This window comes from Pedobacter vanadiisoli (genome assembly GCF_042684385.1).
Taxonomy (GTDB): domain Bacteria; phylum Bacteroidota; class Bacteroidia; order Sphingobacteriales; family Sphingobacteriaceae; genus Pedobacter; species Pedobacter vanadiisoli.
Window position 1 is genome coordinate 1 of record NZ_JBHULL010000015.1, and the last position, 57,671, is coordinate 57,671.

The 57,671-nt window shown below is 40.4% G+C and carries 41 protein-coding genes (1 of these 41 running past the window's edge); 29 read left to right on the forward strand and 12 right to left on the reverse strand.

The window, feature by feature from the left end; all coding sequences use genetic code 11:
* The 5 genes from ACFSR6_RS16950 to ACFSR6_RS16970 form a co-directional block, all read left to right on the forward strand.
* Nucleotides 1-5,003 (forward strand): YDG domain-containing protein (locus ACFSR6_RS16950; RefSeq protein ID WP_379080976.1); only part of this gene is annotated, 5,003 nt, incomplete at its 5' end.
* A gap of 56 nt (nucleotides 5,004-5,059) precedes the next feature.
* Nucleotides 5,060-5,947, forward strand: a complete 888-nt coding sequence (locus ACFSR6_RS16955) for a PorP/SprF family type IX secretion system membrane protein (protein ID WP_379080979.1) — start codon at nucleotides 5,060-5,062, stop codon at nucleotides 5,945-5,947.
* Between the two features lie 60 nt (nucleotides 5,948-6,007).
* Nucleotides 6,008-6,520 (forward strand): hypothetical protein, encoded by a 513-nt coding sequence (locus tag ACFSR6_RS16960; RefSeq protein ID WP_379080981.1) that lies wholly within the window; start codon nucleotides 6,008-6,010, stop codon nucleotides 6,518-6,520.
* 92 nt (nucleotides 6,521-6,612) lie between these two features.
* The gene (locus ACFSR6_RS16965) at nucleotides 6,613-7,389 is read left to right on the forward strand and encodes a LuxR C-terminal-related transcriptional regulator (RefSeq protein ID WP_379080984.1); all 777 of its coding nucleotides are present in this window, start codon (nucleotides 6,613-6,615) and stop codon (nucleotides 7,387-7,389) included.
* 83 nt (nucleotides 7,390-7,472) lie between these two features.
* The gene (locus ACFSR6_RS16970; protein ID WP_379080986.1) at nucleotides 7,473-8,411 is read left to right on the forward strand and encodes a hypothetical protein; all 939 of its coding nucleotides are present in this window, start codon (nucleotides 7,473-7,475) and stop codon (nucleotides 8,409-8,411) included.
* A gap of 280 nt (nucleotides 8,412-8,691) precedes the next feature.
* On the opposite strand, the gene ACFSR6_RS16975 is transcribed toward ACFSR6_RS16970, so the two are convergent.
* On the reverse strand, nucleotides 8,692-8,949 hold the full coding sequence (locus ACFSR6_RS16975; protein ID WP_379080987.1) for a helix-turn-helix domain-containing protein: 258 nt from the start codon (nucleotides 8,947-8,949) through the stop codon (nucleotides 8,692-8,694).
* Between the two features lie 1,389 nt (nucleotides 8,950-10,338).
* Here ACFSR6_RS16975 and ACFSR6_RS16980 point away from each other — a divergent pair.
* Genes ACFSR6_RS16980 through ACFSR6_RS16990 form a run of 3 tightly spaced genes read left to right on the forward strand, consistent with a single transcriptional unit; the run spans nucleotide 10,339 to nucleotide 15,536 of the window.
* Complete coding sequence (locus tag ACFSR6_RS16980; RefSeq protein ID WP_379080989.1) at nucleotides 10,339-10,944, forward strand: TlpA family protein disulfide reductase; 606 nt, start codon at nucleotides 10,339-10,341, stop codon at nucleotides 10,942-10,944.
* 4 nt (nucleotides 10,945-10,948) lie between these two features.
* Complete coding sequence (locus tag ACFSR6_RS16985) at nucleotides 10,949-14,182, forward strand: SusC/RagA family TonB-linked outer membrane protein (protein WP_379080991.1); 3,234 nt, start codon at nucleotides 10,949-10,951, stop codon at nucleotides 14,180-14,182.
* Between the two features lie 10 nt (nucleotides 14,183-14,192).
* Nucleotides 14,193-15,536: a RagB/SusD family nutrient uptake outer membrane protein gene (locus ACFSR6_RS16990; protein WP_379080993.1), complete on the forward strand. Its 1,344-nt coding sequence runs from the start codon at nucleotides 14,193-14,195 to the stop codon at nucleotides 15,534-15,536.
* 36 nt (nucleotides 15,537-15,572) lie between these two features.
* On the opposite strand, the gene ACFSR6_RS16995 is transcribed toward ACFSR6_RS16990, so the two are convergent.
* The 3 genes from ACFSR6_RS16995 to ACFSR6_RS17005 form a co-directional block, all read right to left on the reverse strand.
* Complete coding sequence (locus tag ACFSR6_RS16995; RefSeq protein ID WP_379080996.1) at nucleotides 15,573-15,875, reverse strand: hypothetical protein; 303 nt, start codon at nucleotides 15,873-15,875, stop codon at nucleotides 15,573-15,575.
* A 131-nt stretch (nucleotides 15,876-16,006) separates the two neighbouring features.
* A complete protein-coding gene (locus ACFSR6_RS17000) occupies nucleotides 16,007-16,432 on the reverse strand; it encodes a MauE/DoxX family redox-associated membrane protein (RefSeq protein ID WP_379080998.1) in 426 nt (141 codons plus the stop codon).
* A gap of 143 nt (nucleotides 16,433-16,575) precedes the next feature.
* On the reverse strand, nucleotides 16,576-17,166 hold the full coding sequence (locus ACFSR6_RS17005; RefSeq protein ID WP_379081001.1) for a cyclic nucleotide-binding domain-containing protein: 591 nt from the start codon (nucleotides 17,164-17,166) through the stop codon (nucleotides 16,576-16,578).
* 321 nt (nucleotides 17,167-17,487) lie between these two features.
* On the opposite strand from ACFSR6_RS17005, the gene ACFSR6_RS17010 reads away from it, so the two are divergent.
* The gene (locus ACFSR6_RS17010) at nucleotides 17,488-17,718 is read left to right on the forward strand and encodes a hypothetical protein (protein WP_379081002.1); all 231 of its coding nucleotides are present in this window, start codon (nucleotides 17,488-17,490) and stop codon (nucleotides 17,716-17,718) included.
* On the opposite strand, the gene ACFSR6_RS17015 is transcribed toward ACFSR6_RS17010, so the two are convergent.
* Nucleotides 17,715-18,866: a hypothetical protein gene (locus tag ACFSR6_RS17015; RefSeq protein WP_379081005.1), complete on the reverse strand. Its 1,152-nt coding sequence runs from the start codon at nucleotides 18,864-18,866 to the stop codon at nucleotides 17,715-17,717. The two genes, ACFSR6_RS17010 and ACFSR6_RS17015, sit on opposite strands and share 4 nt — an antisense overlap.
* A gap of 518 nt (nucleotides 18,867-19,384) precedes the next feature.
* On the opposite strand from ACFSR6_RS17015, the gene ACFSR6_RS17020 reads away from it, so the two are divergent.
* Together ACFSR6_RS17020 and ACFSR6_RS17025 are read left to right on the forward strand one after the other, a co-directional pair.
* Nucleotides 19,385-22,564, forward strand: a complete 3,180-nt coding sequence (locus tag ACFSR6_RS17020; RefSeq protein ID WP_379081007.1) for a SusC/RagA family TonB-linked outer membrane protein — start codon at nucleotides 19,385-19,387, stop codon at nucleotides 22,562-22,564.
* Between the two features lie 26 nt (nucleotides 22,565-22,590).
* Nucleotides 22,591-24,186 (forward strand): RagB/SusD family nutrient uptake outer membrane protein, encoded by a 1,596-nt coding sequence (locus ACFSR6_RS17025; RefSeq protein WP_379081010.1) that lies wholly within the window; start codon nucleotides 22,591-22,593, stop codon nucleotides 24,184-24,186.
* A gap of 229 nt (nucleotides 24,187-24,415) precedes the next feature.
* On the opposite strand, the gene ACFSR6_RS17030 is transcribed toward ACFSR6_RS17025, so the two are convergent.
* The 7 genes from ACFSR6_RS17030 to ACFSR6_RS17060 all read right to left on the reverse strand — a co-directional run bounded on the left by ACFSR6_RS17030 (nucleotide 24,416) and on the right by ACFSR6_RS17060 (nucleotide 33,141).
* A complete protein-coding gene (locus ACFSR6_RS17030) occupies nucleotides 24,416-24,781 on the reverse strand; it encodes a response regulator (protein WP_379081012.1) in 366 nt (121 codons plus the stop codon).
* An 18-nt stretch (nucleotides 24,782-24,799) separates the two neighbouring features.
* Entirely contained in the window at nucleotides 24,800-26,329 is a 1,530-nt protein-coding gene (locus ACFSR6_RS17035) for a sensor histidine kinase (protein ID WP_379081015.1), read from the reverse strand.
* Between the two features lie 238 nt (nucleotides 26,330-26,567).
* Nucleotides 26,568-26,981, reverse strand: coding sequence for a DUF6691 family protein (locus tag ACFSR6_RS17040; protein WP_379081017.1), 414 nt, complete (start codon nucleotides 26,979-26,981; stop codon nucleotides 26,568-26,570).
* Nucleotides 26,982-26,991: 10 nt separating this feature from the next.
* Entirely contained in the window at nucleotides 26,992-27,549 is a 558-nt protein-coding gene (locus ACFSR6_RS17045) for a YeeE/YedE family protein (RefSeq protein WP_379081020.1), read from the reverse strand.
* Between the two features lie 217 nt (nucleotides 27,550-27,766).
* Nucleotides 27,767-29,698, reverse strand: coding sequence for an LTA synthase family protein (locus ACFSR6_RS17050; RefSeq protein ID WP_379081022.1), 1,932 nt, complete (start codon nucleotides 29,696-29,698; stop codon nucleotides 27,767-27,769).
* A 167-nt stretch (nucleotides 29,699-29,865) separates the two neighbouring features.
* Complete coding sequence (locus ACFSR6_RS17055; RefSeq protein ID WP_379081024.1) at nucleotides 29,866-30,579, reverse strand: hypothetical protein; 714 nt, start codon at nucleotides 30,577-30,579, stop codon at nucleotides 29,866-29,868.
* 138 nt (nucleotides 30,580-30,717) lie between these two features.
* Entirely contained in the window at nucleotides 30,718-33,141 is a 2,424-nt protein-coding gene (locus ACFSR6_RS17060) for a TonB-dependent receptor domain-containing protein (protein WP_379081026.1), read from the reverse strand.
* A gap of 123 nt (nucleotides 33,142-33,264) precedes the next feature.
* Here ACFSR6_RS17060 and ACFSR6_RS17065 point away from each other — a divergent pair, with 123 nt between their 5' ends.
* The 18 genes from ACFSR6_RS17065 to ACFSR6_RS17150 form a co-directional block, all read left to right on the forward strand.
* On the forward strand, nucleotides 33,265-35,664 hold the full coding sequence (locus tag ACFSR6_RS17065) for a TonB-dependent receptor domain-containing protein (RefSeq protein WP_379081029.1): 2,400 nt from the start codon (nucleotides 33,265-33,267) through the stop codon (nucleotides 35,662-35,664).
* A 64-nt stretch (nucleotides 35,665-35,728) separates the two neighbouring features.
* The gene (locus tag ACFSR6_RS17070; protein ID WP_379081031.1) at nucleotides 35,729-35,974 is read left to right on the forward strand and encodes an HD domain-containing protein; all 246 of its coding nucleotides are present in this window, start codon (nucleotides 35,729-35,731) and stop codon (nucleotides 35,972-35,974) included.
* Entirely contained in the window at nucleotides 35,975-36,322 is a 348-nt protein-coding gene (locus ACFSR6_RS17075) for a hypothetical protein (RefSeq protein ID WP_379081032.1), read from the forward strand.
* A gap of 70 nt (nucleotides 36,323-36,392) precedes the next feature.
* Nucleotides 36,393-37,070, forward strand: a complete 678-nt coding sequence (locus ACFSR6_RS17080) for a response regulator transcription factor (RefSeq protein WP_379081034.1) — start codon at nucleotides 36,393-36,395, stop codon at nucleotides 37,068-37,070.
* Complete coding sequence (locus tag ACFSR6_RS17085) at nucleotides 37,067-38,320, forward strand: sensor histidine kinase (RefSeq protein WP_379081036.1); 1,254 nt, start codon at nucleotides 37,067-37,069, stop codon at nucleotides 38,318-38,320. Before ACFSR6_RS17080 ends, ACFSR6_RS17085 begins: the two co-directional genes overlap by 4 nt.
* Nucleotides 38,321-38,477: 157 nt before the next feature.
* Complete coding sequence (locus ACFSR6_RS17090) at nucleotides 38,478-38,882, forward strand: hypothetical protein (RefSeq protein WP_379081038.1); 405 nt, start codon at nucleotides 38,478-38,480, stop codon at nucleotides 38,880-38,882.
* A gap of 2 nt (nucleotides 38,883-38,884) precedes the next feature.
* Complete coding sequence (locus ACFSR6_RS17095; protein WP_379081040.1) at nucleotides 38,885-39,676, forward strand: phosphatase PAP2 family protein; 792 nt, start codon at nucleotides 38,885-38,887, stop codon at nucleotides 39,674-39,676.
* Between the two features lie 98 nt (nucleotides 39,677-39,774).
* The gene (locus tag ACFSR6_RS17100; protein ID WP_379081042.1) at nucleotides 39,775-41,268 is read left to right on the forward strand and encodes an ArnT family glycosyltransferase; all 1,494 of its coding nucleotides are present in this window, start codon (nucleotides 39,775-39,777) and stop codon (nucleotides 41,266-41,268) included.
* 177 nt (nucleotides 41,269-41,445) lie between these two features.
* Entirely contained in the window at nucleotides 41,446-42,693 is a 1,248-nt protein-coding gene (locus tag ACFSR6_RS17105; RefSeq protein WP_379081044.1) for a TolC family protein, read from the forward strand.
* Nucleotides 42,694-42,695: 2 nt separating this feature from the next.
* A complete protein-coding gene (locus tag ACFSR6_RS17110; protein ID WP_379081046.1) occupies nucleotides 42,696-43,622 on the forward strand; it encodes an efflux RND transporter periplasmic adaptor subunit in 927 nt (308 codons plus the stop codon).
* Nucleotides 43,623-43,624: 2 nt separating this feature from the next.
* On the forward strand, nucleotides 43,625-46,663 hold the full coding sequence (locus tag ACFSR6_RS17115) for an efflux RND transporter permease subunit (RefSeq protein WP_379081049.1): 3,039 nt from the start codon (nucleotides 43,625-43,627) through the stop codon (nucleotides 46,661-46,663).
* Nucleotides 46,664-47,365: 702 nt separating this feature from the next.
* Nucleotides 47,366-50,683: a SusC/RagA family TonB-linked outer membrane protein gene (locus ACFSR6_RS17120; protein ID WP_379081051.1), complete on the forward strand. Its 3,318-nt coding sequence runs from the start codon at nucleotides 47,366-47,368 to the stop codon at nucleotides 50,681-50,683.
* Nucleotides 50,684-50,700: 17 nt separating this feature from the next.
* On the forward strand, nucleotides 50,701-52,647 hold the full coding sequence (locus ACFSR6_RS17125; protein WP_379081053.1) for a RagB/SusD family nutrient uptake outer membrane protein: 1,947 nt from the start codon (nucleotides 50,701-50,703) through the stop codon (nucleotides 52,645-52,647).
* A gap of 22 nt (nucleotides 52,648-52,669) precedes the next feature.
* Nucleotides 52,670-53,872 (forward strand): DUF4959 domain-containing protein, encoded by a 1,203-nt coding sequence (locus tag ACFSR6_RS17130; protein WP_379081055.1) that lies wholly within the window; start codon nucleotides 52,670-52,672, stop codon nucleotides 53,870-53,872.
* 30 nt (nucleotides 53,873-53,902) lie between these two features.
* Nucleotides 53,903-55,126, forward strand: coding sequence for a DUF4998 domain-containing protein (locus ACFSR6_RS17135; protein WP_379081058.1), 1,224 nt, complete (start codon nucleotides 53,903-53,905; stop codon nucleotides 55,124-55,126).
* Between the two features lie 488 nt (nucleotides 55,127-55,614).
* Nucleotides 55,615-56,202, forward strand: coding sequence for a sigma-70 family RNA polymerase sigma factor (locus ACFSR6_RS17140; protein ID WP_379081060.1), 588 nt, complete (start codon nucleotides 55,615-55,617; stop codon nucleotides 56,200-56,202).
* A gap of 79 nt (nucleotides 56,203-56,281) precedes the next feature.
* Nucleotides 56,282-57,352, forward strand: coding sequence for a FecR family protein (locus ACFSR6_RS17145; RefSeq protein ID WP_379081063.1), 1,071 nt, complete (start codon nucleotides 56,282-56,284; stop codon nucleotides 57,350-57,352).
* A gap of 83 nt (nucleotides 57,353-57,435) precedes the next feature.
* Nucleotides 57,436-57,671: the 5' portion of a SusC/RagA family TonB-linked outer membrane protein gene (locus ACFSR6_RS17150; protein ID WP_379081066.1), read on the forward strand. 2,947 nt of this gene lie beyond the right edge of the window; the window shows 236 of its 3,183 coding nt (coding positions 1-236); its start codon is at nucleotides 57,436-57,438; its stop codon lies off the right edge, out of view.

Consider the following 57,671-nt stretch of genomic DNA (forward strand, 5'->3'; position numbering starts at 1 on the left):
ATGGCAAAACTGTTACAGCAGCTGGCATGACATTAGGTGGTACTAAGGCTGCTAATTATACTTTATCGGGAGTTAATACCGCTACAGCTAATATTACTGCCAAAGATATCACTGGTAATTTTACTGCAGGTAATAAAGCTTACGATGGTACCAATACTGCAACAATTCTAAGTAGAACATTAACAGGTGTATTAGCCGGTGATGTCGCGAATGTATCTGGCACAGGTGGTACTGCAACTTTCAATAACGAAAATGCCGGTATCGGTAAAACAGTTACTGCGACAGGCATAACGCTAACGGGAACCAAAGCAGGTAATTATAATTTAACAACAATTAGTATAACTACTGCTGATATTACCGGCTTAGCTTTAACCGGAAGCTTTACAGCTGATAATAAAGTTTACGATGGTAATACCACAGCAAGTGTATTAACCAGAAGCTTAACGGGCGTATTACCAGCCGATGCGGCCGACGTAAGCCTAACAGGTGGTACAGCCACTTTCGGTACAGCCGATGTAGGCACTGGCAAAACCGTTACTGCAGCGGGCATGACTTTGGGTGGTACCAAAGCGGCTAACTATACCTTGTCTTCAGTTGCTACAACCACTGCTAACATTACCGGTCTGGCTTTAACAGGTAGCTTTACCGCCGATAATAAAGTTTACGATGGTACCAACAGTGCCACCATCTTAACCAGAACTTTAACAGGCGTATTGCCAGCCGATGCGGCCGATGTTACCTTAACAGGCGGAACAGCAACCTTTGGTAGTATCAATACCGGAAATGGTAAAACCGTTACTTCAACCGGTATGGTGTTAGCTGGTGCTAAAGCTGGTAACTATACTTTATTTGCCGTAAATACAACTACAGCTAACATTACAGCAAAAGATATTACCGGAACCTTCACGGCAGCCAATAAAGCTTATGATGGTAACACTACGGCAGGCATCTTAACCAGAAGCTTAACAGGCTTAGTACCAGCTGATGTTGCTGATGTAACATTAATTGGTGGTACAGCTACCTTCGCTACAGCAACTGTAGGCGTAGGTAAAACAGTTACTTCAACAGGTATGACCCTGGATGGAACCAAAGCAGAAAATTATAACTTAACCGGAGTGGCTACCACCACAGCCAATATTACCGGACTGGCCTTAACAGGTAACTTTACTGCTGGTAATAAAGTGTACGATGGTAATACTACTGCTACCGTATTAACCAGAACTTTAACCGGTGTACTGGCAGCAGATGCAGCCGATGTTACCCTAACAGGAGGTTCAGCAACTTTTGCCGATGCCGATAAAGGAACAGGTAAAACCGTTACTGCTGCCGGAATGACACTTGGTGGTGCCAAAGCAGCTAACTACACTTTAGGTACAGTAAATACAGCAATTGCTGATATAACCGCTAAAGACCTTACTGCAAGCTTCACCGCTGATAGTAAAGTGTACGATGGCAATACTACCGCCACTATTTTAACCAGAACCTTAACGGGTGTAGTACCTGCCGACTTAGCAGATGTAACTGTTAACAGCGGTACGGCAACATTCAATAACGAAAATGTAGGCACTGGAAAATCTGTAAATGCATCAGGTTTGGTATTGGCGGGAGCTAAGGGAGGTAATTACAACATTACTACCGTAAATGCAACTACGGCCAACATTACGGCCAAAAACATCAGTGGTAACTTTACTGCCGATAATAAAGTGTACGATGGTAATACAACAGCAACAGTATTAACCAGGACTTTAACCGGTGTACTTGCAGGTGATGTTACTGACGTTAACCTGACGGGTGGTACAGCCAGTTTTGTAACAGCCAGCGTAGGCACAGCTAAAACGGTTACCGCTTCAGGTATGGCCATTACAGGAGCAAAAGCCGGCAACTACAACTTAACAGGTGTGGGTACCACTACAGCCAATATTGCTGGTCTGGCCATTACAGGTAATATTACGGCCGATAATAAAGTGTACAATGGGAATAACATTGCCACTATCTTAACCAGGACCTTAACAGGTGTGTTAGTGGGCGATATAGCCGATGTAACTTTAACCGGAGGAACAGCAACTTTTGCCGATGCGAACAAAGGCACGGGTAAAACCGTTACCGCAACAGGTTTAACACTAACAGGCGCTAAGGCTGCCAACTATACTTTAGCATCCGTTGGTACGACCACTGCCGATATTACCGCAAAAGATATCGCCGGTAACTTTACTGCCGATAACAAAGTTTACGATGGCAATACTACTGCAAGCGTTTTAACCAGAACCTTAACTGGCGTGCTTGCAGCTGATGTAGCCGATGTAACCTTAACCGGCGGAACTGCAAGCTTTGCCACTGCCAGCATAGGTACGGGTAAAACCGTTACTGCTGCAGGTATGAGTTTGTCAGGTACGAAAGCAGGCAATTATAATTTAACAGGAGTAGCTACTACTATGGCAAATATTACTGGTTTAACCATTACCGGTAACTTTACAGCTGGAAATAAAGTTTACGATGGCAATACCAACGCCACCATATTAACCAGAACTTTAACAGGAGTACTGGCAGCTGATGTAGCTGATGTAACTTTAACAGGTGGTACGGCAAGCTTTGCTGATGCCAATAAAGGCGCCGGTAAAACCGTTACTGGCGTAGGCATGACCATAACAGGTGCCAAAGCTGCCAACTATACTTTAGCTTCGGTTGCTACCACAACTGCCGATATTACCGCAAAAGATATCGCGGGTAACTTTACTGCCGATAGCAAGGTGTATGATGGTAATACCACTGCAAATATCCTGACCAGAACTTTAACTGGTGTATTGGCAGGCGATGTTGCCGATGTTATTTTAACCGGTGGAACCGCGAATTTTGCCAATGCAAATGTAGGTACAGCTAAAACGGTATCGGCTGCGGGCTTAACTTTAAACGGAACCAAAGCAGCAAATTACAATCTAACAGGAGTAGCGACTACAACAGCTAACATTACGGCAAAAAATATCGCTGGTGCATTTACGGCTGATAACAAAGCCTATGATGGTAACACCACAGCAACCATTTTAACCAGAGCTTTAACAGGAGTACTGGCAGCCGATGTGGCCGATGTAACCTTGACAGGTGGCACAGCGAGTTTTGCCGATGCTAATATTGGTACAGGTAAAACGGTAACTTCAGCGGGAATGGTTTTAGCCGGTTCAAAATCTGCTAACTATAATCTAACAGGTATTGCTACAACAACGGCTAACATTGGTGTAAGGAATATCACCGGAACATTTACTGCTGATAGCAAGGTTTACGATGGTAACACTTCTGCCACGGTATTAACCAGAAGCTTAACAGGTGTTTTAACCGCCGATGCTGCTGATGTTATCTTAACAGGAGGTACAGCGAGCTTCGCCGATGCAAACGTAGGTACCGGCAAAACGGTAACTTCAACAGGTATGGCGCTTGCCGGTGCAAAAGCTGCTAACTATAGCTTAACCGGCGTAGCAACAACAACAGCAGCCATTACTGCGAAAACGGTTAACGGCAGCATTACTGCCAGCAACAAAATCTACGATGGGAATACTACCGCTGCCCTTACAGGCAGAACGTTAACCGGTGTATTAGCAGCCGATGTTGCCGATGTAACCTTAACCGGTGGCACAGCAACCTTTGCAGATAAAAATGTAGGTACTGCAAAAGTGGTAACAGGTGCAGGTTTGCAGTTATCGGGAGCTAAAGCTGCCAATTATACTTTGGCCAGTGTAGCAACTACTACAGCAAACATCAGTGCAAAACCAATTACAGTTACTGCCGATGCGAAAACAAAAGTTTATGGCGAAGCAGATCCTGTTTTAACCTATACACTTTCTGCAGGTGCTTTGGCCACGGGCGATGCTATTACAGGTAGCTTGAGCCGTGCAGCCGGAGAGAATATTGGTAACTATGCAATTGCACAGAATACCATATCAGCCGGAACAAACTACAGTATTACTTACACACCTGCCGACCTGGTAATTACCAGAAAAGCACTGGTAATTACAGCCGACAATAATACCAAAACTTTCGGTGCAGCAAATCCTGCCCTTACCGCAAGTTACAGTGGCTTTGTGGGTACCGAAAGCAGTGCGGTGTTAACCAGTCCGGTGGTGTTAAGTACAACCGCTACAACGGCATCGGGGGCTGGTAATTATCCGATTACAGCCAGTGGTGCGGTAGCAGCAAACTACAGCATCACGTATGTTGCGGGTACACTAACGGTTAATCCGGGTGCACAAACCATTACTTTTGCAGCTTTACCAAATAAATTAGATACCGATGGTACATTTACTTTAACGGCAACTGCAAGTTCAGGCTTACCGGTAACTTATACCAGCAGCAACCCTGCAGTAGCGCGTATCATTAATGGTAATCAAGTAGAAATCCTGAAAGCAGGTGTAATCAACATTACCGCCAGTCAGGCAGGAAATTCCGATTACCAGGCAGCAACCAATGTGGTGCAGTCGTTTACCGTGATCGAGAACCCGCCACCGGTAATTACCATTACCAGCAATAAAGGTAACAGCATTAGCAAAGGCGAGGTTGCCGTACTTACCGCAAGTGGAGCCTTAACTTACCAGTGGTCAAATGCCAATGGTATCCTTAGCGGACAAAACAATGCCTTATTAACAGTTAGGCCATCTCAAACCACTACCTACACGGTTACCGGTTTTAACCAGTACGGTCGTAGCAGCACCAAAACCTTTACCCTTGAGGTAAGGGCCGATTACCAGGTGCTGAATATCATGAACGTAATTACACCTAACGGTGATGGTAAAAACGACACCTGGAAAGTAGAGAATATCGATATGTATCCAAACAATACGGTTAAAGTGTTTGACCGCTCAGGAAAAATGGTATTTGAAATGAAAGGCTATGATAACAGCTGGGGTGGTACTTTCAGGGGATCGGTAGTACCGGAAGGTGCTTACTATTACATCATCGATTTCGGCCCCGGAGTTGGTGTAAGAAAAGGATACATCACAATTGTAGGTAATAACTAAGATTTAACCTGCTATAACCGGTTTAAACACTGGTTATGGCATAAAAAAGTATAAAGATGAAAACAAGGAAAATGCTTATCACATTGGTGATGTTCGGTTTCTGCATTCCGGCCTTTGCGCAGCTTAACCCAATGGGGAGCATGTATTATCAAAACCTTTATTTAAGTAATCCGGCCATGGCTGGTATTGAAAAAGGGTGGGAGCTCAATGCAGGTTACAAGGCCCAGTGGACCTCTATTGAAGGTGCGCCTACCATGCAGGCCGTAACAGCAACATATGGTACCCAAAGCAATAAAGTAGGGGCTGGTTTATCATTTTACAATGAAAATGCAGGAGTGATTCAGCGTACCAGTTTAAAAGGTACCTATGCTTATCATTTACCGCTCAATAACGAAACGAGTTACCTTGATTTTGGTCTTTCGGCGGGCATTATGAACGAGTGGATTGATTTTAGTAAAATCAGGGGCGACCAGGGCGATTTGTCCTTAACCAACTTTAACCAACGTAAACTGTACTTTGATGGCGATTTCGGGATTGCTTTCCGCAACCAGAATTTGAATATCCAGGCGGCGTTACCCAACATGAAACGTTTCTTTAACCGTGATGTGGCCAGAACAGTGGTAGATCGCGCAACCTATTTTGCTGCAGTAAGCTACAAATTCCTTAACCCGAATAAAGTGTTAAGTGTAATCGAACCCAAGTTTAGCTATCGTGGCATTGATAATTACCGCGATATTGTAGATTTAGGTATTAATACCCAATTCTGGACCAATAAACTATTGTTAAGCACCATTTACCACAGCAGCAACAGCGTTTCAGTAGGTGCAGGTACAACCTATCAAAACCAACTGGCTATTTTGGTGATGTATACCACCAATACTTCGGCTTTACAGAATTATGCCAATGGCGAATTTGAAATTGGTTTAAAATACAACTTTAAGTAACCTTTAAACCAACAGGGTTGGGCAGGGGGTATACCCTTTTCCCATTTCAAGTCTTTCAATATGAAATCCATTTTGACGGAAATCTCACCGATCCTTTCTTTCTTAGATAGGATCGGTTTGGTTTATAAGCTAACCGAAATCGACGGTCAAACCTTTCTTCCTGGTTTGAAACTCAGTGATGGAACTTTGATTATCGATATCAATAAGTTGCTTTATCCCGGTGATATTTTGCACGAAGCAGGACATCTGGCTTGTATGCCACCCGAAATCAGACAGAGTATGAGCGATGATTTAGCATCCTCCGATCTCCATCAGGGTGGGGAGATGATGGCCATCGCATGGTCTTACGCGGCCTGTATTCACCTTAATATCGATCCAATAGTGGTATTCCATGAAAACGGGTATCAATCAGGTGGGGAAAATATCATTGATAATTTTCAACGGGGTTCGATTATAGGCGTATCGCTATTACAATGGTGCGGTATGGCCTTTGATAATATACAAGCAGAAAAAAATCAAGCCCAGGCCTTTCCCTATATGCAAAGCTGGTTATGCGAAAACAGGCCTGCTTAAAGGTTTCAGTAGTTATGGCTTCAACTGAAGATTAGTGTATAATAATTTATTGTTATATTTAAGTAATGTAATCGATTTAACGTTTTCATTCTATGTCTAACCAAAATGCTTCGCTGTACCAATCTGCTAAAAAGATCTGGCGCACTGTTGTTAAAGAAGAGTCAGGCAGGCCGCACGAGCTTGAGCTACAATTTGAGCTGCATAAACGTCTTCTGCATCTGTTTCAGCCGGGTACTTACTATTATTACGTATTTAATATTTTCAAGGCCGAACTTGAGTTCGTCAGTCCCGGTATCAGCGCTGTGCTGGGCTACACGCCGGAAGAAATGAATATTCAACGCTTGCTAGACATCCTGCACCCGCAGGATAAGCCTTATTTTCTCGAATTCGAACGGCGCATTACAGAGTTTTTTTCCAGACTTCCGTTTGAAAAAATCCCTAAATACAAGATGCAGTACGACCTCCGCATGAAAGCAAAGGATGGCCGTTACATTAGGCTACTTCACCAGGCTGTGCAAATTGACTATGACGAAAAGAATTATTACCGTACGTTAGATATTGATACTGATATTACGCATATAAAATCTGAAGGGATGCCCTGCTTTTCGATTATTGGATTGGATGGCGAACCTTCCTATTTTAACATTAGCACCGATGTTGATCTTAGCCCATCAACAGATCCTTTCACCCCAAAGGAACGCGAGGTGCTGAAACTGGTCATATCATGTTTCAGCAGCAAAGAAATTGCCGAGGCTTTGTTTATCAGTCTGCATACCGTTAATGCCCACAGGAAAAATATCCTCCGCAAAGCACAGGCACGCACGCCACAGGAACTGATCAGGAAAGCTTTTGAGGCAGGTTGGGTATGAACACATAAATAGCTAGTGCTAGCTATTGTTTCTGTTTTGACAAATTCTGAAGTTTATAAGGTCAAACAAATCAATTTATTGTCATGAAAAAAGTTTACTTTTTTTTATTGTTGCTTTTAAGTTTTGACGGGATTTGGGCTCAAAACAGAGGCTACAACAAGACAGAATGGAGTGTGGCCAAACCAGCGCCTTGCTTTCCAAATCTCTATGTATCTTATAAGTCTATTGGCTATGAACCTTCGGTGAGTGCATACGCATATAATTGGCGCATTGAGAACCGATCAGACAAACGCGTTAGCTTTACTTTTGGCCCCTGGATTGTAGCTGCCGATGGCAAGACGAAGGAAAAGATGAATGGCGGGTTGTTTGTGCTCGATCCCGGGCAAACGTATGCTCACGCGCCCGGATATAACAAAATAGTACCAACAGGAAGTGCTATGGAATTCTTTATAACAGCTTATAGTGAAGTAAAAGGAGGGCCATCCTATAACTGTGTAAACGGAACAAAATACTGTGTATCCAACTGCGGTGGTACGAGTCAGGTTTCAAAAATTGGGTCGAACTCGGCCTCAAGGCTGGAATCTGGCGCAACTCTTGCGTCGACGAATGGACAAACCTCGGGATCTGGTACTGCCCAAAGAGCTGGAACGCCTTCTGTTAAGCCGAATACCGCCGAAATAACCCTTCAGGCCACGCGTGTTACCTACAGTCTCAGGGCGGTAATAGATAATGTACAGTGTCCGGGCAGCATCCGCATTGGTTTGGATCCAGATGCCGGTGATGGGAAAAAATTAACGATCTACGCTATGCCTAAGGCTGAAAGTGGTACCTTTACCTCTGATAATCTAGGCGGATCATGTGCGCTCCACGCACTCTTGTTCTGGTTCGAGAATGGAAAATACCGTTATACCTCGCCTAACCTAACCGTAACCAAAACCGGCCTCAATAGTTTTACCTTTACCGGTACACTCGATGGTGGAGAAAAGATCAGTGGCTCTGGAAATTATACGCTGGCACAGTAACAATGAATCGGCATTTTTGAAATTCTTGGCCAAATGAATTTGCTTAAAAGTAAAGGGAATGACGCTAACCCGTAGTATAATACACCATGATTACTACGGGTTTTTATTTATGTGGCAAAAACCAATTGTCCCTGTAATGAAGTAGCTTTGCGTTTTTTGGCTAAAGTTAATTCAAGGATTGATTTTCCGGAGGTATTTAGAGAAAATTTGTTGAACCTTAAATTGACATTACTTTGTTTGGGTTACCTTATTTGAGAAGAGTCTTGAAACCTGAATATTATTATTCTAGCCCCGCGCTAAAGTCTATTCCGAAATTAAAATCAAGAAGCTCCCTTGGGTGGATTTTTAAACCTATTGCCAATCTCATTATTGTAATAAAACTTGGACTGGTTTCACCATTTTCATATTTAATAATATCTCCGGTATTAACCCCGCTTCTTTTATAAAATTCGCGATAAGAAAGTTTCTGTTTCTCCTTTAACGATTTTAAATGCTTACCGAAGCTTTTCAGAACTATTTTTTCTTTCTCACTAATCATTTCATTGCTAATAAAATATAATTGGCAATGTCTTTGATATTTTATTTAAAATCGTCATGTAATTACTTGACATTTGGCTTTTTTTTATTTACCTTTACGTAATAAAAATAACAATCAGTTAAGGTAAAATTAAGAGTCTTGCAACCTCAAATCTCACGCCGTTGGAGCAAGACAGCAGATTTTATCCCATTTCTTATAGCGGAATTGCTATCTTTAGCTTTCCAAAATAAGAGTGGGCTTCTGCTGTAATTCCATTTCAACGTAAGGCGTGAGAAACATTATGAGGTTATGGTTTGGGAAGCCCACTTTTCTTTCTCATGCAAGACTCATAACATACGATTATGAGCAAACAAAATATAAATTCGACTAACTGTTTAATATCGCCTCATCTGGCGGTGTTCCAGGATGTTGTTTTAATAGTTTGCTATTTTCGGGTATTTCTGTACCAGTCACTGTTGGGTTGTCCGTTTGATCGGCTTTATGCCTTAAAACCCAAAAATCCAGAATAATTTTTAGATAAGGCAGGCTAACCATAAGGTTAATGATAGTTTAGGTTCTTCATGATGACAGCCTGCCTTATTCCTCTTTGCAGGGATGTTTTGATATTCTGCATAAAACTGATGTTTTAATGGAATTTTTATAAAAAATAAGTGGCTTATACCGCAATGGGATTGTTATGTCCGGATTTTTTGCCTAATACCTGCCTTTTACTTCAAAACAAAGTTTCAATACGATTTAATTTAACCACTCAACCAAACCAGATGATGAAATTCAATAATGCTTATTTGCCGCTTTTTTTCTTTTGCTGGGCTTTGTTGTACAGTCCGCTGGCAGTATGGTATGCTTATGAGCAAAGAGAAAATTTGCATACTGTTAACACGAAAGCTGGACATAATCGTAACACGCATTTGGCAGCGGACATTGACTGTTTCCCCTGTCGTTATGTATTGTTTAGTTTTACGATGGGGTATCATAATAAAGAATGTCCTTTTGCTGATAAAAACGTTCCGCTTTTAGTTTTTTATAAATCTAGCCAATGCAGAGTGTACGGCCCAAATTAAGCAGTTTCTTTCTTGTAGGTTATCTGCTTTAAAGCTAAATAGCTTTGTTTGAACAGGGCAGAACAGGCCGGTCATTTTATAGTTTGGATCTGGCTTTTTAATAAAGCATAGCCTGCTAATAATTTTTCAATTCAACTAACTAAAGTTTAAAATAAACGGTTGTGGCTGTATAGGGATTGCCATGTCTTTTCTGATCAAAGCTTTTCCGCTGAATTTGCCCTAGCCGCAAAACAGGGTACAGTGGTGGCAAGGCCGGTGCGGGAGGTTCTGCCCGCGCGGTCTCTGCCTGAACATATTACACGCCTAAACTTTCTAACAAATCATGATCATGATAAAAAATATTTATTCTATTTTATTGCTCTCGCAACTATTTGCATTTAGTGGATTTACACAGGGCACCCCATCGGTAAAGATTACTCCGATAGCCGTGGGAGATCAATTGCCTAAGGCTTTCTGGGACTTTAAACACCTATTACTGGAACAGGCTGTACCACGCGAATATACCCTTACGGCTGATAAGGGTAAACTTTTAATAATTGATTTTTGGGCCAGTTGGTGCGGCTCTTGTATTAAAAGATTCCCTGAACTGGAAAGTATTGAAAAAGCTTTTCCGGGCAAGGTAAAAGTGCTGTTGGTAAATTCGGTAGGTACAGGAGATAGTGCAGAATCGCTCATCGCCAGGTTTAAGTCGGGCTCAGGTACTTTTACCGCTACAAAGCTAGCTGTAATTGCAGCCGATTCGGTATTTCTTAAAGCTTTTCCGCACAAGGCACTTCCACATTACGTATGGATTGCCCATGGTAGCGTACGTGCCGTAACTACCGCAGAGCTTTTAACAGTAGAAAATATAGGATTGTTGCTTAAACATATGGATGTGATAGGAGATAGGAGAAAGAAGATTGAAGCAATAAGGACTAAGGCTAAAAAAGATTGAGGGGATGGGAAAGATGCATATCAATTTTAAATTACATGCGGTATTTCGCCTGCACACTGTTATATTTCTCTTAGGATTTTTGTTGTCGGGCTTTTCTACAGCCTCTGCACAAGAACGTTTAAAGGGCCTGGTATCAGGTACAGATGGAAAACCGCTTGCGGGGATTACCATTCGTACAAACGGGGGACAAACCATTATTTCGTCTGAAACGGGCGATTTTTCACTGCCTCTGGCTACAGGAAAGCACAAGCTGAGGTTTTCAGGGTTGAATGTTGCACAATTGGATACTGTGGTATCTATTCCGTTTTCAGGGATTTTTAATGTAACACTCTCCCTCAATAATTTGCAGCTCCAAACTGTTGAAGTGAGCACCGGATACCAACAACTGCCTAAAGAAAGGGCTACAGGATCTTTTGCCCTGGTATCTGGCAAGATGCTTAACGAGCAGGTCGGAACAGATATTATTAGCAGGTTAGAGGGCATGGTAAGTGGTTACAGCATAGATCGTAAGAGCAACGGCGGTGGAGGCTATGGAATAATCATCAGAGGTATCGGAACGTTAAGAGGTGTGCGTGCACCGCTTATCGTATTGGATAATTTTCCATATGAAGGGGATATCGATAACATTAACCCTAACGATATTGAGAGTGTAACCGTGCTTAAAGATGCTGCGGCTGCTTCGATTTGGGGAGCCAGGGCAGGAAATGGCGTGGTAGTCATAACCTCTAAAAAGGCAAAATATAATTCGCCATTAAAAGTAGCTTTTTCAGGGAGCTTTAAAGTGACCGATAAACCCGACCTGTTTTACCAGAACAAGATCGGAGTTTCTGATTTTATTGAGGTAGAAAATTTTCTTTTTGATAAAGGTTATTTTAACACTATCGAAACAGGCACAGACAGATTTGCACTCTCTGAAGCAGTGGAGTTAAGGATTGCAGCAAGGGACGGTAAGCTTTCGGCACCGGAACTGGCAAAGAGGATGGACCTGCTACGGAGCTATGACCTCCGAACAGATCTTGACCGTTATGTGTTCTCGAGGGCTACTGCTCAACAGTATTCGCTATCGTTAAATGGCGGATCGGAGAAAAGAAACTGGCTGGCCTCCGCCGGGGCCGATAGGAACATTAGCTCGCTTGGTGCACCATTTAGCCGCTATAGTTTAAAGGTCGATCAAAATATAAAGGTTACTGATAAACTCACTTTAGGGGCCAACCTGATGTTTACCTATTCGTATAGCGGCAGGGGAAAGGATGATGTTTCGCAACTGAATACTGCTACAGGGAACTTGCCACCTTATACCAGGCTTGCAGATGATAATGGCAACCCGCTTGCCGTAATGAGGAATTACCGGGCATCCTATCTGGCTACCATTGGGAGTGGTAAGCTTTTAGACTGGCAGTATGTTCCGCTTGAGGATCATAAAAATGTTTTAGGAGGTACCGGCGTAAATTCGGTACTGACTTCGCTTAGGGCGGGTTATCAGCTTACAGATTGGTTAAAATTTACGGCAAGTTACCAGCTCCAGCGTGAAAGTACCAAAACCAGTACCAATTATCTTGAAAACAGCTATAGGGTAAGGGAAGCGGTCAATCTTTATTCCTCAATAGATGCAAATGGGCTGTTGAAGAGAGTTATCCCGGCAGGATCAATCAGAGATCGTGAACTTTCGCTGCTTACGGCCCATAATGGTAGGGGCCAGCTCGATTTTAACAAGTACTTTGGCCGGCATTCGATTGTTGCATTGGCCGGTGCAGAGTTAAGAAGTACAGTAATTGACGGGGAAACCAAGCGTGTTTATGGTGTTAACGAATCAACACTGACATCCGGCGTGGTAGATTATGTAAATCCTTACCCAACTATTATAACGGGGAATACGGCTTTTGTGCCTAACGGTGATGGCTTTACAGGCTCTGTATCACGATTTGTATCCTTGTTTGCAAATGCGGCCTATACTTTTGACGATCGTTATACGCTTTCGCTAAGTGCAAGAAGAGATGCTTCAAACCTTTTTGGCTTGGCTACGAACGATAAATGGAACCCGCTTTTTTCTTCAGGGCTTGCCTGGAACATTGGCAAGGAGAAGTTTTACACCTCAACTTTATTGCCATTACTAAAACTCAGGATGACTTTTGGTGCAAGTGGTAATACCGATCCTAAAGGGTCTGCTGCCACTTCAATTATCTATGCAGGCATTAACTCTCCTTACACGCAGTTGCCTTATGCCATATTCAATAATTATAATAATCCGGAGTTGAAATGGGAACGCATTTATATGTTTAATGCAGGACTTGATTTTGGTTTCAGAGGGGACAGGATAAAAGGGAGCATTGAGTTTTTTAGAAAAAAATCTGTTGATCTTTTAGCACTTAGTCCGATAGATCTTACTGCTGGCATTGGTTCTACCGTAGTAAAAAATGTGGGTTCAATACAGGGCGATGGGGCAGACCTGGAGGTAAACACCATCAATACAACTGGGAAATTTATATGGACAACAGACTTTTTCTTAAATTATTATAAAGATAAAGTGGTAAAAAACTATGATGCTTCTTCCAGTGTACGATCACTAGTTGGTGGAAATATTACCTCTGCCGGTGCAGTAGGCTATCCGCTTTTCAGCATGTTTTCGTATAAGTGGGCCGGGCTTGATCCTCAAACCGGTGATCCGCAGGGTATACAGGCTGGCACGGTAAGCAAAAATTATAGTGCTCTGTTCGGTAATACCGTACGTGTTGAAGATATGGTGTACCATGGCCCGGCACTGCCGGTTTTTTCTGGTGCAATAGGGAACAGTTTTTCCTGCGGCCGCTTTAGTGCCAGTTTCAGGTTGAGTTTTAAGCTGGGTTATTACATCAGGAAATCCTCATTAAATTATTACTCGCTGTTTGTGGGCCGGGATGGTAATGGTGAATTTGCTTCGAGATGGCAAAAGCCGGGCGATGAGGCCTTTACCAATGTGCCCAGTATGGTGTATCCGGCTTCATCCAGCAGGGATGAGTTTTACTATGGTGCCGAGGTCAATGTGCTGAGAGGTGATCATGTCCGTATTCAATATGTTAATATCGGCTTTGACATTTCGGGTAAAAAGTCAGGCAGGAGGCTCTTATCGCAGGCAAAGGTATTTTTGGTTGCCTCAAACCTGGGAATTATCTGGCGCGAAAACCGTGAAGGCATTGACCCCGATTTTCGAGCCCTGCCAGATCCTAAAAATATAGCAATAGGTTTTAAGACAAATTTATAAGTATACCACTATGAAAAAATTAATTTATATCATTTTGCCCTTGCTGTTGGTTATTTTTTCCTGTAAAAAGTTCCTTGATGAAAAATCTGACCGTTCGCTCGCCATTGCCGAAACTTTGGCTGATCAGCAATCGCTGTTAGATCATTACCAGGTGCTTAATCAGGCCGATGGTAATGCAATGGAAATGAGTTCGACCGATTTTTACCTCACCGATGCTGATTTTTCTTCCAGGTTAGAGAACGAACGGAATATGTATACCTGGCAGCGCGCCAACATCTTCTTACCTGATCTTAACGAATGGGGCAACAATTACAGGGCTCTTTACAGGGCCAATAGTGTTATAGAAAACCTGGCAAAAATTCCGCGTATAGCTTCGAATGCTCCGCAATGGGATAATGTGAGTGGACAGGCTTATTTTTACCGGGCAAAGTTTATCCTGAAGAGCCTTTTTGTTTGGGCACCGGCTTATGATGCAGCATCGGCTGGTACAGACCTTGGTGTGCCACTCCGGGAAGGCACTGATTTTAACGTGCCTTCGTTTAGGGCAAGTGTAGAGGAGGGATATGCGCAGGTACTGGCAGATCTTAAGGTTTCCATACGATGCCTGCCCCCGGTTGCCGTGCATGTAATACGTCCATCAAAGGCTGCTGCATTTGGATTGTTGGCCAGGGCTTTGCTTTCTATGCGAAGATACAATGAAGCCTTTCTTTACGCCGATTCATCTTTACAATTGAAAAGTGAGCTGATGGATTTCAATAGCCTCAGTCCCGCCAGCGCGCTACCCATTCCACGATTTAATGTTGAAGTGCTTCACGACAGTTTTTTTACAGGTGTGCCTTTATCAAACGTAAGGGCTAAAATAGATCCCCAGCTTATTGCCTTATATGAACCTAACGACCTTCGGAAAGTGATATTTTTTAACGATAATAAAAACGGAACATATGGTTTTAAAGGAAGTTACGAAGGGTCTACAACATTTTTTGGAGGTATAGCTGTTGATGAAGTACTGTTAATGAGGGCTGAATGTTTAGCCAGGATGAACAGATTGCCTGAAGCATTGGCAGACCTTAACAAACTGCTCCGTAACCGGTATAAGAAAAATACTTTTGTGGATAAACAAAGTTCAGATCAGGAGGTGGTTAAAACAATGATTTTAACAGAAAGAAGAAAAGAATTACTGATGCGCGGACTAAGGTGGCCTGATGTAAAAAGGTTAAACAGGGAAGGCGCGGGGATTATCTTCAACAGGGTTGTTAAAGGGATAAATTATTCACTAACCCCCAATTCAACAGGTTTCGTGTTGCCCATTCCTGAGCAGGTAATAGAGCTTTCAGGGATGCCACAGAATCCCTAATATAAAAGGTGCAGTTCAAACTGCACCTTTTATGGTTTAATCTCTGGTTGATCTGATTTCAGGAGAGGCCATTATCTCTTCTGCGGTATCATGAGTTGAAAGATAACTGGAAAGCGAACCTGTTACTTCAATGGTGCATGGCAGTACTTCTTCCTCGCCACAGCTAAAAGATGGTGCTCCAGAAACCGGTTCCCATGAAGCCTGATCATTGATTGGACCATTGCTATCTTTATAATGGTACAGTGTTCCAGAAGTTTTAGTTGTAAAAGCACTTTGTGTCGCGATAAGGCCGAACCCCAATACGAGGGCTGCAAAGCCTAAATTGATTTTTTTTAACATGTTTTTTAGTTTGATATCTGCTGCTTATCAAATAGGGCCTAAGCAGATAGCCCGGCTGTTTGTTTTTTCTTGGCCAGCAATACAGCTTGTGTTGTTTTATCTGTTGGTTTGGCCAGCTCCATTATATAACCTCAATCGTTGTCACGTACCTCCCGCTTTAGTTTAATATGTAGTGCAAGAATTGCTGCGGTAAGAAAAAAAAGATTGAAAATGAGGTGGGTTTTCCAGCCCATGGCTTTAATTACGCCGCCACAACTACATGGCGTTTTAGGGAAATACCCGGAAATGATGAGTAGGATATATCCGGTAAAAGCCAGCATGAGTAAGAGCGATAAGCCTAAACCCAGCTTATTGGTTTTTTTGATCAATAAGAGTATTGCGCAAAGTATTTCAATTGAGGGGATAGCGTATATAAGCACAGTTGTGAAGGCAGGGCTGAAAACCTGCATACTCATTTCCTGCCTGTAAGATTGAAAATTTGCTAATTTACTTCCGGCTGTATATACCCAAAGCAGAATAAATGCCGCTGAAATAACCTTTGATACTTTTGTTCCCATATCCAATTTTCTTTGCTGTTCCGAAATTGGATGATTGTTTTTTAAATCACCTCACACCTGGATGGGGAAAGCCGGTATCTTAGGTAAAAACGATCACAGCCAGGTGGGTTTTAACAGTATTATTTGATTACCGTCAACCTGGATTATCGGGTACGTTTTTTATTTTGATTCCTCATTGCACTTAATGTACTGCTATGTATTCCCAGGTAAGATGCCACATCTTTTACCGCAGTCTGGCTAAAAACTGCCGGAAAAGATTCAAGTAATTTATCCAGTCGCTGGTCAGCGCTGGAGATTTTTAAACCGGTTAATACTGTGATGATTTTTGCATGCATTTCTGCATTTATTTCCACTATTAAATCGGTTGATTCGCTGAACAGCTTGTGTATGTTACGGGTATGTATATTGGGTATGCTAAGCAGTTCTGTATCTTCAGGAAATTGCATAAAAAGCTGCCTTTTTACATATTTAGAGATCGATTTAAGCTCGGGTAATATATCCTTGGGCTGGAAGAAAAGGATGGTGGTTTCCTGCTCGGTTTCAGCATCGTAAACAAATAATCGTCCACTGCCTTTGGCCAGGTAACAAAAACTACCAAGCTCGGTACTGTTGAGCGGGATTTTTTCCATTTTATGAAAACTGGTTTGATACACTGTGTAATTAAGGTAGGCTTTCAGGCCTATGGAGAGTTTTTGATATGATGCCAATTTGGATAGGTATCGTTCTTTTTCCATAATCTGTTTTTAAGCATAAAGAAATGTATATTTTCATGTTTGTCAAGTTGCTGGTGTAGCAACCTTTGGCAACCCCTTTATTTTTTTGTTTTGGGGAATAAAAGGATGAGATCTGTTATATTTGAACCATGAAATAAGAATTAATTACATATTTGATATTGTAGCAATAAGCTATTTTACTGTTTTAGAAAACCGCAAAACTTCAAAAGACACAGGAAAAAATAGATGGTTGCCTACGCTATGCGTGGGTGCCTGTTTATCTTGTGTCTGGGCATTTTGCGGTGCCTCTAAAGCGGATATCGGGTTAACCCGCGCTTTTTTATGGATAGTTTTTCTCAACCCAATCATTTCCTCCTTAATCTGCCGATTACAGAACTCTCACTGTCTGAGAATTTTAAACTTAGAAGTAAATTAATGGGCTTTTTTACCCTGCAGGATATTATTGGAACCAACCAGAAGGATTTGCACGAGCTGGAAGATTATTCCGAACACTGGTATTTTGAATTTGTAGACTTTTTACGCAGAAAGGATTTATTAAATCTTCTTGGCTAATACTTTTCCTGGGCAATGGCCAGCATGCTGGCGATTTTATTGATCACTTTTTCAATATCGGCTGAGGCATTTCCATAATAAGCATTTTTGAAGCTTTTTTCCGATATGGTATCTTTTTCTATGGTACTGTAATGGTTCGTAACATATTGATGTAGCGCTTTAGGACTTTGGGTAGTGATGATGCCGGCCTCAACTTGTAAGTGGATGAACATTGCAAGTTGCCTTACCGTAAAGGTTACTTTAAAATTACTGTCTAAAATACCGCCACTACTGAGATCTTCGGCTATGGTATCTATTGATTTGAGGTAGCTGATCTCACTTTCAATATACCTTAACAATGATTCATCAATATTAGGCAAATTCCTATGGTATGGCATGCTTATGGTTTTAAAAACCTGTCCGATTAGTTTCTTAAAGAAATGGATTAACCTGTATTGTTCGTTAATGTTTTCGCACCTTTGAAGTTCATGGTTAAAGTGGCTGCAGCAGGAATGATAAAAGGATGGATGATTGAAATTTAAGGAGGTGAGCAGTATGATAATTCCCGGCATTTGAAGGGGAGACGCAAATTTATTTAAGGCCATTTTAAGTGACGCGAAAAAATCATGCAGGTAGGCAGCCTGTTCAAAAGTGAAATGGCAAAGACCGCTGTTTAAGTGTTCGAAGATATGTTTAAAGACTGAGATGGTTTCGTCATCAGCAAGCAGCTCTTCTAGTTTTTTCAGGGTTTGACAAGAGTTTTCGGTAATTTCTGCCAATAGTTGTTTCCGGGTAGTTAAAGGAACAGAGCAATCATAATCGAAATACTCCGGTAAATACTGCTGAAGATCAAAAACCATCCCGTTGAGTAGATTGACTATGCTACAGATTTCTTCATTTTTATTTTTTTTACCGGTATTAAAATGATCTCCGTTCGCCATGGCTTCTAATTCATCCATCAGTTGCATTAATCCTCTTTGATGCTGCCTTGTATAAGCCTTTAATTTATCAGGTGCAATTTGTATGATATTATGCTGGATAGCACCGAGTACCCGTTCACTTTCTTCCCGGATATCGTCCCGTACTTGCTTATTTGGCCACTGAAGCACTGTGCCTGCCGAAAGGGCATCTAAAATTATTTCCCTGAAGCTTATAAGTTCATACCTCATTTACTTAGTAGCCAATGGCCTAATTATAGGTTATTATTTTCATTTTTTTGTTTTGGCGTGGTGAAATGGATTATTACTGTGGTGAAACCAGATTTTAACGTATTTATTGGCTGGTATTTGTCAACCTAACTTCAATAAGCTCAAAGAGGGCAGTTAATCGATTATAATGCGCTTTGTTGATTTTACGAGCTAAAAACAGATTTTATACTTGACTTTCTTCTCTCTTTAGTTGGGTGCCTTGAAGCCTGTTTTTTGGTGATGTGTTGATACATAGTTACATACGTTCAGTTATTGCTGTTATGACGGATAAGAAGAAGAAATAAGGTTAACATTTGTATATCTATTATTAACAAATGTACCCATAGTGCCATTCGTTTATGGCTAATTTTAATATTGAAATGTTGAATCATTCATTTAAATAAGATTACATTTCATATCACCTGTAATGCCCTTGTATTGAAAATGCAATCGATTGCAGTGTGAAGTTAATTTTAATTAACCATTTATATAAACCAATTATGAGTAGGAAAATTACCGACTTAACACGGCTGTTAAAGCTTGTCCAATTACCGCTATTATTGTTGTCCCTCGTGTTTATGGGTACAATATCAGTTAAAGCACAAACAGTTAGTATTAAGGGGATTGTAACATCTGGAGATGATAACAAACCCCTGCCTGGAGTTACCGTACAGGAAAAAGGAAAACAGAACGGTATGGTTACCGGAACCGATGGTTCTTATTCTATCAATGTACCCTCAGATGCTACACTTGTATTTTCTTCAATAGGATTTACCAAGCAGGAGGTTAAATTAAACGGAAAAACAGTAATTAACATCAAATTACAGAATGATGTGAGTACCCTTAGCGATGTTGTGGTAATAGGCTATGGAACGGCACGAAAAAAGGACCTGATCGGTTCAGTAAATGTGGTGGCTGCCAAGGATGCAGGTGCCAACACCAATACCAGTGCAGCACAACTCCTCATTGGTAAGGCCCCTGGTGTACAGGTAACCAATTCAAATGGAACACCAGGTTCAAATGCCCAGATTATTGTGCGAGGAACCGGCTCATTTACCAACGTAGAACCATTGTATGTGGTTGATGGAATACAGAGTGATGCCAATCTTTTTAATACAATTAATCCGCAGGATATTGATAACATTACCATTTTAAAGGATGCAGCCTCTACAGCTATTTATGGCGTTGCTGCTGCTAATGGTGTGGTTATCGTAACCACTAAAAAAGGTAAAAGTGGTTTGCCTCAGATCTCGTTTGACTCGCAGGTTGGCGTATCTACGGTGCGGAAAAAACTTGACCTGCTCAATGCAAGCGATTATGTTAATCTGCTTAAAGATATTGCGGCCAGCACTAATATCGCAGTTCCTGCTAAACTCAATACGCCCTATGTAACTGTTGATCGTACCGATTGGCAAAAAGAGATATTCAGATCAGCCTTATCTACCCAAAATAATGCAACCATAAGCGGTGGTAGTGATAAGGTAACCTACAACTTGTCTTTAGGTTATTTAAGCCAGCAGGCAATTGTTAAAGATTATAACCTAAAAAGATTAAACAGCCGTTTTTCACTTGATGAAAAGCTAGGGCGTTTTCATTTTGGACAAAGTCTTAATATTCGTTATACCAATACGGGTGGACAAACGGCAAGTATAGGCAATGCGATTACTTACGCACCATACCAGCCAATATATGATCCGGCCATTTTGGGAGGCTACTCCATTCTAACCAATGTTGATGATAACAGTAATGCTATAAATCCACTACAGGCACTGGGTGTTAAAACCCTTTCAAGTAAAGATTTAGTGTTATATCCGCAAATTTTTGGCGAAGTAAACATTATTAAAGGCCTTACGTTAAGGTCGCAACTTGCCGGTGTATACGGTAATTCTACGGATGATTCGTACCAGGTACCTTATGTTACCTCAAATAACCTGGCTTTTACCCGCCAGGCAGGCCGAGCATTTAACAGTTATTCTAATTATACTTTCGAAAACTACCTCTCTTTTAACCGTACATTTGGTAAACACAATATATCGGCAACTGCCGGAACCAGTTATATTGATGCCGGATCGAGCAAATACCTCAGTGTACTGGGTACAGGAATGTTAAATGATAATGTAAAAGACATAGGTGTAGCGCCAACGATCACCAGTCAGGCTAATACATCTGGTTACTATACCCAGTTTGGCCGGGCAATTTCTTATTATGGCCGCTTGGTATATACATTTAATGACCGTTATATTTTATCAGGAAGTATACGCCGTGATGGTTCCTCAAATTTTGGCCCTCAAAGCCGTTATGGTAATTTTCCAGGAGTTGGTTTTGCATGGCGCATCAGTGAAGAAAGTTTTGTAAAATCAGCACTTCCGTTTATCAGCGACGCAAAATTCCGCATCGGCTGGGGGCGTACAGGTAATAACAAATTTGGTTTAACCACAACACAAGTATTTACTTTTGGAGGTTCACCAACTGGTAATCTGATTTATTCGCTTGGTGAGAATGAGGGATTTGTAAACGGAACAACGGTAGTTTCTATTGCAAACCCACTGTTGAGGTGGGAACAAACAGATCAAACCGATATTGGTCTTGACCTTGGTTTCTTGAACAATCAGCTTACTGTAGCCCTCGATTATTATAACCGAAAAAGCAGTGGCTTGCTGGTGGCTATTCCAATACCAACCAGCGTAGGCGTTGGCGGTTTGAGCGGATATAACAGTACCTTAATTACCAATGCTGCAGATGCTCAAAATAAAGGTTTTGAATTTCAGGTTGGCTATCAAAGTAAAGGTACTGACTTTAGCTACAATATAAGTGTTAATGGTGCTTATAACCAAAATAAAACATTATCACTGGGTGCCCAATCGCAAACGCCGATAATAGGAGGCTATTTTAACAGTTTAAATGGAATCACTTTAACACAGCCAGGAATGCCTATTGGTGCATTTTATGGGTATAATGTAGATCATGTAGCTTCTACCCAGGCACAAATAGATGCATTAAATGCGGCTGCGCGTCAAAAAACAGGCAATCCTAACGCAGTTTATCAAGCGGGGTTATTACCGGGCGACTTCATATTCAAAGATTTGAACAATGATGGTATTGTTGATGATAAAGATCAAAAGATGCTGGGCAGTGCTATCCCTAAGTTTATATATGGTTTTAATGCCGGTGCCACTTACAAAAATTTTGATCTCAATATCGTTATCTCTGGTGTTCAGGGTGTTCAACTGGTTAACTCGCTTAAATTTAGCACCGAAAATGCCTCAACCGGGCATAATGCTTCTACAGCGATCTTAAACAGGTGGAGAAATCCTGGAGATATCGCTGCATTGCCAAGAGCCGGGCAGAATGTAACGGCAACAGGCAATTTGAGGCCGTCTGACTTTTTTGTTGAGAATGGAGCCTATCTGCGTGCACGTAACATCACCTTAGGCTACACCTTTACCAAAACGGCTTTGAAAGCCTTCTCAGGTAATGTATTAAGCAATCTTCGGGTGTATGTAGCCGCACAAAATTTATTCACCATTACCGGATACAAAGGCTACGATCCGGAAATTAGTACACAAACCAACGGTGGGGTAAACGGCGGGGCTTCCGATTATATATTTAATCGCGGAATTGATGATGGGCAGATCCCACAGCCACGTACATTTTTGGCAGGTGTACAAGTTGGATTTTAAGGATAAATAATATTAAAGAGATCGTTATGAAAAAATATATAAAATATCTGATTGTTGTAGTTTTAATAATTGCAACCGGAGGATGTAAGAAAAGTTTGGACTTACAAAATAAAAGCGCATACACCTACGACACCTATTTTACAAGTGATGCTGCCATAAATCAAGCCGTGATAGCCAGCTATGCTACTTTATTGCATTCAGGTTTGTGGGCCCGCGAATGGTATTATATTTTTGATTTGCTGGGCTATGATGCAAAAAATGCCCAACCGCTCCAGGGTGATTTATTGGCCCTGGCACAGTATAATTTTGCCCCTAACCAACCACAGTTAGAATCCATGTGGTCTTCCCTGTACCGGTTAATTATGCGATCAAATGTGGTAATTGATCGGGCCCAGGCATGGACCCCGGCCAATCCGACCGAACAGGCCAACCAAAAGCAATATATTGCCGAGGCTAAATTTTTGAGGGCTTATGCCTACTTCAATCTGGTTAATCTGTACGGACGTGTGCCTTTGCGCAAAGCATATATTCCGCTGCCAACGCCAGAAGAAATTAACCTGCCCCGTGCCGCTGTGGCAGATGTATGGGCCTTTATTGAACAGGATTTAAAAGACGCACAAAATGATCTTCCTATTTCATATGCGGCAGCCAGTTTTGGACGTACTACCCGGGGTGCTGCGGTTGCATTGCTTGGTAAATCATACCTCTACGAAAAAAAATGGGGCGATGCTGTTACGGAATTGAGCAAGCTTACCCAGGCTCCATATACTTATTCGTTGGCACCGGTATATAACGACCTGTTTGATGATCCCAATCAGAATAATTCAACCAAAAACCCGGAGACCATTTTCCAGGTAATGAACCAGGCCTGGACCGATTGGGGGATAGGTAACCAGTATGCCCCGTTTGGCGGGCAGGAAACATGGGGTGGGAAAGCCAGCCACTCTGCCCGTGCACAGGAATATGGCTTTAACGACTGGAACAATGTGTTTATTACCACTACGGCTGTTAAAGCTTTTACCTACACTAATCCACAAACCAATGGTGTTTATGTTGATCCACGTGCAGCTTATACTTTTTATGGAGACGCAGCAAGTGGCGGGCAGACCCAATATTGCCAGCAATGCTCAACCGGGCCGATAGCATTTCCTTATGCAACAGCAGGTTACAAATACTTAAAGTATGAGTATTACAATAAGGTAGCAAGTTATGGTGGTCCGCAAAGTGGTATTAACGGGCAGGTAATCCGTTATGCTGATGTGTTGCTGATGCTTGCTGAGGCTTATATACAACAGGGAAACACCGGATCGCAGCCATTGGCGCTGATTAATCAGGTACGCAACAGACCAAGTGTTAATGCCCCGCTTTATATCAGTTTGGGCAATCAGGTTCAGGCAATGACTATCCTGATGCGCGAAAGGCAATTGGAACTGACCGGAGAACAGTCTCGTTATTTTGATCTGATACGCTGGGGCATAGCCAAGCAGACTATAAATTCTGAAAGGCAGATAGAAGATGGTACCCAGCCATTTCAGGATAAAAATGTTTTATTGCCCATCCCGCTATCTGAAAAGAATGCAAATCCTAATGTTGGTAAGGATATTGGTAATGGCTGGAATTAATAATGTGTAGCAACGAAATATAGCTTTTAAAAGAATCTATTAATAAAAAAGACAATTTTCAAATCGAAAATTGTCTTTTTTATTGCTTTTTAATTCCTTCTAAAGGTCTTTTCGTGTTTAAATTAGATTGGTTGCAGGCATTTCTTGGCAATAAGGGGAACATTCGAAACAGGGATTTAGACTTATGTTTTTGAACAAAGCCTTTACCAATATTTCCATAAATGAACAATTAAGCCTGAAGCAATCCTTCAATTTTTTTGAGCAGCACAGTGAGATCAAAAGGCTTGGAAATATAACTGTCTGCTCCACAGCTTTCAGCAATGTTTTTACCATCAGTACTCGCAGAATACATCAATACAGGGGTTGAAGAGGCCTTATGATTATCTCTCAATGACTTTAAAATCTGATCACCTGATATCATAGGCATCCAGATATCCAAAAGAATAAGATCAGGAGATTCTCGCTCTATGGTTCTGAGTGCGTTTACGCTATTCGGTTCAAGCACTACCTGGTAACCATCTTCTTCCAGTAACAGTTCAAGCATTTCCAATATGCCCTCATCATCATCACAAACCAGAATTTTTTTATATTTCATAATTTTAATAAGGGCTAATTAATGCATTGGCAGTGTAAAGTTGAACGTAGAACCAACGTTTTTCTGACTTTCGGCCCATATTGTACCGCCATGGTTGGTAATAATCTGCTGACAGAGGTAAAGCCCAATGCCCATTCCGGGATAGTGTTTCTGTACTTCGCCTACACGATAGAAACGATCAAAAACATTACTCAGTTCATCCTCGCTAATGCCCATTCCTTTATCGGTAACAGATACCTTGATGAAATCACTGATGGAAGACACCTGGACTTCGATTGGGGTGTTATCAGCAGAGTATTTGATTGCATTGCTCAATAAGTTAGAAATAACCTGTATGAGATGTGATTCATCTCCGGTAAAATTCCTGCCTATTTTCCCCGTAAGAGATATTTTTCTTGATGGTGTTGCCGCCCTGATACTCTCAATAGTATCAGCCACCATTTTATCGAAGTCGAATTCTTCCTGGTGAAGGGTGATGTTTCCCGTCTGGATTCTGGATACATCCAACAGCTCTGATAATAACTGGTTAAGGCGCTGGACATATTTCCCGGTTTTTTCTACAATCCCTTTGAATTTATCGCTTGCATTTTCAGGCATCATCCTTTCCATCAGCTGCATATATCCAACAATAGTAGTCAATGGAGTTTTAAGCTCGTGGCTGGCTATAGAAAGAAAATCGTCTTTACGCTGTTGTAGTGCGCGCTGATCGGTAATATCCTCAATAGCGAGCAATATCCAATCTTTATACCTGCCTTCGAGCTCAATACGATGGGCATTGAGCAACATTAGTTTTTTGCCAATATGCGGAAAGTCATGTTTTACCTCAAAATCTAATACCGGATTGTTAGTGGGAAGAATTTCTTCCATCAGTTTTTTTAACTCCGGAATATTCCATTGACCATTACCAAGATCGTAAAGCAATTTACCCTTTGTTTCATTTATAGAAACCTTAAAAGTATTGAGAAAATGGTTATTTGCACTTAAAACCTTATAATCTTTGTCCATTACAACAAGGCTCTCCCTGATGGTTTCCACAATACTGCTTAAGTATTCCTGGCTCTCCCGGTACATCCTGGTTCTTTCTTCAACTTTACGCTCGGTTTCCTGTTGCACAAGTTCGAGTTCCTGCTGTGATTTTCGCCTTGAAGATACATCGTTTTGTATTCCAATAAAATGCGTAATCTGGCCACTTTCGTCCTTAACCGGAGAGATATACAGCTCGTTATAAAATAACTTTCCTTTTTTTGTATAGTTTCTGATTTCTACACTACAGCTTTCTCCTTTGCCAAGTGCGGTTGAAATTACCTTGCGTTCTGACTGCTGGCGGTCTTTACCTTGAAGGAACCTACAGTTGTGACCAATGATTTCACTTCTTATATATCCTGAAATTTTTTCGAACGCGGGGTTACAATAAATAATAGGGTTATCTGGTAAAAGGTTGTCGGTAATCACGATTCCGGTAACCGATGCATCCAAAACCTTATAAAGTACCTCAAGTTCCAGGGGAACATTTATTTTCTTCGTATTGATATGATTTTCCTTAGCCAAACCGATAAAATTTATTTTTTTTATAAACGATATACGACCAATTTAGTTTTTAAAGATTTTAAGTTTTTGATGGATAAATATAGTAATAAGTGCCATCAAACAGATAAATTACGCAGCGTATGATCTGTAATTTCTTTAAAAAATATGCATTGTATGCTCGTTAATTTGATATCAATCTGTTTTTACACTTGATTCATAATTGCACCATGTTTTGCGATAATAGGGGCGATTGGAGGTATTAGTGGGGTAGTTTATTTTTAATTACACCGTAAATATAGGTGCCGAGTAAGGCTCCCAATATGACGATCGCCATGCCAGCGTATCCGCTGCCTAAATTCACAAACATAGGGCCCGGACACGCACCTGTAAGTGCCCAGCCCAAGCCAAAAATTGTGCCGCCAAATATGTATTTAATATAGGCTTTATCTTTATCGTGAAAGATGATTGGGTTTCCGGCAATGTCTTTGGTTTTGAATTTTTTAATTAACCATACGGCTATTATACCGAGTACAACAGCCGTACCAATAATGCCATACATGTGGAAAGATTGGAAACGGAACATCTCTTGGATCCTGTACCAGGAAACCGCTTCAGATTTAGTCATGATGATGCCAAAAAGTATACCGGTAAGAATATATTTTATGAATTTCATTTTTATGATTTTAAAAGATAAATGGCATAATGAGATAAGTTATCGCCAGACCGCCGATAAAGAAACCGATTACCGCAACCAACGATGGTAGTTGTAAATTAGAAAGTCCGGATATGGCGTGGCCTGAAGTACATCCACCCGCATAGCGAGATCCAAAGCCAACCAACAAGCCACCAATGAGTAAAATAGCGAGCTTTTTTATATCTTTCAGGGCTTCTAACGAAAATAAGCTGTTTGGATTCAACCCGCCATCGAACTTAATGCCCAGCTGATTTAAATCGGCAACTGTAGCAGCAGATAATTTTACAGGAGCCGGATTACTGAGGTAGTTGGTGGCAATAAACCCACCTATTATGGAGCCGATGAGGAACATGAGGTTCCAAAGTTGATCTTTCCAATTAAAATCGAAAAACTTTACTTTTTTACCAGCTCCGGCTATCGAGCACATGGTACGAAGGTTTGATGAAAAGCCGAAAGATTTGCCAAAAAAAAGCAAAATGAGCATGATGAGTATGATCATGATGCCCGAGAAATACCAGGGCCAGGGTTGTTTAATGAAATCAATCATGGTGCTTCAAAAATAGATTTATAGGTTAAGAAGCATTTTTAACTTGCTTCCTCATGTTCTGATACAGAACAAATTAATGGATAAATCTTGAATATTTTAGATAGAATTTCAGTTTCTGGCTGAAACTGAAACTCACTAATTATAAGATTGAAGTATTGTTATAGGATGTTAAGGCACCCTGGCAAACAAAGCAAATAACCGGGCTGGCTAAACTATATTATTTCTTTTTAGATTCGAAGCCATACAGGCCGTTTTGATATAGGTAGGAAGCCATTTGATAATTGGAAATTGCCTCGTTAATCAATTTCTGATCTAAAGGTATGGTTACAGCACTCCCTGTTGTAAAATCTGGTTTATAAGCAGCCACTTTTTTATTGGGATCGAGGATGATCAGTTTGTTGTTTTTGATGTAACCCAAACTTTGGTATGTACTGATAAAAGCCCTTTCATCGGTATCCTTCATTTTAAACACATCCTGTCCGAAAAATTTACTGTCATAACTGAAGTTCAGGTAACCTAAAATGCTTGGACCGATGTCAATCTGTGCCGTTAATTTTTCAAATTTACCTGGCGCAATATGTCCGGGACTGTAAAAAATCATTGGAATGTGGTACTTATCTACCGGAAGTTCGACTTTACCGGCACTTGATGCACAATGATCGGCTACAATCACAAACAAGGTATTGGAAAACCATGGTTTCTGTTTCGCTTCGCGGATAAATTTTCCGATAGCATAGTCGGTGTATTTTACAGCTCCCTCTCTGCCCGTATGTGAAGGAATATCGATCCTTCCTTCAGGATAGGTATATGGGCGGTGGTTTGAAACCGTCATTATATGCGCAAAAAATGGCTTGTTGTTTTTGTAATCTTGATCCAGCTCACGCAATGATAGCGTAAAAAGATCTTCATCGGCAACACCCCATATATTCGAATAGTGAATTTCAGTGTCTTTTAATGCACTTCTATCCGTTACTTCATAACCATTATTAGAGAAAAACTCGTTCATGTTATCGAAATACCCATAACCACCATAAATAAACCTGCTGTTATAGCCCTTTGAACGGAATATGCTGCCCAGGGTAAAAAGATTGTGATTATCAGGACGTTTAACAATTGACTGACCGGGTGTTGGGGGAATGCAGAGCGAAAGTGCTTCCAAACCGCGTACTGTCCGAGTGCCCGAAGCGTATAAATTGCTAAAAAGTAAACCCTGTTTTGCCAGCGAATCAAGCTGCGGTGTAATGTGTTGCATATTGCCAAAAGTGCCCAAAAACTCAGCACTTAAACTTTCCACACTAATCAGCACCACGTTCATCCTGTTCTCTGCCCCCGGATTATTGATGTTCCTCGATGTGTTTTTGAATGTTGAGGCTGAATCCTGTTGTAATAAATGGCTGAGTACCGACTCCGCTTTTTTAATCGGAAGCGTTTTATAAAATGTATTATAATCGAGCTGATTGTTCCAAAAAGCAAAACCAAAATCGTACATGCCATTACCCGAAAGCTCGTTTACATATTGGTTGCTGCTTAGGTATTTCAGTTTATGGCTCACACAGAAATAAGTAAATACCGGCAGGCATAAAAGTAGCAACGCAGCTTTTGTCCTTTTGCCAAAAGTACTTTTGTTAATGGTCGATTGCGTGATGTAACTTCTTAAAAAATAAACAATAAGGGCCGTAATAATTACCAGACCTACTGTTATGCTGTTGATGGGGTACGATTGACGGATATTTCCGATTACTTCTGTGGTATACACAAGATAATCTACCGCGATAAAATTGTAACGTACAGAAAACTCTTCCCAAAAGAACCATTCGGAAATGGCATTGAAAATAAGCGTGAAAACAACAAAGAAAAAATAGATAAACAACAATACCTTGTTGAATTTACGCCCATACCATTTCGAAGGCATTAACCATAAATAAATTACAATCGGGATGATGGCAAAAGATGCAGCAGCCAGGTCATAAAACAGGCCTATGAACAAAACTTTTAAGAGGTTTAAAACAGACCAGTCGAAAGAAGCCGCACTGTAAATTAATAGTGCTATGCGGGTTAATAACGAAATGCTACATAATAACAGGGTAGCCAGAAAAGCAGGTCCGAACCTGTTTTCCAATAGTTTACTTGTTTTTTCTTTAATGCTCATAATTGGGCGGCGTTCCAACGGTTGAAACTTACCTGCAAGACCTTGTTTTTTGCGAAGCAAAGGTAAGTTTCAATTCTGAAGGAACTCTGAATGTTTGGTTGTCAAAGCGAAATTAGTGTTAATGCTTTAAATTAACAATTCGTTTATACTTAACTAACCTTGCATTGCTACTTTTTTGAAAAATCAACACTCAATGTTGAAGTAAAGCGGGCAACTAATTTTTCATATAATGCTTTATTGATGGTACTCGAAATAACAATCATGTTATTGGTGCCGGTGCGCGTGGTTTGTCCGAAATCGCTTGCGGTTAGGCCAGTTACCAGGGCATTAAGTTGAACCGTAACTTTAGCCACGTAAGTTCCTGCAGTAACTTCCACTCTCTTAGCTTCAAGTTTAACCACCTGTGCCTGGTTCATTTCGAATCTTACCGGGATTTTTGTTCCCGAAGCTTCTATATAAGTCCCGGTTAATAACAAAGGCGGGTTGGTTAATGAGCTGGCAAGGGTTAAGTTAAATTGGTTGTTCTCATACACTCCAGAGGCTAAAGAAACAGTACCGGATAAAGAATCGGGTTTTAAAGCATTAACCAGGTAAAGGTTTTTAGTTTCGAGATTAATTGCTCCACTACCTGATTTGGTGGCGCTGAATTCGATTTTGGCTACATTAACACTCGCGGTTGTCCAGTTTATGCTTCCATTGGTACCTGCAGCTACCACAGCACCACTGGCACTTGCATTGCTGCTTAACGAAGCATTTAAATTGCTGGCGCTAAAGCTATAACTCAATTTGGTATCGGTAGCTACTTCTTTTTTGGTACAACCCATAAAAAGCACTACCATTAACAGTGTAAGTGTACTGTTTAATTGGTAAAGTTTTTTCATTTTGTTTGATTTTAAGGATATCAGATTTTGGTTAGTGATTAATCCTAAATATAAGTTTCAATTCTGTAGCAATTCTGAAGTTGGTTATAAAAACATGGTTCGTGGTGCCACGAACCATTATAAGGATTTGATTTTGTGTTAAAATTTATAACTGTAACCTAACCTGAATACCTGTGTTTCATAAAAGTCGGTACTGTTAAGTTTAAAGCCATTGCCATTAATTTCCTTTTTTATTTTCAATGTGTTAAAAATGTCATTCCCGTTCAAGAAAATTTCGCCTTTGCCTTTCTGAATTTGTTTTTTAATTCCAAGATCTGTAGAAAAACGGGCCCCAATTTTGCCTTGTGGAATAATATCGGGAGCCAGGTAAGCCATAGATAGCTGAATATCGGTTTTTGCAGCTAATTTGAATTGCCCGTTAAATTTCGCATTTCCCGATACGATCGATTGCGCCGGCATATGGTACACTGTTGGAACCGGATATTGGTTGGTAATGGTAAAAGCATTCATCTTGTTCCGGTAAACCGTGGTACTTAGGTTAAATGAAAACCAGGGAGCAAGTTCTTGCTGTAAAAGTAATTCGCCACCTGAATTAAAACTTCTCCCTGCATTTTGGAAGATATTATATATAAGGGTATTGCCTGGAACAATAGTGGCGATACGAGTAATGGTTCCATTAACAATTTTATGAAAAGCAGCACTGTAAAAATGGCCTTTATCCCAATTGTATTTATAACCCAATTCCAGTGCATGCGTAAACTGAGGTCTGAGTGTCGGATTGCCGACTTTCAGTAATTCTGGTTCATCATATTTAGGAAATATCCTAATGTCAACCTCATTTGGCCTATCTACCCTTTGGTTATAAAAAGCACTGATTTTGTTTCTTTCATTAATCTTGTAAGCCAGGCGTACATTGGGGAAAGGTCTGAAATATTCATAACCATCACTTTTATAAGTATTGTGGTTGGGGTTTACTTTATAATCTACGCGTACATATTCCATCCTTAAACCGGCTTCCAGTTCAATTTTATTGTTTTCATAAACGTAATTGCCGTATACTGCAGGAATATACTCGCTGTAATCGGCCCAGCCACCGGCATTTACGTCGATTGGTGAATTTAAACCCGGATAAAATTGCATATCGGTAGGGATAAAGCGGTAGCGGTATTTAATCCCAGCCTCAACGCGTCCATGTTTTAGCGGACGAATATAATCTAAGTTGAAATCTGATACATGCTCATCCGATAGTAATTTAAAGGCATCCGTTCCGGTGAAGGTGGGCATAATATTGGTGAAGAAATATTTTTCGTCTTCCCTGTGCCAGGTATAATTGAAACCTGCACTTAAAGTATGACCAGGCTGTGCAAACTTATGTTGGTACATTGCAGAACCTGTGGCAGTATATTTTACTTCATCTTCTACAAACTGCCATAAACGATTCCGTACCGTAAAATCGCTATTGAAATAAGGAATATCGCCGAGATCACCTATTTTTTCGCGGTTAAAAAAGCCAGAGAATGTAAAGCTATTATGTTCATTTGGATTAAAATCGAAACCACTTTTTACCGTGCTGAACGTGGTGGTACGGTTTCGTTTAACCTGCTGATTAAGAATAGTACCATCATCATACACCCTTTGCGAAAATTCATTTTTGTTTAACGTTTGTGTATATAAATAATCGGCCTGTAAAAAGGTGTTGAATTGGTTTTTCCGGTAATTTAAGGATAGCGAGGGATTAAATTTTGGTGTGGCCTGGTATTGTGGACTGATACCAGGCAGATTTTCTTTACGCAACCACAAAGCGCCCAGACCCGTACTCATGCCCAGCTTACCATTAAAACCTTCCTGTTTGTTTTTCTTGTAAATGATATTGATGATTCCGGCATTGCCATTGGCATCGTATTTTGACGAAGGATTGTTGATAATTTCGATACGCTCTATAGCTGAAGCAGGAATATTATCCAATCCGGTTTGACTGCCAAAGCCTGTAATTGCATTTTGTTTGCCATCAATCAGCACCGCAATTTTATCATTACCCCTTAACTGCACTTTTCCATCCTGAATGGTAATGCCCGGAAGGTTCTGCATGGCCTGTAATACCGATCCACCCAACTGACTGGTGTTTTTAGTAAGATCGTAGGTTTTTTTATCCAGTTTATTGCTTAATCCTTCATTCGGTGTGCCCTGAACATTAACCGTTTGCAGCGTTTGGCTATCTTCTGGCAATTCAAAAATACCAAGGTCGAGAAATGGACTCAACGTACCAATGCTAATGTCTTTTTTTAAGGTTTGATAACCCATCATACTGATTTGCATATGGTAATTGCCAGAGGGTAGGTCTTTAATGGTGAACCGGCCCTGGTCATCACTTATGGTACCTAAAAGAAATTTTTCATCGTTTGGTTTTTTTAATACAATGTTAGTATAGGGAAGCGTGGTTTTGTTCTTCGCCTCTTTAATCTGTCCTGATATGGTAATGTTTTTTTCCTGGGCGCAAATATCGTCCGCCAGCAAGAATATAGAAAAGCAGAATAGCTTTAATATCCGTTTGTAATTTTTCATAATTAAAAGTTTTCCGCTGGCAAATTAGAAAGCAATTCTGAAGAGAATCTGAACCCGGACATTTTACATCATCTTCAAATTTCCGACAGATTTGAACTGTAACTATGCGGAAAAAATGTTGCAATGCCTAAAATTTATACACTACTATTATCTTTTATATTTTTTGTACCTCAAATCCTTTTTGCTCAAAACAGCGGGGTTGTTACCGGAAAAATTGTTGATGGATCTACCTCAAATGCCGTTGAATTTGTCAATATTGTACTAATGAAACCTGGAAGTGCTGATGTTATAAAAAGGGAAGTAACCGATGCGAAAGGAAATTATAAATTGAACAATGTTCCGGAAGGAACCTATTTTATTGTGGCGAGTTTTATCGGTTATCAGAATTTTAAAACCGCAAGTTTTACGGTGAGTGCTGCACACCAAAAAATAATCCAGGATATAAAACTGGAAGGAGGGATGAAAAACCTCGATGAGGTTACTGTTGCGTCCAAAAAGCCACTTTACAACAATAGTATAGATAGAAAAGTTTACGATGTATCGCAAGATATGCTCGCTAAATCCGGATCGGCAAGTGAGGTATTGGCCAACGTTCCGTTGGTTCAGGTTGATGTTGACGGAAATATCAGTTTGCGTAATTCAACCGCTACTATATTAATTAATGGAAAGGTTTCGCCTTTAATGGGAGCAAATGCAGCGGCAGCGCTGCAGCAATTTCCTGCCAATAGTATTGAAAAGATAGAAGTGATTACCAATCCATCAGCCAAATACAGGCCTGATGGCACGGGTGGAATTATCAATATTGTATTAAAGAAGAATGTGAAAAGGGGCTTAAACGGAACCTTAACCGGAAATGTTGGAAACCGTGAACGTTATAATGCCGGTGCAAATGTGAATTATAACATCGGGAAAATAAATATTTATGGAAATTACAGTTTGAAGCAAGACGACAGGCTGCGAACCAATACCAATAACCGTGTGCAAACCGATCCGGTAACACAGGTTATACGGTATTATGATGATTTCGCCATCCAGCGGGCGAGGCCTTTTTCTAATATTGGGGGTGTTGGTATAGATTATAATCTGTCTGATAAAACAACAATGGGTATATCAGGTAATTTTTACGTTCGCAATATACACAAGCACGATATTACCACTAAGGTGATTCGTACAGTTTCGTCCCTTGAGCAGGATTATGATAGGAAAAGGGAAAATTTCGAACAGGAAAAAAACTTTGATGCGACGATTTATGCAGAACACGGATTTAAAAAGAATGGAAATAAGCTAAGGCTAGAATTTAATATGGCACATTCGCCCGAGGTTGAAGATAACCGTTACACCAATTTGTTCAGGTATCCGGCTATTGCCAACCAGTTAGACAATACCCTGATTAAGCAGACCGCCAATCAGAAACATGCGGCGTTGACATATGAAAATCCAATAACTGAAAACAGTAAAATTGAAGCGGGTTACGACGGGCAGTACAATAAAGAAGACCTCGATTTTTATGGTGAAGCTTTTAACCAGGCACAACAAAGGTTTCTGACCGATTTTAATAAAACCAACCGTTTCATTTACAATGAAAATATACATGCCTTATATGGTACTTATGCTTTAGACGTTAAAAAAATCGGGATGATGTTAGGCTTAAGGGGGGAGTATTCCGATGTGACCTCTAAACTGATTACTACAGGAGAAGTGGTGCCCAATCATTATTTTAAGTTGTACCCAACACTTCATTTTACTTATAAAGTAGCTAGAAATAAAGAACTGCAGTTAAATTACAGCCGAAGGGTGAGAAGGCCTGAAGCCGATGAGTTAAATCCTTTTGCTGAATACGCCGACCCTACCAATGTAAGAGTAGGTAACCCTTATTTATTGCCCGAAATTATCCACTCAGTAGAGCTGGGCTATCAGTGGAGTAACGATCACTTCAGTATTTTGCCAGGTATTTATTACCGCTATACCTATAACCGTTTTACAGCGATTACAGCACCGTTAAATGATTCGGTTCTGGTAACCCGGCAGCAGAACCTGAGCAACGACAGGGCTTTTGGTGCTGATGTAATGCTTACTTTACATCCCAGCGATAAACTGAGTTTTAACCTGATTCCAAATGTGTTTTACAATCAGATTGATGCCACTAACCTTGGCTATAGCAATAAGAAATCTACCGTTACCTGGTCGGCCAATGTTAACGGAAGTTATATTTTACCATGGGGAACAGCCATTCAGCTTAATTCCGTATATAAATCGGCACGTTTAACTCCGCAGGGCAAATACCTGCCCAGCTATGTACTAAATATTGGTGTAAGAGAAGAAGTTTTAAAGAAAAAAGGTTCTGTATACCTCACAGTATCAGATTTATTTAAATCACAACGCCAAGTTGCAGAACTGCAATCGCCATTGCTCTTGCAAAACATTAACCAGAGAAGTAACTCCAGAATTTTTTACCTGGGCTTTAGTTACAATTTCGGCATTGTTAAGAAAAAGAAAGATTTGCAGTTCGATAATAGTCAGTAAAATATGATGCTACAGTTTTTCTTCAGATTTTACTTATAATATTGTGGCATCTATTTTTTTTTAAGTGGAAGAGAAGATATTGATCAGCCGGGTATCAGATTATGTTCAGGGGCTTTTAGAAAACGGGCTTCCGGAACATATGTACTTTCATAATTTCGAACATACCTTACTTGTAGTAGAAGGGGTGAAAATAATTGGAGAGTACAGCGCTGTAAGCAAACACGAAATGTTGGTGCTTACTCTGGCAGCCTATTTACACGATATTGGTTACACCCGCCAATACATCGGACATGAGGATATCAGTGCCTAAATGGCCGGTACTTTCTTAAATACAAATGGTTTAAGTAGTTTAGATATAGAACTGGTGCAGAACTGTATTTTAGCTACCAAATATCCGCAACTGCCCCACAATAATTTAGAAAAAATAATATGTGATGCTGATTTCTATCATTTCGCATTGCCAACCTATACTGATTTTGCCCTAAGGTTGAAACAGGAGTGGAAAGAAAATATTAATTTGACTTACAGCCATAGGGAATGGGACACTATTAATATCAAAATGCTGATAGGCCACCAATATTTTACCGATTATGGAAGGCAGTTTCTGCAGAAGAAGAAAGACCGGAATATAGAAAAGCTTATCCAGCGTTTTACCTGATTTAATAAAAACCAGATGTTTAACTTTCGGGTTTAAATGGTTACTTTAAAAGCACAAAAAAAGATACAAAATGAAAATTCTGGTTATTGAAGATGAACCTGCTTTACTGGAGAGTATTTTGGCCTATTTTACCGGAGAAGGTAACATTTGCGAGCATGCTTCGGATTTTGCTGCTGCTAATGAAAAAATATCACTTTACAGTTACGATTGTATTCTTTTGGATTTGGGATTGCCCGGTGGAGAGGGGCTGGAGCTTTTAACCAGGCTTAAACAGCTGAAAAAAAGAGATGGTGTACTGATTATTTCTGCACGACACTCTTTAGATGATAAACTTGCAGGCCTTGATCTTGGAGCCGACGATTATTTGGTTAAACCGTTTCACTTATCAGAACTTAAGGCCAGGGTAAGCGCCATTGTCCGCAGAAAGAATTTTGATGGCGATAATGTTATTTTGTTTAATGAGATGACCGTCGATGTTTCGGCTATGAAAATCCTGGTTAAGGGAAATCAGGTCATATTAACCAAAAAAGAGTTTGATCTATTGGTTTATTTTCTTTCCAACCGTAACAAGGTGGTCACTAAAAATGCAATGGCCGAGCACCTGTGGGGCGATGAAATGGACCTGTCGGATGATTTCGACTTTATTTATACCCATGTTAAAAATCTCCGTAGAAAGCTGCTCGAAGCCGGTGCAGCAGATTATCTTCGTTCTGTTTATGGGATTGGCTACAAATTTGGCGATATATGAAACTCTCCAACCGTTATAATAAGGCCAATATTTTAACATCAATCGTTGTATTGATCATTACCGGGATTATTTACTATGTGGTCATCCATTTTATATTAACCGAAAAATTAGACCGCGATTTAGCTGTTGAAGAAAATGAAATTAACCAGTATGTAAGTACTTTTCATAAACTCCCGCTACCTGCCAGTTACCTTGATCAGCAGATTTCTTATAAAGAAATTAAAGGGATAAGTCCCGAACGTGAATTTTTATACACCAATTATTACAATCCTAAAGAACATGGAAATGAACCTGGAAGGAGTTTGATTACTGTTGTACACGTAAATGGCAAAGCAGTTGAAGTAACCATTACCAAATCGAGGGTAGAATCAGAAGACCTTGTTAGAATTATATTACTGATTACGGTTGGTATTACTGTAGTGCTGCTTTTGTCGCTGTTATTGATCAACAGGTTTGTACTGAACAGGCTTTGGCGCCCATTTTATTCCATTTTAAGCCGGATGAAAGCTTTTGAGGTTACCCGAATGGATACCATTGAGCACGAGCCAACCAAAATAGATGAATTTAATGAACTCAGTAAATCGGTAAATACCATGGCCGAAAGGGTACGGCAGGATTATAAGGAACTGAAAAGTTTTACTGATAATGCTTCGCATGAAATGATGACACCTTTGGCAGTAATCAATTCTAAATTGGATTCTTTATTGCAAACCGAGTCGTTTACCGAGCAGCAGGGTGTATTGCTGGAAGATATTTATCACGCCACAGGCAGGTTATCAAGATTGCACCAATCGTTACTGTTGCTGGCTAAAATCGAAAACAACCTGATTCCCGATATACAAATTATCGAGATGAAAGAAATGGTAGAAGCGAAAGGACGGCAATTTAAGGAGCTATTGGAAAAAGATGGTTTGGTACTCAGCGAAAACCTTGCTCCGGTTGAAATTAAAATGAGCCGTTATCTCGCCGATATCCTGTTGAATAATCTTTTTAGCAATGCCGTACGGCATAATGTGCCAAACGGACATATCCATATCACCTTAAGCAATGAGACTTTAATTATTTCGAATTCGGGCAAAACAGGTAACATACAGCGTAAAATATTCGATCGTTTTTCAAAATCGGCAGAATCAGAAGGTATGGGGCTGGGTTTAGCCATCAACAAACAGATTTGTAACCTGTACGGCTTTAAGATTGACTATCAGGCAATAGATGGAGAACATGTTATTACAGTCTATTTTGGTGGTTAACCTGCACTTTTTTTACAAACGAAGATGATTAATGATTAAAAATCCGCTGCATAAATCAGCGCTGTGAGGATGAAAAACCCCTGAACATTTGAATTACGGCTAACTACAGAATTTCTTCATAATTCACTTCTAGCTTTGATTTAAAAATTTAAAAGCTATGAAAACAATTTTTGGAATTTTATTGCTGGCAGGTAGTGTGGCTACTGCATATGCACAAAAAATTAATGCATCCAAAGTACCTGTTCCGGTTATTGCAGCATTTACAAAACTTCATGCCGGAACCAAAGTTTCATGGGAAATGGAAAAAAAGGATTACGAAGCCGGCTTTAAATTGAACGGTAAAGAAACTTCGGAAGTTTACTCGGCAAAAGGTGTGCTTTTAGAAACCGAAACAGCTATTAAAGTTATCGAATTGCCTGCTACAGTTCTTGCCAAATTAAAAGGTTCAAAAATCGCCGAGGCTGCCAAAATTACCAAAGCGGATGGAACCATTTATTACGAAGCAGAGGTAAAAGGTAAAGATTTGATGTTCGATGCTAACGGAAATCCGGTAAAACCATAATTATGCGAAACATCCTGATTTATACTTTACTTTTCGTTGCTTTTATCGCTTCATGTGCTGCTCAAAGCATCGATTCAGTTAAAAACACACCTGCCGATTCATTAGGTAGGTGGTACACTGGTAACCCGGTTCCCAAAAAACGGTTTCAGGCGGCAACATTTATTGCACCTGTAGTATTAATGGGGTATGGCTTTGCAGCAGTTTACGATCATGGGGCTTTAAAACAATTGGATGTAAGCACCAGGGCAGAATTACAGGAAGATCATCCTTTATTTGCAGCCCATGTAGATGATTACCTTCAGTTTGCACCTGCTGCAGCGGTTTATGCACTTAATTTATCGGGTGTAAAAGGTAAACACAATTTATTTGATGCTTCTATGCTATATGTAACTTCAGCAGCAATTATGGGTGTTTCTACTCATTTTGTTAAACAGGGGGTAGGCCGGGAACGGCCTGATGGCTCGGGGCTAAATTCTTTTCCTTCAGGGCATACCGCATCTGCATTTATGGCTGCTGAGTTTTTACACCAGGAATATAAAGATGTGAACCCATGGATTGGTTATGCAGGCTATTTCGTTGCTACGGCAACAGGAACGCTTAGGATGTACAACAACAAACACTGGTTTAGCGATGTAGTGGCAGGAGCGGGTTTTGGGATTGCTTCCACAAAAATATCCTACCTGGTATATCCCTATATTAAAAGCCTTTTCACCACGAAAAAAGAAGGGAATTTTACATTTATGCCTTTTCACCAGCAGGGGAGCACAGGTTTAATGCTTTCGGGCAGATTTTGATCTTGAAATAACTTTTTGTAACGCTTCACTTACAATTGCAATTTTTTTCAGCGTTTCTACAGAATCTGGAAATAATTTTACTTAAATTCTTATTTAACATGGGTTTAAGAGAAAAAAGTACTGGCTTTAAAATCGATAAACTACCATTTTATCTGTTTATAGCTGTATTACTGATCAGATTAATTGCCATTGGGTTAATGGGGCCAATGCCACAGGATGCCTATTACTTTTTTTATGCACAACATCCCGATTTATCTTATTTTGATCATCCACCTGCCATTGCTTACCTGCTTAAATTATTTACGTGGATTTTAGGAAAAAATGTATTTGCCATTAAACTCGCCGATTCGGTTTTAACTGCATTAACTTCTATAGCCGTTTATCAGCTCGCCCTAAAGTTCTTTACCAAAAATGAGTCTCAAAAGATTATTGTACTTTTTTTGAGCACACTTATGGTGAGTATTATCTCTTTGGTTTCTACACCCGATACACCTTTACTTTTTTTCTGGACACTTTCCCTGCTTGCACTCTTTAAAGCCCTTTTTGAGGAAAAAAAAGTTTGGTGGCTGTTGGTAGGGGTATTAATGGGATTGGCATTCGACAGTAAATATACAGCCATTTTTCTGCCTTTTGGATTGTTTGTATTCCTGTTGCTTAATCAACCCAAAAGGAAACTTTTATTAACAATATGGCCCTGGTTAAGCCTCATAATAATGGTTTTGGTTACCTCTCCTGTAATTATCTGGAATTTAAAAAACCATTTCGCATCGTTTGCTTTTCAGGGCTCGCAAAGGATGCATGATGCTGCGGTACTGGAATTAAAACCAAAATTTATATTAGGCCTTTTAGGCCATCAGCTTTTGCTCCTCATCCCCATACTTTTTATGGCTGTTTTATATGCGCTTTATAAGACAATCAGGACTTATGGACGGTCTTTAAGTAAAATACCGGCAACTAACCTCTTCCTGCTTTGTTTTTTTCTGCCAATTTTTGTTGGTTTTCTGTTGTTGGCGCCTATTTATTGGATAAAGATCAATTGGATGATGCCCTCATATATTACAGGGATTATGCTTGCTGCGGCGTATATCAATAAAAAATGGTTTAATATACAGATTATTATTTCATTTATTGTCCATTTAGGCCTGCTTGTAGAACTGTTATTTTATCCTGTTCCCATTAAATCAGATGATACATGGGTTGGGTGGCAAAAATTGCATCAAAAAGTTTCCGAGATCAAAAATAAGCAGCGGGCCGATTTTGTGTTTTCTGCTGATAACTATAAAACTTCTGCCGAACTTAATCTATATAGTAATTATTTTATTTACGGCCAGAATGTGATAGGCGAAAATGCATTACAGTTTGATTATATAGGAACTAAATTGATCACACTTAATGGTAAGAATGCTATTTATGTAGATTCTGATCCGGGTTTTAAAAATGACGGGCCAAACACTGTTCAGCCTCATGCTGTTCTCCCATATTTCGACTCGGTAACACAATTACAGCCTATTATTATTAAGGAAAAAGGTAAGGCGGCAAGGAAGTTTTTCATCTACCTGTGCAAAGGCTATATCTTCCATCAAAAAAAGTGAGCTACAGATTTTCTTCATAATTGATCCTTAATTTGGCTAATAAAACAAAATTAACTTACGTGAAAGTTGAAAATATTAAGAAATTGAGGGTATTAAGCTGGCATTGTTGTAAACCTTAATTTTTTTAATCCTTTGAAAGTCAATATACAATTGAAAATAGCTGAGCAAAAACATAAAATGAACCTAAAGTTAAAATACTTGATTTTTTACCTGTTTGCCTTTTCATTTACCAGGGTAATGGCACAGGTGCCGGTAAAAAGTCTTGATTATTATTTAAAACAGGCCGAATTTACAAGTCCGGTACTTAAGGATTTTCAAAACCAGCAACGTTCGGCAGGGATAGATAGTTTGATTGTCCGGGCTACCGGCGGAGCGCAGGTTACGGCCAGTTCGGCTGGGATGTATGCGCCTACTTTTCGCGATTATGGTTACGATAAAGTGCTTACCAACGGACAGGCGCTGGAAGCATTGCTTAATGTGAATTATGATTTGCTGAACAGGAAGCGTATTAATAACCAGCTGGAAGGTGTTAAAATTCAAAGCGATTCCATTAAATATGCCAGGCAATTGTCGCTGTACGATCTGCAAAGATCTGTTGCCGACCAATATATTTTAGCCTATGCCAGTCAGGAACAGGTAGGTTTTAACCGCGAAGTGGTTACCCTGCTCGAACAGGAAGAAACATTACTTAAAAAATTAACGAGAAGTAATATTTACAAACAATCAGAGTATTTAACCTTTTTGGTTACCTTACAACAACAGCAGTTGGTACTAAAACAGGCCGAGCTACAGTTTAAAAATGATTATGCCACGTTAAACTACCTGGCTGGTATTTCTGATACCACGCAGGTGAAGTTAGCCGATCCGAAATTGCAAACAGAAATCAGTACAACTGCCCAGGGCTTTTTTAATAAACGTTTTGACCTTGACAGTTTAAAAAATATCAACCAAAAAAACGCTGTCGGTTTTAACTATAAACCCAAACTTGGGGTATACGCAAACGGGGGTTATAATTCTTCATTTGCTTTGCAGCCTTATAAAAATTTGGGGGCAAGTATTGGTTTCACTTTTTCCGTTCCGATTTACGATGGTCATCAGAAAAGAATGCAGTACAATAAGCTGAGTCTTTCTTCAGAAACCATAGCCGGCTACCGTAATTTTTTTATCCGCCAACAGCAACAACAGCTAAACCTCATCCGTCAGCAGCTAAGCCAGACTGATGCACTTTTCCCAAAAATTAATGAGCAGATCCGTTTCAGCAAGGGTTTGATAGAGGTGGATAGCAAATTAATGCGTACCGGCGATTTAAAAGTAGCCGATTTTGTTATTGCAATCAACAACTACCTGGCTGCTCAGAATTTACTGCGTCAAACCAGCATTAACCGTTTAAAACTGATCAATCAATTTAACTACTGGAACCGATAACCATGAAAAGCTATTTAAAATTAATGTGCAGTGGCATTACCGTTTTGTTTATTTTTTCGGCATGTAATCATTCTGCTCCAACAGAGACAATAGATGAGCCTTCGCCTGTTACACCGGTTCAGGTAACCTTCGTGCGCGACAGTTCTCTTTCAGAATTTATGGAGTTTTCGGCAGTTTCGGCCTACCTGGAGAAAAGTTTTGTAAAGGCAAATATTAACGGTTACGTAGAAAATGTAGAAGCTGTGCTGGGCAAGCAGGTAGGCAGCCATCAATTGTTGTTTAGTTTAATCACCAAAGAGGCCAAATCAATTGGTAATAGTGTAAATAAGCTCGATGCGGGGTTTAAATTTTCGGGTATCTCCAATATCAGGGCCGATCAGGCCGGAACAATTATTCAGGTAAATCATCAAAAGGGAGATTATGTACAGGATGGAGAGGCTTTGGCTACCATTAGCAACCGCAATAGCCTGGTTTTTCTGCTCGATTTACCTTACGAATATAATCAGCTGATCAATCAGAACAGAAACGTGGATATCCTTTTACCTGACGGGACCAAAATGACTGGCATGGTTTCAGGAACAATGCCCTCTGTTGATTCATCGGCACAAACCCAGCGTTACGTTCTGAAAATAGGGGCGGGTAAAGATATTCCTGAAGGTTTGATTGCAAAAGTGAGGTTAACAAAAGTTAACCATGCACAGGCCCAGGTATTGCCAAAATCGGCGGTTTTGGCTAACGAAACTGAAGATGAGTTTTGGGTAATGAAACTCATTAATGATTCGACAGCGGTAAGGGTAAATGTGAAAAAAGGTATCGAAAACGAGAAAACCGTTGAAGTGCTCGATCCTAAATTTTCAAAAACCGACAGGATCATTACAAGTGGTAATTATGGAATTGCCGATACAGCCAAAGTCAAAATCCAGAAATAGCCATGAATAAGTTTTTCATTTCACATAAAAATCCTATCCTGGCAGTGCTGCTCATCATTATTGTGGGCGGGATTTATTCCTTTAATCAGTTAAAAACTGGGCTTTTTCCTGAAATTACCTTCCCTAAGATCAAGATTATTGCTGATGCAGAGCTACAGCCGGTTGATAAGATGGTGGTTACCGTAACCCGTCCTCTGGAAAATGCCGTAAAACAGGTGCCCGATCTTCAATTGGTTAGGAGTACCACCAGTAGGGGCAGTTGCGAGCTTTCTGCATTTATGAACCCAGGAGCCGATATTGATCTGAGTCAGCAACGCATAGAATCGCAGATTGCTAAAATCAGTGCTTCATTGCCGGCCGGGGTTAACATTTCAGTAGAAAAGATGAATCCGTCTATCCTCCCGGTAAGTGGATACAGTTTGGAGAGCCATAATTATTCATTGGCCGAACTGAAAAAAATTGCCACCTATACCGTAAAACCCTTTCTTTCGCAAGTTGACGGCATTTCCGAAATCCGTGTTATAGGCGGTAAGAGCAAAGAATACTGGCTGGAACTCGATGCGCAAAAAATGCAGTCACTCGGTATCTCGCCCGATCAGATCAATAATGCCCTTGGCGAAACCAATTTTATAAAATCTAACGGTTACCTCACCGATCATAATTATCTCTACCTGTCTGTAACCGATGCTACTGTAAAAAATAAAAGCGATCTGGAAAACCTGGTGCTGAGCAGAAAGGGCAACCGGATGATTAAGGTTATGGATATTGCTAAGGTAAATATTCAGCAGAGTGTAGAATATACCCGCATTAATGCCAATGGTAAAGATGGGGTTCTGATTGCAGTAATTAAACAGCCCAATGCCAACCTGGTTGATCTTTCTAATGAGATGTTTACCAAAGTTGAACAGTTAAAACATATCCTGCCGGCAGGTGTAAGCATTAAACCTTATTACATACAGGCTGATTTTGTAAACGAATCGATAAAAAGTGTACGCGATAGTTTATTGATTGGTTTGGTATTGGCCATTTTGGTAGCTGTTATTTTTTTAAGATCGCTCAAGGCAAGTGCTACCATTTTAATTACTATCCCGGTTACCCTTTGCTTAACCATGATTGTACTCTATTTTATCGGCTATTCGCTCAATATTATGACTCTGGGTGCTATTGCAGCTGCCATAGGTTTAATTATTGATGATGCCATAGTAGTAGTAGAGCAGATTCACCGCGCACATGAAGAACACCCAGAAGAACTTACCATGCGGTTGCTGAGCAAAGCTGTTGGTTATCTTTTTCCGGCCATGCTGGGCTCATCAATCAGTACCATCGTAATTTTTGTTCCCTTTGTATTGATGACCGGTGTTGCGGGCTCATATTTTCAGGTAATGACTAATACTATGATTATTACCCTGGTTTGTTCTTTCTTTGTTACCTGGATTGGCTTGCCCGTAATTTATCTTTTGCTTACCCGAAAAGGGGGCAGCCATGCCGCTTCTGGTAAAAAGGTGGTAATACATGAAGTTAAATCGCAAAATTGGGTGCGTTATTTTATACAACGGCCTTATGTTTCGATTATATTGATGTTAGGGCTGATCGTATCAATTATACTCATCTTTCCGCGTTTAGAAACGGGTTTCCTGCCTGAAATGGATGAAGGTAGTATTGTAATGGATTATGCTTCACCTCCGGGAACTTCACTTACTGAAACCGACAGGATGCTTAGGCAGGTAGAAAAGGAAATTGTAAAAATCCCTGAAGTTCAGGCGTATTCGCGAAGAACGGGAACGCAAATGGGCTTTTTTATTACTGAACCCAATACCGGCGATTACCTGATCCAGCTGAAACATGATAGAAAAAAAAGTACCAATGAGGTAATTTCGGAGATACGTGCGCATATTGAACATACACAACCTGCATTGGTAATCGATTTCGGGCAGGTAGTTGGCGATATGCTGGGCGACTTAATGAGCTCTACCCAGCCTGTTGAGGTGAAAATTTTTGGTAATGACCAGGAGAAGCTGCAGGCGCTATCTAAAAAGATAGCAAACCTGGTTTCGCATGTAGACGGTACAGCCGATGTATTTGATGGTATTGTACGCTCAGGACCAACGGTAAATATCCAGCCTAATTTTACCATGCTGGCGCAGTATGGTGTTAGTCCCGCATCCTTTCAATCGCAACTCCAAACGGCCATGCAGGGGACCATAATTGGCAATTTATACGATAAGCAACAGCTTTCGCCCATCCGCATGGTTTATCCGGGCAGCAGGACATTTAGTGTGGCCGATATCAACAAGCTTAAAATTTTCTTACCCAATGGAACAGCAGTGCCCATTCAACAAATGGCCCGGGTTGATCTTAAAGCAGGAATTGCAGAGGTAGCCAGAGAGAACCTGCAAACCATTGGGGTAATTACGGCAAGGCTCGATAGCCGGGATCTTGGCAGTGTAATGAAAGACATTCAGAAAACCATAAATGCCAATGTGAACCTGCCTTCAGGTTATCATATTGAGTATGGTGGTGCATATAAAGAACAGCAACAATCGTTCTCCGAGTTGCTCACCATTCTAATCGCCTCAAGTTTGCTGGTGTTTAGTGTGATCTTGTTTCTGTTTAAGGATTTTAAAATAGCTTTTCTCATTTTACTGATCTCGGTACTTGGCCTTGCCGGAAGTTATTTAGCTTTGTTTTTTACCCGTACGCCGCTCAATGTAGGCAGTTATACGGGCTTGATTATGATTGTGGGCATTATTGGCGAAAATGCAATATTTACCTTTCTGCAGTTTAAAGAATCGCTCACCAAACAAAGTGTTGATGATGCCATAACCTTTGCTATCTCTACCCGGTTACGTCCAAAATTAATGACCGCCTTAGGTGCCATTATTGCTTTAATGCCTTTGGCTTTGGGTATAGGGGCAGGTGCACAGCTGCATCAACCGTTAGCTATTGCTGTTATTGGTGGTTTTATAGTGGCCCTGCCACTATTGCTCATCGCTTTGCCAAGTCTGATCAAGGTGCTTTATAAGCACTGGAATGAAAGCTAGGTTATTGGATTAACTTTTTTGATAATTAGTCTCTACTACTTTTGTTTTACTACGAACCGCTTACCAATTGGAACCTCCGGGGAAACAGCTTTCCTTTTCCTGGAAGATTAAATCTGCCAAACAGCCAATTAACAGGTTGGTTATTCTAAAATCGGAATAGAAAGAAGTGGTATAATCAATATATAAAGTATGCAAATTGCTCGTTTACTTATGTTTATTGGTGTTTATCTTGTTCCTGTTGTATCTGCTTGCTTAAAATTCTGTTACCTGAAGCAGTTAAAATTTACCGACATTTTTTAATTATGGGTTAAAATATGGTGGTTTTATATTAAAATACGGTTATAATTATATCACGATTGTACATACATTTAAAAAACGTTATTTAGACGTTTATTAAAAGATTATTGTCTTTTAAGCAAGAATAAGGATAACCAACCACTAACCAGATATAACTAATATGAACAGAAGTCTAATCCTCAATAGGCAAGCGCGCCTATTTAAAAACTTTTTCAAAGTCAGCATCACCATTTTTTCAGATAACAGATACGTTTAACCGGAAACAGTTTAAGGTTTCGCCTTATTCCGTATTTTCTTAAGCATTTTTATAAACGTTGTTTTAACGTTTATAATTAATCCTGAAAAGGAAATGGCATTACTATGCCTATTAAATCCACCTAAAAAACCATTAAAACAATTAATATTATGAGTAATAATCAAGGTTTAAATCCAAAAATTCGCAATCTGCCTGATGTACTGAGCGGTTCTCTCAAAATGTTGATCCCGCCAGTTATAACCGGGAGGCAAAACGTGAGGAAAGTTAAAACCGGTTTTAACAGTAGGGCATTGGCAAAATATATGATGCTTGTGCTCGTCTTTTTAAGTATTAATGCAATGGCCCAAAATCAAATTTTGGTGAAGGGTATTGTTAGGGACTCGACGAGCGGATTGCCCGGTGCGGTAATCAAGGTTGCCGGTGCTGCGAACCAGGGAGTTGCTACCGATAATTTTGGCCGGTTCGAAATCAGGGCTGCAAAGTCGGCCACCCTCTCCATTACATGTGTAGGATTTAAGCCAAGGCAGATTTCACTTGCCTCGCAATCAGTTGATGCTGGCAATGTGATCACTTTGGATATTAAGCTTGAAAATGCTACCACAGAATTACAGGAAGTTGCAGTAACGGGATTTGGTAATACCCAGAAAAAAGCGAGTATGGTTAGTTCGATCACCACCGTAAATGTGAAGGATTTAAAAACCCCTTCATCGAACCTGACCAATGCGCTTGCCGGGCGTATTGCCGGAATAATTGCTTTTCAGAGCAGTGGCGAACCGGGAAGGGGTACGGATAACTCAACTTTCTATATCCGTGGTTTATCTACGTTTGGCGCTGGTAAAAGAGACCCGCTCATTTTGATTGACGGGGTAGAATCAACACCTACCGATATGGCGCGCCTGCAACCAGATGATATCTCGGATTTTTCTGTACTGAAAGATGCTGCGGCCTCTTCGGTTTATGGTGCAAGGGGAGCAAATGGGGTTGTGCTTATTAATACCAAAATGGGAATGAATGGAAAACCTCAGTTTAATTTCAGGGTAGAGAACAGGGTATCAAAAAATACAAGGGATTATGAGTTTGCTGATAATATTACCTATATGAGAATGGCCAATGAGGCTTCCATAACACGTACGCCAAATGGCATTGAACCCTATTCGCAAAATAAAATCAACAGCACTGCAGCTGGCGAAGATCCATACCTGTACCCGAATAATAACTGGTTAGACCAGCTTATCAAAAAGCAAACGATTAACCAGGGCTACAACCTGAATATAGCAGGGGGCTCTAACCGTGCCAGGTATTATGTAGCGGGTACCTTAAACCGGGATAACGGTAATTTAAAAGTGAACCCGATTAATAACTTTAATAATAATATCAGGTTAACCAATTATTCTATCCGTTCAAATATAGACTTCGATCTCACCAAGTCGACAGTATTGATTATCCGTATGTATGGCCAGTTTGATGACTACCAGGGGCCAATTGGTGGCGGTGAGCAAACTTTCAGGAATGCATTAAACGCAAACCCGGTAATGTTCCCGGCTGTGTATCCGTCGGGTAAATTGCCTTTTATTGAGCATCCGCTTTTTGGTTCAGCTCAAACACGCAATACCGACTTGAGCCTAAGTTCTACCTTGTATACAAATCCTTATGCAGAGTTGGTAAAAGGATATCAGGTGTATAAGAGCTCTAATCTGCAGCCTCAGCTGGAGTTGAAACAAGACTTGTCTGACCTGACAAAGGGCTTAAGCGCACGTGCAATGGGATATTTGCGCAGAACTTCCTATTACAGGGTAAACAGAAACTACAACCCGTTTTTTTATTCTGCAGTGATCAATCCCCAGGATCAATCCTATAATTTAACCGCATTAAATGATGGCGGACAAAATTCAATAGGTACGGTTGGAACAGAGGTGCTGAATTTTACCAGGGATGCAAAGGATATAGATTCCAGGTTGTGGCTGGAAGGTTCAGTAAATTACAACAGGACTTTTAAGGATAAACATGCAGTTGGGGGGATGCTTGTTTCTTACCTCTCAGATTATGAAAATGCCAATGTTGATGAGTTGATCCAGTCTTTACCTTCAAGAAATGCTGGTATTTCAGGAAGGTTTTCTTATGGTTATGATGACAGGTATCTTGCTGAATTTAACTTCGGTTACAACGGATCAGAGCGTTTTGACACCCGTAACCGTTGGGGTTTCTTTCCGTCAATCGGTGTTGGCTACAGAATTTCGAATGAAAAGTTTTTTGAACCGCTGAGGGGGGTGATCTCTAATCTTAAATTCAGGGCTACCTATGGTGTTGCCGGTAATGATGCCATTGGAAATGTAGGAGACCGTTTCTTTTATATGTCGAGGGTAAGTTTAAACGACAATAGTTATGGTTCCTCTTTTGGCAGAAATGACGGGGCCCCGATCTATTCCCGTCCAGGTGTTTCCATATCCAGGTATGCAAATGCCGATATTTCATGGGAAAGGTCTACCCAGTTAAATATTGGAATGGATTTGACAGTAGGAAAAGGAGTTGATGTAGTGGTAGATGTTTTCAAACAAAAACGGACCAACATTTTGCAGCCTGTTGCAAATATCGATAATGCAGCAGGTTTAATGGCAACAACCTTTTCCAATTTCGGGGATGGTACATCCAAAGGTGTTGATATGTCGGGTAGCTACAGGGCAAATATTTCGCGCGATTTTTCAATCAATGCCAGGGGTACTTTTACCTACGCCACAACCAAGATCGGTAAGATTGATGAATTACCTTACCCTGCATCTTTATCTTATCTATCCAGAAAAGGAACAGCATTTAATCAGGCCTATGGCTATATTGCGGAACGGTTGTTTATTGATGATGAAGAAGTTGCCAATTCACCCGTTCAGTTCGGCGATCGTGGCCTTAAGGCAGGAGATATCAAATATAGGGATATAAATGGCGATGGGGTGATCAATACTGATGATCAGGTTCCGCTAGGTTACCCTACAGAACCAGAAATTACCTATGGTTTTGGATCCAGTTTCAGGTACAAGAAATTTGATTTCAGTTTTTATTTTCAGGGATCTGCCCGTTTTTCATTCTTCATTAATTCTACCCAAATCCAGCCATTTTATCAGAATGGAGGTTACCAGACCGGCTTGCTAAAGGCCATTTCGGAAAATTACTGGACGGAGACAAATCCTAATCTTTATGCTTTTTGGCCAAGATTGAGCACCTGGAGGGTACCAAACAATAACATGACATCAACCTGGTGGATGAGGAACGGTAATTTCCTAAGATTAAAAAATGTAGAGTTTGGCTATTCCACTGATATTAAAAAACTTAATCTCAGAAATGTGCGCCTTTATTTATCGGCAACCAATCTTTTCATACTGAGCAAGTTCAAGATGTGGGATGCCGAAATGCGTGGCAATGGAATGAACTATCCACTACAATCGCTTTATAACCTTGGCTTACAGGTGAGTTTATAACTTAATATCTATTGGAAATGAAAAAGAAAAAAATAATTGCATTAGCTGTCGTTTTCACAGCGTTTTGCAGCATAACATCCTGTAAAAAGTATCTGGACATTGTTCCCGACAATGTTGCCGTGATAGAAAATGCATTCAAACTTCGCATCGAAGCTGAAAAATACCTCTTTACCTGTTATTCTTACTTACCTAAAAATGGCGATGGCTGGTTCAATGCCGGAATGATGTCGGGTGATGAAATCTGGTTGCCCCAAACAGACAAGGCCCATTGGCATCCGGCTTTTCAGATTGCCCAGGGAGAGCAGAATAGAAGCAGGCCTTTATTTAACGAATGGGGCGGAGACTTAAAAGGAGGCGACGGAAGATATAACTATCTCATGATGTTCAGGGCCATCCGCCATTGTAATATCTTTCTTCAAAATATCAAAGACCCAACAAAGGCGCCCGATCTCGGAATAGCAGAGCGTGAAAGATGGATAGGGGAAGTAGAGTTTTTGAAAGCCTATTACCACTATTACCTGATGAGGACGTACGGACCTATACCGCTCATTGATGTAAATGCACCCGAATCTTCAGACCCAGAAGGACTTTATTATAAACGTGCCCCAATAGATGAGACTGTAAATTATCTTTCAACACTTCTGGATGCAGCGACTGAAAAGCTGCCACAACGGATTTCTGATGAGAATAAGGAGCTGGGAAGAATAACCAAACCCATCGCACTTGCCATTAAGGCAAAACTCCTTCTGATGGCTGCAAGTCCGTTATTTAATGGAAACCCGGATTACGCAGGCTTTAGGGATAAGGAGAATACTACACTTTTTAATCCGGTATTTGATCTGAAAAAATGGGAAAAGGCAAGAGATGCAGCCAAAGCGGCAATAGCATCTGCAGAGCTAAATGGTAGTGCCCTTTATACCTATACCAATGATTCGTATGGCTTAAGTACAGAAACGAAAACTCAATTGAACATCCGTAATGCAGTAACCACCAGGTGGAGTACGGAGCATGTTTGGGCACTGTCAAACAGTTATTTTGTGAATGAGGCCCTTTGTATGCCACCAATGGCAGGCATCGCAAATGTAGACAGGTTCCAGTTACAGGGCGTTTGGGGAGCCCCGTTAAAAATTGCTAAAATGTTCTATAGCAAAAACGGTGTACCCATTGATGAAGATAAAACACTTGATTTTGCCAATTATATGCAAACCAGGGTAGCCACTACCTCAGAGCGTTTTACCATTGAACCCGGATTTGCAACAGCAAGGCTTAATTATGACCGTGAACCAAGGTTTTATGCTGATCTGGGCTTCGATGGAAGTAAATGGTATATGAAAGATGCCACCAGCACAAGCAGCGATGTAAACTCGGTATACGTTCAATCAAAAAATGCAGAGCGATCTGGATTTGGCCATTTTACCAACTGGAATGAAACCGGTTATTTTATTAAAAAGCTGGTTCATTGGGAGTCAACCACAAATACCAATAATGCCCCAACCTGGAAAACCTATCCTTGGCCGGAAATAAGACTGGCTGATCTTTATTTGATGTACGCCGAAGCTTTAAATGAAGTGGAACCCGGTTCTGCCACTGCAATCAGTTATGTAGACCGTGTGAGGACCAGGGCTGGACTAAAAGGTGTTGTAGAGTCATGGACAACTTATTCCAAAAATCCATCTAAATATACCAGCCAAAATGGCCTACGCGAAATTATTCGAAGGGAACGCCTGATCGAGCTTGCATTTGAAGGTCAGCGTTTCTGGGATCTCCGCAGATGGAAACTGGCTGCGGAGGAGCTTAATAAGGATATTACGGGACTAAGTGTTTTGGGCAAGACAACTGAGAGTTATAATATCGAAAGAACTATTTTCAACCAAACATTTATCGCACCAAGGGATTATTTGTGGCCGATTGGAGACAATGAAATCAGAAAGAATCCAAAACTGGTAGAAAACCCTGGATGGTAGTATTTATTTAAAGATAAGAATCATGAAATCAAGGAAAATATTTAATTACTTATTGCTGCTTACATTGATACCGGCCCTGTTCTCCTGTAAGGAAGAAGAATTGGGAGGTCCAACAGGGAATGATGGAGCTGTTCCTCAACTGGTAAGCAACATTCAGGTCGAAAACCTGAATGGCAAGGCTAGAATTACCTATAAACTGCCTAACGACAAGAATTTATTATATGTCAAAGCTGTTTTTAAGTTGGCTAACGGAACGAATTTTGAAGCCAAATCATCCTTTTATAAAGATACAGTTGTAGTTGAAGGATTTGCAGATACACTGGAACATCAGGTATCACTGTATTCTGTAAGCAGGAGCGAAGTGCTTTCGCCGCCAACCCTGGTAAAGGTAAAACCCCTTGAAGCCCCGTTCAAGAAAGTATTTAAGAGCATTAAGGTAATCAATGCCTTTGGTGGATATAACCTGTCGGCTACCAATCCGACACGAGATAATATTTCGATCATGGTAATGAAGAAAAATGTTTTTAAGCAATTTGAAGTGGATAATTTCAGGAGCATATTTACCCGTACCGACGAAATTTTATCGAAGATCAGGGGGCTTGATACCACAAGGCAGGAATTGGCAATTTTTGTTAAAGACAAATGGGGAAACAGTTCAGATACCCTTTACATAGCTATAAATCCGATATTTGAAGCCAAACTTAATCCCTCACTTTTCCGGGCTTTGGTATTACCTGGCGACGCTCCGCAGGTTACCAATGGTGCTGCACTGGTTTATGCCTGGGATGGCAGGCTCGGATGGCCTTACACAAGCTTTACCCACCAGATAAATGGTGGTAACGGGCCGCATATGGTTAGCTTTGATACCGGTGTGTCTGCAAAATTAAGCCGTGTATGGATTCGTCCTTTCCCTGAAGGAACACGATATTACTACCTCTCTACCATGAAAAGGTTCGAAATTTACGGTTCAAGTAACCCAAATTTAAATGGGGCTTTAGATTCAAGCTGGATTCTTCTGGGCAGCTACGAGGTGAAAAAGCCTTCAGGACTGCCTTATGGAAACGATAATGCAGAAGATCAGGCCACTGCCGCTGCAGGTTTTAGCTGGGATATTGATCTCAATGCGCCTAAGGTACGCTACCTCAGGATCAGGTGCCTGGAGAACTGGGCAGGCGGAACCGCGCAAAGTATCAATGAAATAGAGGTTTATGGTGCAGTACAATAAGCAATATGATTCATTAATTAGCATAAGAAGATGAAAAATAAAATAAAGCAAACCATCCTCCTGTCTTTAGTAGCCATACTGCTGTTTGGTTGCTCTAAACCGGATGATTATAAAAAATACCTGGAAGGAGGAGATATCCTTTACTCGGGTAAGTTAGACTCTGTTAAAATTAATCCGGGTAACAACCGCGTACAGTTAACAGGCCTTTTAAAAGCCGATCCAAAAATCAACAGGATTAAAATCTATTGGAACGATCAAAAAGATTCGATTGAGTATCCTGTAAATATGAATACAGATTCGAGGAAATTCTCCAAAATATTTAATGTGGAAGAAGGGATACGAAGTTTTTTAGTGTATACTTTCGATGTTGAAGGAAACCGGTCTATTGCTGTTAATGCAGTTGGACGGGTTTATGGGCCGCGGTATGCTGCATCACTGAACAACCGGGCAATTGCCAGTGCAACACAGGTTAATGGCGAAACTGTTATTGATTGGCTGACCATTGATCTCTCAGCCGGGCCTTTTGCTACCGAAATCCGGTATACATCGACTACCGGACAAAAAACGCTAAGGGTACCAATAGCTACAGAACGTACCAAATTGAATGACCTTGCTGGCACGGTATCTACCATTAGCACCAGAACCCTGTACCTGCCAACTAAATCAAGTATAGACACTTTTTATACGGAATTTACCCAGGTGGGTGTTTTAAAGGATGTTACTGCCCAGTATTTATCAAACACAAAGATACCTTTTGCTACCAGTGTGAAGGGCGACAGGTGGGGAATCCCAACGGCTTGGACAACCAACGATGCCGTGCGAAATTTCAGGCAGGCTCCGGGTGTATTTTATGGTGGTGTAGACGCCTGGTTTGATGGCCCTCAGCTGGCTATGGAAGCAGGATGGTCAGCAGATAATATGGCTACAATTATTGATGGTAAAATTTATCAAAGTGCTGTTCTGCCTCCCGGACAATATACTCTCGAAATGGATATTCCTGATTGTACCGCAGGCGGAGATTTTTATACCGTGGCTGCCGAAGGAGATGGTATACCCAATACAGGCAACATCACATCTTCATTGGCTTATGCCAAAACCAATGCAAAAGGTACAAATAAAATCACCTTTACGCTGGCTACCGAAAAGAAAGTATCGCTTGGTTTCGTTGGCAATGTTCCAAACAAGGGGGCTGGAGACGGGACATTCTGGAGAATTAGTCAGGTACGCCTGAAATATTTGCCTAAAACTAATTAGCCTGACTTTTTACCGGAGTTAAAAACAGGGTTCAATTCCGAAAAAAATGATCAGGAATGAAAAAGTAGTAAAAGATGATATATCATAAATACATATCACTACTCGAAAAGCCGTCATTGCGGGAAGGCTCTTTCAGCTGATGAAGCCTGCCTGCTGCAGGCAGGCAATCTTTGCAGCAAGGATCACTAGCCTTATTGTATCGTCGTTCCTCTTCGCAATGACGATACTTTTTATTGAGCTCTATCATATGGTAGAGCTCTTTTATTTAAAAAGGGGCAGTTTTGAAGTTTAATCTGGTATGTTGATGTTAAAAAGACCTGTAGTACACTCTTTTTTTGGAATAACTACATTGATCATTAAATAAATAATGTTCCCCTTGAATATCTGTATTTATCCTTTTCCACAGATCATACGGCGATAAATTTAATATAGAGTTAATATTGGTGCTGTAATTTTGGCCAAAATACTTTTGGTCTATATAAATCCTTATGGTAAATTACCAATTTCAAAGCGATAGGTTGCAAGACAGGAATGTTTTTGACCAGGTCTACAAGGAATATCATAAGGTTGTTTACGCCAATATTTTTAAGCTGATTAAAGATACTGCCATTGCTGAAGATATTCTCCAGGATGTATTTTTCGCACTTTGGGAAAACAGGGCCAAACTAGATCCAGACCAACCGGTATCTGCATGGTTGTTTGTAGTGAGTTATAACAAATCAATATCCTATCTCAGGAAAAAAATAAAGCAAAGTATTTGTTATGTAGATAGTTATGATTCGTTTCACCTTGTTGCCGAAGAAATATTCCCTGATAAACGGCTTATTGAATCGGAACTCAATATGCTCGAAGAGGCTATAAATGCACTTTCACCCCAAAAGCAAAAAGTATTCAGACTGTGCAGGTTTGAAGGAAAATCACAAAAAGAAACCGCGCAGCTCTTAGGACTTTCAACCGAATCGGTAAAAGACTACTTAAAACAATCCAGGTACTTTATCAAAGAGTACATTCTTTCCAGGAACCCAACCGGTGGCATTATAAGCATTTCGGTTTTGGTCATGCTTATGGCTCTGTAGTTTTGTTAATGGTAAATTAATGTTTTAATAACATTATTCGTCACCCCCTAATTCACATCTGTTGCGTATTTATTAGCAGATGAACGAAGTAAAGAAACTTGTAGATAAATTTTGGTCGGAAGATACAAGCCTGGCCGAAAAGCGTAAGCTGCTTTTACTGATAAATAAAAAGGCTGCCGAATTAAAATCTGATTTAAAGCATGATTATGACCTGGAATTAGCATCCGTTGAGGGCGAAATAACAGAAAGGCGATTTCAGGATATTTTGGTACAGCTTCATGATCGTATAGATGATCAGGAGGTAAAGACTGGCCCAAAGATATTTCCGCTCTACCAGTGGATAAAAGCGGTTGCTGCTTTATTAATTATGGCTTTGGTTACTGCGTTATATTTCAACCATAATCATACTCCAAAGAAGCAGGTATTGGCTGATCACTATTCACAAATAAAAAAAGAAATACTCAGACAGCCCTATAACTCTGGCAAAAGCGCCATCATCATCCACCTTTCTGATGGTTCGCGGGTTACCTTACAACCAGAGAGTTCACTGAGTTATTATGAACCTTTTGATAGTAAAACCAGGAATATCAGCCTTAAAGGAGAGGCAACTTTTAAAGTCGCCAAAGATAAACACCATCCGTTTATCGTAAATGCCAATGGTTTTACCACAACAGCACTTGGCACCGAATTTACGATCAATACTTTTAAGCAGAACAAGGTTGTTGTAAAGTTACTGGAAGGAAAGGTGGTTGTTAAAGCCGCCTCAGGAAGCAGTATGGGCATGAAAGATGTTTATTTGACCCCCGGTGAGCAGTTAACGATCAATACAAAACTAAAATCACATGCTTTGATCAATTTCCAGGATCCGAAAAAATCAGTTAAGCTTCAATCAAATCAAAATCTTCCTCCTGGTGCAGCACTTGTATTTAACGAAACGCCTTTGAGCGAGGTATTCAATAATTTGGCCAAACGTTACCATGCCAAAGTTGTATACGATGGGATAGAAGAGGCTGAACTGCAGCAATTATATTTTACCGGAACTTTTGATGGTACAGAAAAAATGGATACCATATTACGAGTCATCTGTAATATGAATGGATTAACCTTTAAACGGAACACTAACGGCATTTCCATCAGCAAACAAAAATAATTTTTAACCCCTGGTTTTAACCCTAATGGATATCCTCAAGGCAGGATAATGGAACACTATTGCTTATTTTTTTGAATTATATCATGCAAACAAACAAACTTAAAAAGACAATCAAAAGATTCAGGTACTTTGCCGTACTTGCACTACTGACCATCATTACCCATGCTGTTTATGCACAGCAGACCACTTCCGTTAAAGGAACCGTGGTTGATGAAAAAGGGGCCACACTTCCTGGCGTATCGGTAATGATGGTAGATCAGGTGACCAAAAAGCAAGAAAGTACGGTTACCGATTTAAAAGGGATATTTGTTTTTAACAA

Excerpts from the sequence above, each read along its gene's own strand:
- ACFSR6_RS17100 (WP_379081042.1), top strand. The coding sequence starts at position 39,775 with ATGGGTTTAAGAGAAAAAAGTACTGGCTTTAAAATCGATAAACTACCA.
- ACFSR6_RS16975 (WP_379080987.1), bottom strand. The coding sequence starts at position 8,949 with ATGATTAGTGAGAAAGAAAAAATAGTTCTGAAAAGCTTCGGTAAGCAT.
- ACFSR6_RS17145 (WP_379081063.1), top strand. The coding sequence starts at position 56,282 with ATGAACGAAGTAAAGAAACTTGTAGATAAATTTTGGTCGGAAGATACA.
- ACFSR6_RS17065 (WP_379081029.1), top strand. The coding sequence starts at position 33,265 with ATGCCTAAAATTTATACACTACTATTATCTTTTATATTTTTTGTACCT.
- ACFSR6_RS17110 (WP_379081046.1), top strand. The coding sequence starts at position 42,696 with ATGAAAAGCTATTTAAAATTAATGTGCAGTGGCATTACCGTTTTGTTT.
- ACFSR6_RS17080 (WP_379081034.1), top strand. The coding sequence starts at position 36,393 with ATGAAAATTCTGGTTATTGAAGATGAACCTGCTTTACTGGAGAGTATT.
- ACFSR6_RS17040 (WP_379081017.1), bottom strand. The coding sequence starts at position 26,981 with ATGAAATTCATAAAATATATTCTTACCGGTATACTTTTTGGCATCATC.
- ACFSR6_RS17025 (WP_379081010.1), top strand. The coding sequence starts at position 22,591 with ATGAAAAAATATATAAAATATCTGATTGTTGTAGTTTTAATAATTGCA.
- ACFSR6_RS17090 (WP_379081038.1), top strand. The coding sequence starts at position 38,478 with ATGAAAACAATTTTTGGAATTTTATTGCTGGCAGGTAGTGTGGCTACT.
- ACFSR6_RS17045 (WP_379081020.1), bottom strand. The coding sequence starts at position 27,549 with ATGATTGATTTCATTAAACAACCCTGGCCCTGGTATTTCTCGGGCATC.
- ACFSR6_RS16970 (WP_379080986.1), top strand. The coding sequence starts at position 7,473 with ATGAAAAAAGTTTACTTTTTTTTATTGTTGCTTTTAAGTTTTGACGGG.
- ACFSR6_RS17015 (WP_379081005.1), bottom strand. The coding sequence starts at position 18,866 with ATGAGGTATGAACTTATAAGCTTCAGGGAAATAATTTTAGATGCCCTT.
- ACFSR6_RS17140 (WP_379081060.1), top strand. The coding sequence starts at position 55,615 with ATGGTAAATTACCAATTTCAAAGCGATAGGTTGCAAGACAGGAATGTT.
- ACFSR6_RS17095 (WP_379081040.1), top strand. The coding sequence starts at position 38,885 with ATGCGAAACATCCTGATTTATACTTTACTTTTCGTTGCTTTTATCGCT.
- ACFSR6_RS17135 (WP_379081058.1), top strand. The coding sequence starts at position 53,903 with ATGAAAAATAAAATAAAGCAAACCATCCTCCTGTCTTTAGTAGCCATA.
- ACFSR6_RS16960 (WP_379080981.1), top strand. The coding sequence starts at position 6,008 with ATGAAATCCATTTTGACGGAAATCTCACCGATCCTTTCTTTCTTAGAT.
- ACFSR6_RS17075 (WP_379081032.1), top strand. The coding sequence starts at position 35,975 with ATGGCCGGTACTTTCTTAAATACAAATGGTTTAAGTAGTTTAGATATA.
- ACFSR6_RS16955 (WP_379080979.1), top strand. The coding sequence starts at position 5,060 with ATGAAAACAAGGAAAATGCTTATCACATTGGTGATGTTCGGTTTCTGC.
- ACFSR6_RS17060 (WP_379081026.1), bottom strand. The coding sequence starts at position 33,141 with ATGAAAAATTACAAACGGATATTAAAGCTATTCTGCTTTTCTATATTC.
- ACFSR6_RS17055 (WP_379081024.1), bottom strand. The coding sequence starts at position 30,579 with ATGAAAAAACTTTACCAATTAAACAGTACACTTACACTGTTAATGGTA.
- ACFSR6_RS17130 (WP_379081055.1), top strand. The coding sequence starts at position 52,670 with ATGAAATCAAGGAAAATATTTAATTACTTATTGCTGCTTACATTGATA.
- ACFSR6_RS17000 (WP_379080998.1), bottom strand. The coding sequence starts at position 16,432 with ATGGGAACAAAAGTATCAAAGGTTATTTCAGCGGCATTTATTCTGCTT.
- ACFSR6_RS17105 (WP_379081044.1), top strand. The coding sequence starts at position 41,446 with ATGAACCTAAAGTTAAAATACTTGATTTTTTACCTGTTTGCCTTTTCA.
- ACFSR6_RS17010 (WP_379081002.1), top strand. The coding sequence starts at position 17,488 with ATGGATAGTTTTTCTCAACCCAATCATTTCCTCCTTAATCTGCCGATT.
- ACFSR6_RS16965 (WP_379080984.1), top strand. The coding sequence starts at position 6,613 with ATGTCTAACCAAAATGCTTCGCTGTACCAATCTGCTAAAAAGATCTGG.
- ACFSR6_RS17115 (WP_379081049.1), top strand. The coding sequence starts at position 43,625 with ATGAATAAGTTTTTCATTTCACATAAAAATCCTATCCTGGCAGTGCTG.
- ACFSR6_RS17085 (WP_379081036.1), top strand. The coding sequence starts at position 37,067 with ATGAAACTCTCCAACCGTTATAATAAGGCCAATATTTTAACATCAATC.
- ACFSR6_RS17120 (WP_379081051.1), top strand. The coding sequence starts at position 47,366 with ATGAGTAATAATCAAGGTTTAAATCCAAAAATTCGCAATCTGCCTGAT.
- ACFSR6_RS16980 (WP_379080989.1), top strand. The coding sequence starts at position 10,339 with ATGATAAAAAATATTTATTCTATTTTATTGCTCTCGCAACTATTTGCA.
- ACFSR6_RS16990 (WP_379080993.1), top strand. The coding sequence starts at position 14,193 with ATGAAAAAATTAATTTATATCATTTTGCCCTTGCTGTTGGTTATTTTT.
- ACFSR6_RS17020 (WP_379081007.1), top strand. The coding sequence starts at position 19,385 with ATGAGTAGGAAAATTACCGACTTAACACGGCTGTTAAAGCTTGTCCAA.
- ACFSR6_RS16985 (WP_379080991.1), top strand. The coding sequence starts at position 10,949 with ATGGGAAAGATGCATATCAATTTTAAATTACATGCGGTATTTCGCCTG.
- ACFSR6_RS17005 (WP_379081001.1), bottom strand. The coding sequence starts at position 17,166 with ATGGAAAAAGAACGATACCTATCCAAATTGGCATCATATCAAAAACTC.
- ACFSR6_RS17125 (WP_379081053.1), top strand. The coding sequence starts at position 50,701 with ATGAAAAAGAAAAAAATAATTGCATTAGCTGTCGTTTTCACAGCGTTT.
- ACFSR6_RS16995 (WP_379080996.1), bottom strand. The coding sequence starts at position 15,875 with ATGTTAAAAAAAATCAATTTAGGCTTTGCAGCCCTCGTATTGGGGTTC.
- ACFSR6_RS17050 (WP_379081022.1), bottom strand. The coding sequence starts at position 29,698 with ATGAGCATTAAAGAAAAAACAAGTAAACTATTGGAAAACAGGTTCGGA.
- ACFSR6_RS17030 (WP_379081012.1), bottom strand. The coding sequence starts at position 24,781 with ATGAAATATAAAAAAATTCTGGTTTGTGATGATGATGAGGGCATATTG.